Consider the following 57671-nt stretch of genomic DNA (forward strand, 5'->3'; position numbering starts at 1 on the left):
GAAGGCTGCAGCGAGAACGAGCGTACAAATCCATACGGCCTTGTCTCTTAGGATTAGTTTGAGAAGAAGTCGACAGTACATTTGGAAGCACCTACGTTCCTCAAAGAATTGTTAGATTAAAAGTAACAGACCGGATGAAGATACGTGCGACGGGGGCGAGGCGAATGGCTGAGCGGTATCGATATGCGGGTTCAACAGTATCACATTGGCCACATAGATTTTTAACTTGCATTTCTAACAGTTAAGGAGACGGGTGCTTTCCAGCACACTCCTTCGATGATGCCTTCCGCTAGTTGCTATGCCGGTTTCAGCCAACAAAGAATGTGCCCGGGCGCTCAGGTTCACCGTTAGCGTTGGCAACATATGAGATGGGCCAGACCCTTGCCGCGCGCCGATTGCGCGAGAGGTGTCGGGCTCCATGTTTATTCCACCTGCTTGTTATCAACCAGCTTCGTTCAACGTCAGACATTCAAGATGTCAGACGTCGAACCTGCGCTAAAGACGCAGCTGGGGCTACTAGTTGCCTACAATCGCTCGCGAAGCTCACCTGTTCGTGCGTGAATGTCTGACAGCTCCGTCAGACATTGTCGGACATTTGATTGTTCGACAAATGCGCACGTGGTCGCGTTCGCAAAGATAACTGAACGGTCGATGGGTGCGTTGAGACCGGAGCAAACGGCGGATGACAGAAAAATGGCCTCACAGAATCGCACCCATGGTTGATAAAATTGACCGCCCGGGCGCAAATACCCGGGCGGTCAATTCATCCCCTCGTTCGCGATCCTGTTGGGTTTTGGGGCTTTGACATGTTGTTGACGGATGGATCAGCCGTACAGCTTGATCTCCCGGGGTTCCATGTGGTCGTCCCCCAATAAGACGTCCCTGATGTAGCCCTGCGGCAGGAACTCGACGGGCAGCACTGGGTCGTCGACGTAGCCGGGCACCGGGAGTAGGCGTGGCCTTTGAACATAGCGTGGCCGCCTGCCGGCGGTCGGACTGCCACTTCAGCCAAAAGCTCAGGCGCGCGCATTAAAATAATGAATATATCGCTTGATAGGCTTTTGACCAAGCATGAACATCGCAGGTAAATCCGTGTACCAATTTTTGGTATACGAATTTACCTGCGGTTTACTGAAAGCTCTGACATGCACTGTCGACTTCATTAAAATCGATTGCCGATCAAGTCTTCCTATATATGCGAGCCCTGAGAAACTGCGCTGTGAACCTGAGACTGCTATCGATCGGCCCGGTGCACCGGGCCGCTGTCCTCGAGCCGGCATCAGCTTGCCGGTCTCAAAACGTATACTTGATTTAAGGCGGAGTGGAATGTGGGCGCGCAAGGAGATGCGGAATCGATGAGAGCCTCAAAAAAAATTACTGCAGTGTTATCATCTTTCATCCTCTCTATTCTTCCATTTCTGATTCTATGGGCGGCTTGGTCAGTCCTCCCTGATACAATTCCCGCTCATTGGAGTGGGGGTGTGGTTGATCGATGGGGTAATAAGCTTGAATTGCTGGTTGTTCCGCTGTTTTCCCTGATTGGTTCTATTGCAATTTCTGTGTACCTTATTGTTTCCACGCGGCGAAGAGAGTTCGCGGATTTCTCTGTTCGAATGCGACGGGACTTTGTTGCGTGCTATATTTCTAGTCTTCTTTTATCGACAACCTGCTCAGTGATAATTGCCGTTTGGGTTCAGTTGATTCTTACGCAAAGCACTGCGGTTGATGGGGGGCTTGGACTATCGATCCTGTATTCCCTTCCCGGGCTATATGTGATCTTGTGCGCTTTGCCGCCTTTTTATGCGAGCGGCGAGAGCAAAAAGGCAGAGCGCCTGATAACAGTTCTTATTGGCGGCGCGGAGATTGTTCTTTGTGGAATAGTGCTTGAAGGTTCGGCTGCCTCTTATGCGATGATTGGACTGATGATTCTGTTCTGTGCGTTTGAGATTGTGTCACTGGTAAGGGATAGCCGGTCCTTATGAGTTGAATTACGCGCGTGCGGATATAAAGGGTGGCATGTTAAATTTGTTGAAAACTCTGACATGCGCTGCCGACTTCATTAAAATCGATTGCCAATCAAGTCTTCCTATATATGCGAGCCCTGAGAAGCTGCGCTGTGAACCTGAGACCGCTATCGATCGGCCCGGTGCACCGGGCCGCTGTCCTCGAGCCGGCATCAGCTTGCTGGTCTCAAAACGTATGCCGTCCGGTACGACCAACAGCCGAGTCTTGCGCCCAGTTCGAGCAGCGCCAGAGCCCCGTGCCGGAACCCACGCAGCCGATGGCAGGGGAATTCAGCCGCGGCCATCGAGGAGCCGACCCAGGGACGGCGCCCCCAGTCCTCGAAAGATTTCCACCGCCCCCTACAGGCCTGGATTGATTTAACAGTTGATTTAATCTGGCTGAACAAGCCGAGCATGGGCCGGTTGACAAAATGTAAGGTAAAATAGCAGATACGACCGTACGCCGGTGCGGGGTTCGGGTGATGTGATAGAAAGTAATACACGTATTACATCTAACCGGGAGGTGCATCATGGCAACCGCCACCGCAGCCCTGAGAACCCCCGAGGACCTCGCGAACAGGTACGACCGCCTGGCGAAGTCGACGGGCCGCACGAAAACCTTCTACATGACGGAGGCGCTTGCCGCAGAGATAGGCAGGCTCGAATACGAGTACGGCCTCATGAATTATCCGGGAAGCGTTTGATTGCGAGGCACGCCGGTGTGGGGGCCTGAGTCGTCAGGCCTCACAGGGGGACCGCGATGGTGACCACCGCGCCGCCCGAGGGGCTGTTGGCGAGCGAGACGGAGCCCCCGTGGGCGCTCGCGGCCTCGGAGGCGACGTGGAGGCCGAGCCCGTAGTGGCGGCCTCCGTCGCGCGAGGAGCGGGACGAGTCGTCTGTGAAGAGGCGCTCGCAGCCGCGTTCGAGGGCGGCGGGAGAAAAGCCCGGTCCGTCATCGGCCACCTCGATGACGAGGTGTCCGCCCGCGACGTCGCAGGAGACCGCCACACGCGAGCGCGCGTGCTCGGCGGCGTTGGCCACGAGGTTCGCGGCGGCTCGCGCCAGGGCGGTTCGGTCGAGCGGGGCCTCGGGCGCGTCCGCGACAGCGGGGCCCGTGGCCGCGTCGAGCGTCACGCCTCGCGCCCGGGCGATCTGGGCGGCCTCGGCGAGGACCTGTTCGCAGAGCTCGGCCGGCCGCATGGGGGCCCTCTCCGCCCCGCCGGACCCGCGCGAGGCCTCGATGAGCAGGCGCACGTAGCCGTCGAGCCTTTCGACACCGCCGGCTATGTCGCGCGCGGCGGCCGAGAGGTCGCTGTCATTCTCGTCTTCCAGCTCCTCCGCCACGAAGTCGGCGTTGGCGCGCAGCACGGTGAGCGGCGTCTTGAGATCGTGGGCGAGCGACGCCATCTGCTCGCGCTGCCCCCGCTCCGCGGCCCAGCGGGCCTCGAGCGACTCGGCGAGGGAGGCCCGCATGGCGTCCATCGCGGCGAGGACGTCGTTCACCTCGCGCACGTTGGTGCTGCCGACCGCGAAGTCGAGCTCCCCCGCGCCGACGCGCCCCGCCGCCTCCGCGAGCGGCGCCATCTTGCGCGAGATCACGCGGCTCGCACGGCGCGCCACGAGCGCGAGCGCGAGCGCGCTTCCCACAGCGGCGCCGACGAGCATGAGGTTCTGCGGGTTGGGAAGCAGGCTGGCGAGATCGCGCGAGACCCACTGCGGCAGGTACTCGCTGACGAGTGCGCAGGCCCCGCCGCCCTTGAGCGGGAACGCAGCGTAGGTGAGGCCCGAGCCCCCGCCCTCGATCTCCACTGTGCCCGGATCCGCGGCGAGTGCCGTACGAGCCATTTCCTTCGCGTCCTCGAGCCGCGTGCCCTCGAGGTCTGTCATCAGCACGTTTCCGTCCTTGTTCAGGATGAGGTAGCGGTACGCCGTCGGCACGTCCTGCTGTCCGCAGACGCCGTCGCGTGCCAGGCCCTCCGCGACCTCGCGCGCATTGGCCGGCCCCCAGCTTGCCTCGTAGACGAAGCCCGCGTTGATCGCTGCGGAGAGCGCCATGAACGAGGCGAGCCACGCCGTGGCGACCGCCGCGAACGCGTAGGCGAAGTAGCGCGCGATGACGAAGGAGAGCGGCATGCCCCCGCGACCTCGCGCCCCGGTCCTCAGAGCTGCCACTTGTACCCCATCCCCCAGACGGTCGCGATCGGATCGGCACCGGCCTCGGAGAGTTTCCTCCGGGCGCGGCTGACCTGCATGGATATGGCCGCGTCGTCGGCGTCGCTCTCCCAGCCGAGCACCGCCTCGCGGATCTGCGCGCGGCTCATGACCTGCCCGGGGTGGCGGGCGAGGTACTCGCAGATGGCGTACTCGGTGGGCGTGAGCGGCACGGCCTCGCCGCCCACGGCGAGGCCGCGCGCCCCGAGGTCGATCCGCACCTCCCCGAAGATGAGGGCGTGCGAGCGCGGCCGGCGCTCACGGCGTAGATGGGCCGCGACCTTGGCACGCAGCTCCGCGGCCCCGAAGGGCTTGCGGACGTAGTCGTCGGCGCCCAGGCCGTAGGCGGCCACGGCGTCCTCCTCGGCCACGCGCGCGGTCAGAAAGACGATGGGGCCGTCGAAGTCCGGACGGATCTGCCGCACGAGCTCGAAGCCGTCGAGCCCCGGCATCATGACGTCGCAGAGCACGAGGTCGAAGCGCGAGAGGTCCATCCCCGGGACCGCCGTCGGGTCCGCCGCCCTGACGACCTCATGGCCATCGCGGCCGAGGACGCGCGCGAGCGCGTCGAGGATCGCCCGTTCATCATCCACTGCCAGTATCCTCGCCATGTTCGACCTCCTGAAGCTTCCGTCGGAATTGTACTAGCGCCGCGCTCAGCGGTCCAGAGTCCTGCGCGCAGCCGCGGGTGCCTGGGCCGCGTCGCACGCGCGGTAGCGCACGCCCGAGCCGCCGCGCGCCTCGATCTCGAGCCAGCCCTCGCCGTCCGACTCCCGCCCGAAGAAGATGAGCTGGAGCTCTCGGACATTGCCCCTGTCGTCCGCCGCGTCGAGCAGGGCATTCCCGCCCAGGACGAGCGCTGCGGAGAGGAGGGCGAGCATGGCGGCGAGCGGCCTCCTACGCATCTGCCCTCCCGTCCTCGAAGCGACAGAACCAGGCGAGAAGGACGGCGTCGGCTGCCAGGGTGAGCACGAGGCCAGCGAGCGCAGTCGTGAGGAGTGGGCCCGCCGCGCGTGCGGCGTCGATGAAGGCCTCCACCCCGAGCGACCCCAGGCGCGCGGGCCAGGCGAGCGGCACCCAGCTCAGGGGCGTCGCCAGGGCACCGGTGAGCTCGCCGGTCATGAGACCGTGCGCAAGTCCGCCCACTGAGAAGAACGCGAGGAGCATCCCCGCCGCGCCGGCGCCGATGGTGGCGTTGCGGCCGAGGCGCAGGGCCACGCCGAGCCCCAGCGCGTAGAGGGGCAGGCTGCCCAGCACGATGCCCGCCCAGGCGGCCGCAAGCGGAGCGGGCCCGAGCGGCAGGCGCCCGGCGACGGCGAGCACGGCCCCGAAAACGCCGAGCGCCACGGCCAGCGCGCCCGCGCCGAGCGCCGCAAGGGCGAGCAGCTTCGCCGCGACGGCGCGCCCGCGCGAGGGGACCGCCGTGAGGTTGGCGAGGCGCCCGGCAGCGCGCTCCTCGTCCACGGCGAGCCCGCAGACGATGGCGGACATGAGCGGCATGAGGGCGCCGAGGAACTGGGCATAGGCGTCCGCGCCCAGCGCCGGGTCCCATCGGGTTACGGAGAAGTACTCGCCGCAGGCAAGACCGGCTGCCAGGCCGCAGGCGAGGTGCACCGCCGAGAGCGGGGAGCGCGCCAGGCGCAGGGCCTCGGAGAGCAGGGCCCGCGGGAGAGTCATGCGCGGCGTCGGGTCGGAGAGTCGTGTCATGGCCATCACCGCTCCTCGGAGCGCGCGAACCAGGCCGCGCCCGCCGCCGTGAGCGCAGCGAACGCGAGCGCGCAGACCGCAAGGCCCGCCATCGTGAGCATGCCGTCCGCCGTGAGCGCCCCGCCGAGCGCCATGTCCGCCGCGAGCGGCTCGCCGCTCGGCAGCACGGGAATGAAGCGCGTGGGGATGACCATGCTCGCCGACGGCGGAAAGAGCTGCGGCAGCGGCATCAGCGACCAGGCGAACCCACCCACGAGCTGCGCGGCGAGCGGGCAGAAGATGCCCGCGAGCATGCCGAGCCGCGCCGTGAGGAAGAGCCCTGCGGGGATCATCCACGCCGCGGTCACCGTGTTGACGAGCGCGCAGAGGAGCATCGTGAGCGTGCCCGCGGCCGTGAGGCCCTGCGAGGAGAACGCCGATCCCGCGAGGTAGATGCCGAAGACCACGAGGTTCGAGAGCGTGCAGAGCGCGAGGCACCAGAGCGCCTTGGCCCACCAGGCGCGCCCGAGCGGGAAGCCCAGGCCCAGAAGCCCCCGCATCCGCGTGCGAGCGTCCGCCCGCGCGACGCACGCCACCACGAGCGAGAGACACACGGGCAGGAAGAGCGCGTACCAGTAGTTCCACGCGCTGAAGATCTGCACGCCCCGGTAGGGCATCGCGCCGAGCAGCGGCATCGGCAGCGCCATGAGCACGGCCAGGCGAACCGGTGCCGCGTGGCGCGACTTCAGGGCCTCGGCGCGCAGGGCCGCGAGCAGGCCGCCTTTCTCACCCGTCATGCCGCCACCTCCCCGCGCGCTCGTCGCCCTTCCCGACAGAAGCTCATGAAGAGTTCCTCGAGGTCCTGCCCGGGCCGAAGCGCATCCTCGTAGGCGAGGCGCCCCCCGCAGATGATGCCGATGGTGTCCGCCATCTGCTGCACCTCGGAGAGGATGTGGCTCGAGACGATCACCGTCGTACCCGCCGCCGCGAAGCCGCGGATCTGGTCGCGCAGCTCCTCGATGCCGATGGGGTCGAGCCCGTTGGTGGGCTCGTCGAGCACGAGCAGGCGTGGCCGGGCGATCAGCGCCAGCGCGAGCCCCAGGCGCTGCCGCATCCCCATCGAGAAGCGCCCGGCGCGCTTCTTCCCGGTGTCCGCGAGGTCCACGGCGGCGAGCACCTCATCTATGCGGCTCTCGGGAAGGCCCAGCAGCGTGGTGCGCACGCGCAGGTTCTCGCGCGCGGTGAGGTTGGGGTAGAGCGGCGCCTCCTCGATGAGGCTGCCGATTGCGTAGAGGTCCTCGCGGCGCCAGGCGTGCCCGGCAAAGAGGATCTCCCCGGCCGTCGGCCGCAGCATCCCGCAGATCATCTTGAGCGTTGTCGACTTGCCGGCGCCGTTGGGACCGAACAGCCCGTACACCTCGCCCTCGCGGATATGAAGGCTCACGTCGGCCACGGCGTCCTGCGCCTGGTCGCCGCGGCCGAAGCGCTTGGTGAGCCCACGCGTCTCGAGCATGTAACCCATGGGTTTATCCTTTCTCTTCCGGGAGCGCGGGCCGAGTCACCGTGCCCGCGCGCCTTACCTTTCGGGTTCACCATCCATGGTGGGGCGCGTTTCTAACGAAGCCATAACGGCCGTTGGGTTCTTTTGGCGCCAACCCTTCTCGACCCGTACATCATGATTAATTTGCTTAAGGCAACAACTTTCCCGATCGATGTAATCACCGAATCAAAACGTGTACATCACCCTCCAAAACCGACATTTTTCGGCATGTTTGGAGGCTGATGTACACGAATGTGAAATCCACCGCCGCCCAAAAGCGCCTTCCTCATGTCTGGACTCTCTATGCTTACGCTGGATAGACATCGCCGGAACGGGTATAGTAGCGAAAGTTTTGTCGTTAACCAGCGGGGGAGTCCTGTGGGCATCAAAAAGAAGATCAAAAAGAAGATCAAAAAGGAGCTTATCGGCACTTCCGATTACCCGTCGAATAAGATCTTTACGATCTCCAATTTCATCACCTTTACGCGACTGATCCTCACCCTGGTATTTCTGTACCTGTTTGTGACGGATAACAACCGCGTCATCGCCATCGTTATCTACGCCGTTGCCGCCTCTACCGACTGGATGGACGGTCAGATCGCCCGCATGACCAAGACGGTCTCGTGGCTCGGCAAGGTCATGGACCCCATCTGCGACCGTGCGCTGCTGTTCACCGGCGTACTTGGGCTGGTGGTCCGCGGAGAGCTGCCCATCTGGGTCTGCGTGCTCATTATTGGCCGCGACATCTATCTGGGCATCGGCACGCTTATCGTTCGTCATTATCACCGTCGCCCCATCGATGTCGTCTTTCCCGGAAAGATTGCCACTGCACTGCTCATGACCGGCTTCTCGCTCATGCTGCTCGGGTTCCCCGTTATTGACGGCCTGCATCTTTTACCTTCAACCCTTACGGCCTTCCCGGGCCTCAACGGAAGCTCGGTGCCCCTCGGCATCTTCTTTGTGTATGGCGGTGTGATCTTCTCCATGCTCACCGCTGTCATCTACTCCATTAAGGGCGGAGCGGCCATTAAACAGGCTCTCGCGCATCCCGAGGACGAGGACATCGACTTTCTGAACCCCGAAATCGAAGACTGATTCGTTGGGGTATGATTACGTACGGTTCATTATTTGCGGCACGTCCGCGATAAGTTAGGGGTTGTCATGGACAACATGGTTAACAATATGCCTCAGAATGATAAGACTGCTGACGCTACCTGCGTATTCCGCGTGCCTTCAAGCGACGTCACCGTTCCCGACCTCATGGCCAACGTGCGCATCACCGCCCCCGTTCTGTCCATCGTCAAGGGTCCGCAGACTGGTGCCGCCTTTGAGCTCGAGGACGACGTGACCACCATCGGCCGCGATCCTGCGAACGGCATCTTCCTCAATGACATGACCGTATCGCGCAGCCACGCGCGCATTATCCGCGAGGGCCTCGGCGCTCGCATCGAGGATCTGGGCTCGCTCAATGGCACCTGGGTCGACGGTGCCATCGTCAATGCAGCCCCGCTGCACGACGGTTCTTCCGTCCAGATCGGTACGTTTACGCTCATCTACCACGAGAGCACGCCGGAGCGCATCGAAACCGGTGAGTAGGGCATGGCCGAACGCAACTATCTGAGTATCGGCCAAGTCGTCAACCTACTTCGAGGCGCATACCCCGATCTTTCGAACTCAAAAATTAGATTTCTAGAAGATGAGGGGCTCATTACCCCTCATCGTACGCCTAAGGGATACCGTCAGTACTCTAAGGAGGACGTTGATCGCCTGGAGGTCATCCTGCATTTGCAGAAGACCCGCTACATGCCGCTCAACGTGATTAAGCAGCGCTTGGAAAACGCCACGGACCTGTCAACGCTCGCTTACGAGGTGGGCTTGCTGTCCGATGTTCCGCTCAAGACGGAGCCCAAGGAGACTAAGCAAAAGCTGCATCCCATTGAGACCATTCCCGATATGCTGGGCGTCGAGATTTCGTTTATCCGCTCGCTCGCCGAGAACGACCTCATTCGCATCATCAAGAGTCCGCAGAATCGTGAGCTCGTCGATGGCCGAGATTTCCCGATTATCCGTTACTGCTCGGAGCTGTCGCGCTTCCACATTGAGCCGCGCAACCTGCGTCAGTACGTATCGTCGGCAAACCGCGAGTCTTCGATGTTTGAGCAGGTTCTCGTGAGCATGCTCGGCATGGATACCTCCGATGACGAGCGCGACGCCAAGCTCGAGCGCGCTTTCAAGAAGCTGCACGACCTCACCGAGGGTGTGCACACCGCGCTCCTTAAGAACCGTGTCTTTGAGTCGCTCAACGCCGTGGTCGAGGACGCTGACATCGATGCTCTCGATGAGGAGATCGCGCGTTCCGAATCCACCAAGGCTAAAAGCGATGGGGCAAGCGTCCCCGCGGTTGCCGCGCACGACGAGTCGCTCGTGCAGCCGTCCAAGGTCGTCGTCCCCTCGCATAGCTCGTCTGCTAACACGAGTAAATAATCGCCGTCCATCCGGCAATCCATGAAAGGTCACAAAGTGTACGACTTCGAATCTCATATCGTCGACATCCCCGACTATCCCGAGCCCGGAGTCGTGTTTAAGGACATTACGCCGCTCTTTGGCAATCCCGAGGCTCTGAAGGCCATGGTCGATGCGCTCGCCGAGCATTTTGCTGGCATGGGCATTACCAAGGTCGTCGGCCCCGAGGCTCGTGGCTTTATGGTGGGCGTCCCCGTGGCCGTCGCCCTGGGCGCTGGCTTTGTTCCCGCACGTAAGCCGGGTAAACTGCCGCGCAAGACGGTGAGCGAGAGCTATGAGCTCGAGTATGGAACGGATTCTATCGAGATCCACGCCGATGCTATCAGCTCTAAAGATACCGTGTTGATTCTGGACGACTTGGTCGCGACGGGCGGAACCGTCGAGGCAACAGGTAAACTGGTGCGAGATATGGGCGCAAAGCTTGTGGGCTACGGTTGTATCCTTGAGCTTGCGTTTCTCAACCCGCGCAAGAAGCTCACGCCTTCTAACGAGGACGTTGAGCTCTTTAGCCTGGTAACGGTGGACTAGCCGCTACCCTTAGATACCGGAAAGGAAGCTACATGCGCACAGCAAACACGCACAGAAACATGGCACGCTGCGCTGCTACGGCAACCCTCGCTTGTGTTTTGGGCCTGGGCCTCGTGGCTCCGGCTTACGCCGATACCGCATCCGAGCTTGCTGCTGCCCGTACCAAGCTCGAGCAGATTGGCTCCCAAACTCAGCAAATTCATGAAGAACTCTCCGCACAGACGCAGGAGCTTGATCAGACTGCAGGCGAGATCACGCAAAAGCAGCAAGAGATTGCCGAGGGTCAGGCAAAGCTTTCGAGCTACGTTGCCGGTGAGTACAAGACCGGCGGTCTGAGTCTCCTTCAGGTTCTGACGGGCGTCGACGATCTGGGCGACATGCTCAACCGTCTGTTCTATTACGGCAAGGTTTCCGACAAGCAGGCCCAGACCATTCAGGATGTCAAGGACCTTAAGCAGCAGCTCACTGATAAGCAGGCCGAGCAGGAGAAGAACGTCGCCGCGACGCAGAAGAAAGTCGACGAGCTCAACGCCCAGCAGGCCGAGGCTCAGAGCCTCGTCAGTTCCCTGGACTCGCAACTGCAGGCCGAGCTTGCCGCCGAGGCCGAGGCCAATGCGGCGCTGCAGGCCGGCATAAATGCCAGCACAGCCGAAAAGGCCACGGTAAGCAACGACACCGCCGGTACGACCGAGAACACCAACAATGGCGGCGGCACAACCAACAACGGCGGCAACACGCCTGCGCCCGCTCCTGCTCCTACGCCGCAGCCCTCGACGCCCGCTCCGGCTCCGACGCCTTCCGCACCGAGCCAGTCTGTTGACGGCGGCTCCGTTGTTTCGCGCGCCTACAGCAAGCTTGGTTGCGCTTATTCCTGGGGCGGCATTGGACCGGACAGCTTTGACTGCTCCGGTTTTGTAAGCTACTGTCTCACGGGCCGCTACTGCCGTCTGGGCACCACCGGCACTTTCATGGGTTGGACCCGCGTGTCCGACCCGCAACCCGGCGATGTCGTGGTTAACTCCTACCATACTGGCATCTATATCGGTAATGGTCAGATGATCCATGCTTCCGACTACAAGACGGGCGTCATCATCAGCTCCGTCGCAGCCGGCATGAACAACAACTACATTTTCGTGCGCTACTAAGTCACTCTGCATAGCAAACGAATGTGAACCTCGTGGCCTTTGGGCTGCGAGGTTCATTTATTTGTGACCGTGCTCCATACATGATCCCAATGAGCTAGTTTTCAATACTAGATGCACGTTTCAAAGGTAAGCAAGATGGCTATAATAAATGAGAAGCATCTAGAAAGGACCCTCTATGAGCTGGGCACTTATCTCCGATTCGAGCTGCAACCTCCGCGATTGGCAACCGACCGCGCCCCATACCACCTTTGCATATGCACCCCTTAAAATTCGAGTGGGGGAGCGCGAGTTCGTCGATGACCTCACGCTCAACGTTCACGAGCTCAATTGCGCCGTGCAGGCTGAGTCGAGCGCTTCTTCGAGCGCCTGCCCGAGCGTAGGCGAGTGGACCGAACTCTTTAGGCTTGCCGACAAGACAATTTGCATGCCCATCTCCGAGGGCGTCTCGGGAAGCTACAATGCCGCCGCCACGGCACGCGATTTGGTTCTTGCCGAGGATCCGAACCGTCAGATTCATTTGGTCAATTCACGCGGAGCCGGCGGCAAAATGGACCTGATCTTCCTGCTGTTCGACCGCTATCTCGCAAGCAACCCCAACGTCCCTTTTGAGGAAGCCTGCAGCTATTTTGATGAGCTGGAACTAAACAGCAAGATCCTCTTTAGCCTGTGCAATTACGAAAATCTCGCCAAGGCCGGACGTATTCCCAAGGCAGCTGGAGTTATCGCCAATAAACTCAACATTCGAGTTTTAGGCACGGCAAGCGAGGAGGGGGAGATTAAGCTCGTCGGTCACACCCGTGGCGAAAAGAAGATGCTTGGCAAGATTGTCGACACCATGGAGGCCGAGGGCTTTACCGGCGGCGAGGTCGTAATCGACCATGTCGAAAATGAGGCGGGCGCCCAGGCACTTGCCAGCCGCATTGTGGAGCATTGGCCCGGTTCCAAGACCATCATCATGCCCTGCAACGGACTGGATTCATACTATGCCGAGATGCACGGGCTCATTATCGGCTACGGCATGGGCGTGGCTTCAGGCCAATAGCGTCCAACTAAACAAAAACACGGGCGGGGCAAAGTGTCTGATGACTCTTTGCCCCGCCCTTCTTATACGTCGGTTAGCTATTAAACCCATTGAACTTTAGGTAGCTCATTAGATACGCCTTCGATACAAAAGACGATACTGCACTGCGAACGAGCAGCGACTCGCGAGTGACCTGATGAGCCGTATCGGGAACAGGAACCTGCTCAATGGAAAAAGCCGCACGAATCGATGCCTCGAGCTGATCAATCACATAATCAAAGGCGGTCGGTGCATCATAGCTCAGGCGCTGAATGTTAAAGAGTGCCTGAACCGCAGCGATGGGCAGCACCTGCTTAAAGATACAAATGGAGATGAGACGCGCAATCTGCTCGCGACCATATTGCTTTTTAACCGGAGCGGGAACGAGGCCGACCTTTACGTAGTTATTGATCATCGATGGCGTAATGACGGGCTGTTCCACACAAATCGAAAGCGGCTCCATCCACAGCTCGATGTACTCAATGACCTGGTCACGGTAGAGCGTTACATTCGGCAACTGGTTATAGCGCGGCAGGCTGAGCGTATTGAGTTTGCGGACTATATCAGACTGGATAAATGCATCAGGTAGCACCGTTGGCTGAATATCCTCTGGGCTAATGCTAACCGACGTATCGGACATAGGAATGACATGTTTAACGTGATTCATATGGTGCCTCCGTTCGTTTTCAATATTGTATTCTAGATTATCTAGTTTTACATACCACAATGAACGGTATGATCGTCGGCTTTGGCTCGAGTCCGGCCGCAGGATAACTGGCTTGTTTTTGCACAACAAAACGTCCAGCAGCAACGTTGCCTCAAGCTCGTTACTGCTGGACGTTTAAGTAAAAAAACAACCTTACATAATATATATTATCGTACTTATCCGCGTAGAAAAGCGTATGCGCTGGTAGCCGCTATGGCTCCGTCCGAAACGGCGGTCACAACTTGACGTAAACGCTTGGAACGGATATCGCCGGCAGCAAATAAGCCAGGCGTGCGGGTGGCCATCGATTCGGCGGTCACAATACCGCCGTCGGGCGCCAGATCTACCAGATGCTCTACAAACTCGGTATGGGGCTGCGTGCCAGCATAGACAAAAATGCCAAACGAACCAGGATCAAAGGACTCAGCGTGCATTTCACTAGTCGCATTGTCCTTAAACGTGATTGTCGTGGGCATCGCCTCACCAGAAAGCTCAACAATACTAGTTTGGTACCTAACTGAAATATTATCTTTTGCGAGCACCTTTTGAACCACGCCATCGGGGGCACGGAACTGATCGCGGCGCAAGACGATGGTCACGCTGCTGGCGATTTCTGACAAGAACAGGGCTTCCTCGCAGGCAGCATTACCGCCACCGATGACAAAGACCTGTTTACCGCGAAAGAACATGCCATCGCACGTCGCGCAATAAGAAACGCCACGACCGCGATACGTATCCTCGCCAACAAAACCAGCAGATCGCGGCGTGGCACCCATGCAAGCGATAACGCTCGAGGCCAGCGTATCGCCCATATCGTGATGCACCGTAAACAGCGCCGCATCCGCATCGTAATCGATACCCGTAACCATGCTCCATGTAACCTGTGCTCCCAGGCCCTCTGCATGTTGCTGAAACCGCTCGCCGAGTTCGGCGCCACTCAAGAGCGGAATGCCCGGATAGTTCTCGACCTCATTGGTTGTGGCGATCTGTCCTCCCGACATACCTTGCTCAATCACGGTCGTCGTTAGGTTGGCGCGCGCCGCGTAAATGGCTGCAGCATAGCCCGCAGGCCCGCCGCCGATAATCGCAACATCGATCGGCTGATGAGTAGTCATGAAGAGACCTCCTGTCGAAAGATTGGCGTTCTTTGCGCTCATACCCAAATTTATGCGAACGTGACACTCATGCACTACAATGATTCTCTGTGAAACAAAGATGAAGGGGAGATATCGATGGATCAGACGCAGACGAGCGACGACGCTCCCCTGCTCACGCACAGCACTCCCCAATCGGAACAAACCACGCTCTTGGCTCAGCAAAAACCTCTCGTGACTATCGTGCACGCCTCGGTCGGCTCGGGCCACAAGGCCGCCGCAAATGCGATTGCGCAGGCATTCGACCTCATCCGCGGCACCAATGGCATCCCAGAGGATGTTGAGATTGAAGTGCTCGATATCCTTGATTTTGGACGCATAAAATTCGACGGCAACAAAACGGCCGCCTCGTTTACCGGCGCCACGCGCCCAATCTATGACTTGACCTGGCGTTATACCCTTACCGGACACCTGCTTTGGGGCGGTGGCACGGCATGGTCGCGCATCATGTTCCCCGCATTTAACGAATACGTTCGAACTCGCAGGCCCATTGCCGTGGTAGCCACACATATCACGGCAGCCAACGTCGCCGTCGGCGCGCGCGTCATTACGGGCATCGACTATCCCGTCATTTGCGTACCGACCGATTACGAGGTCGAGGGTTGGTGGCCCCATAAGGACACCGACCTATTCTGCGTAGCAAACGAGTTTATGGCCGAAACACTCCGACCCCGTAAGGTTCCCGAGGCAAAGATCCGCATTACGGGCATCCCCATTCGCGCCGGGTTTGATACGGACTACAACCGCGAGGAAAAACTCGAGAAGTTCAATCTCCCCACAGACAAGCTCGTTGTGCTGGTGATGGCCGGCGCCAGTTTGCCTCAACCGTACGTTCGCTTTCGCGCGGAGATGGACCGCACCCTCCCCTTCCTGCGCAGCTTCGAGGACATGCACTTTGTCTTTTTGCCGGGCAAGGATGCCGAATATGCCACCCGTCTCAAAACGCTTTTCGATGCCATGAAACTCGAGAACGTCACGGTTCTTGACTACGTCGATGACATGGCAGCGCTTATGCACGGCTGTGACCTGGCAATCCTCAAATCTGGCGGACTCACTGTTACCGAATGCCTGTGCGCACACCTGCCTATGATTCTGCTGGGCAAGTCATATGGCCAGGAAAAGGCCAACACCACCATGCTCACCGGCATGGGCGCCAGCATGCATGTCACCACGGCGCGAGAGCTCATCGTAACCCTGCGCCACCTGCACGATCATCCCGAATCGCTCAAGGCACTACTCATTAACGGCGAAGTGCTGCGCCGTCCACGCGCAGCCGAGGATATCGCCATCGCAACCATGGAACTTGCAGGCAAGCCCCAAAAGCGCAAACGAGCCTTCTGCCGCTTCTACTGGGGCGAAAAACCAGCGCATATCCGCTAGCGTCTTAATGTCCGCTGCTCGGCGGGAGCCGCCCATATATCATTCCATGCTCAAACATTCTCGCTGCGCTGCGAAACTGCGCGTGGAACGATATATGGGCGGCTCCCGCCGAGCAGCTACGTTTACGTACTAGCAACTACAGCGGGTTCGCCCCAGTAGAAGCTGCGAAGGTGGAACCAAATAATCTGATAATAGTTAGCCGATGCTACAAAGGGATTGTTCCTTTGTAGCATCGGCTAACTAGAAAGATTATTTATCTCAAGCATTTAGCCCTTTCGCCTGAGCCCCATACATATCGTCCCGCGCGCAGTTTCGCAGCGCAGCGAGAATGTTTGAGCACGGGATGATATGTATGGGGCTCAGGCGAAAGCGGGATCCATGCGCCCCTGCGAAGCGAGAATGTTTGAGCATGGGATGATATATAGGCGGGTCGGGCCGGTCAGCGGAAAGTACGTAAACGACTAGGATACGCCGCTAGAACCGAAACCGCCGGCTCCTCGATCGGTTTCGTCTAGTTCGTCTACTTCTACGAGATTGACTGTGGGGACTTCTTGGATGACGAGTTGGGCGATGCGGTCGCCTTTGTTGATCTGGATATTGTTGGTGGGATCTAGGTTGATGAGGATGACCTTAAGCTCACCTCGATAGTGGGCGTCGATGAGACCGGGCGTGTTGACTATAGACAGGCCTTGCTTAATGGCTAGGCCGCTGCGGGGTTGGACAAAGCCGGCGTAGCCATCGGGCAGCGCAATGGCCAAGCCAGTGGAGACCAAACGACGCTCAAAGGGCTTGAGGGTGCAGTCTTCGTTGGCGCGGAGGTCAAGACCGGCATCTGTGGGGTGAGCGTATTTGGGAAGCTCGACCGTGGGATCGAGTCGCTTAATGTTAACGGTAATGTTGGACATGAAATCACCTTAGCTTGTCGAGCTCTTGCAAAAACTCGTCGACGTCTTTGAAATCGCGATAGACCGAGGCAAAGCGAATGTAGGCCACCTTGTCGATCTTGGCCAGGCGCTTGAGCACCATATCGCCCAGTTCGTGGGACGTTACAGCCGTCAGCGTACGCGAACGCAGCTCCACCTCGATATCATCGATGATCTCGTTGAGCTTTTTCGTATCGATATCGCGCTTAATCGTGGCGCGCATCAGGCCGACCAGCAGCTTGTTGCGATCGAACCGCTGCTTAGACCCGTCGGATTTGATAACCTCGATGGGATCTTCGCAGCGCTCGAACGTCGTAAAACGATAATTGCACGAACAGCATTCGCGACGACGCTTGATAGTGTTGTTCGACTCCTGCATACGGGAATCGACAACGCGGGTATGTGCCTTGCCGCATTTGGGACAGCGCATGGTACCTCCTCTTAAACGATAACAAGGGTACCATGCGACCGAGCGGAAATCTTACGAACGAGCCGGAACTTTCAGAACTGCACCAGCATCAAGAGAGCCACGATCGAGGTGATTGACGCTACGAATCATGTCGGAAGTCTCCTGCGTGGAAAGGCCATCGATGGGATGCTCCTGGGCAAGCGACCACAGAGAATCGCCGGACTGCACACGAACCGTCTCGTAGGTAACGTTGGCTACGGAATCGGCATATGCTGCGTGACGAGCAGAAAAGACTGACGTGGCGAGCACAAAGAACAAGGTGAATGCTACAGCAACAGCAACAATCGTCGAGGCCTTCAGGGCAACAGGAGCCGAAGCAGCGGCCGCACGCTGGGTGCGAACGGGTTTAGTGGCCACGGCCTGAAAATGGGAGCGTCCACCCTTCACGACCGTGAAGGCAGGCGAGGCAGGCGCCTCGAGCTTAAGAGCAAGGTTTCCCTGGACCATATCCGCTGCGTTCATTCTGTTCTCCTCTCGTTTGTTTTGACGAGAACTGTTTTATCAAGCCGCGGGGACAAAAAAGTCTAGCGCGGGAACGAGTGTTCGGTTATTATTATCTTCGAACAGTTGTTCCTGTCAAGCAAAAATAGAACATTTGTTTGGTATGGGTAGAGAGGAACCCCTGATGGCTCGCAAAATTACCAAGCGTCAGCAGCAAATTTACGACTTCATCAAGGAATATCAGCAGGAGAAGGGCTATCCGCCCAGTGTACGCGAGATGGCTTCGGCTGTGGGCCTTTCCTCCCCTAGCACCGTACATGCGCACCTCTCCGCGCTGGAAGCACGCGGCCTGCTCAAGCGTGACGCCACCAAACCTCGCGCTCTCGAGCTCTTTGACGAGGACGGATCTTCCGTCTCCATCTCGAAGTCCGATGAGCCCACGGTGCCCCGCGGCACCGTATCGCTGCCTCTCGTAGGCCGTGTCGCCGCAGGGATTCCCATCCTTGCCGAGCAGAATATCGAGGACACCTTTACCATCCCAACCGAGATCGCAACAGAACAGGGGTCCTTTATCCTCGAGGTCCACGGCAATTCGATGATTAACGTCGGCATCTATAACGGCGACTACATCATCGTTCGCGAGCAGAAGAGCGCCATGAATGGCGAGATTGTCGTGGCCATGATCGATGGCTCCGCAACAGTCAAAACATTCTATAAGGAACAGGGACGCGTTCGCCTGCAGCCCGAAAACGACACTATGGAGCCTATCTACGCGACAAATCCCACGATTCTAGGCAAGGTCGTCGGTTTGATGCGCCGGTTTTCGTAATGCAAAAACGCATCACGGTCTTTGATACCATTCGCGGGTTTACCATGCTGTCGATGGCGGGATTTCATGCCTGCTACGACCTTGCCTACCTATATGGTTGGAAGATGCCCTGGTTTACCCAGACCATCTTCCAAGACATCTGGCGAGCCAGCATCAGTTGGGTATTTTTGTTTATTGCCGGCTGGATGTGCACCCTCTCGCGCAACAACATCAAGCGTGCCGCCAAATATGCCGTAGCCGCTTTGGTCGTATGGGTCGCAACGACGCTCGTCTCAGTCGATGACTCGGTGAACTTCGGCATCATTTTCTGCATGGCGGCGTGCACCGCCATTGTTGCACTCGCGCGCCCGGTTCTCGATAGAATGCCGGCAGTTTGGGGTATAACGATTTGCCTCATACTCTTTGCCTGTACCTGGAGCATTCCTAAAGCGGTCTACCCTATCCCCTATCTAGCTTGGCTGGGGTTCCCAAGTCCAGACTTTGTCTCCGGTGATTACTATCCGCTCATACCCTTCTTATTTATGTACCTCACAGGCTTCTTTGCCGCGCGCACGGCTCAGAAAGCAAACTGCGAGGCACCAGCATGGGCCTATGAAAATCCCATCCCGGCGCTCGCAAGCCTCGGACGCCATGCACTGCCGTTCTACCTGCTTCATCAACCGGTTATCTTGGGTGTACTGGAGCTGATTTATTCCGTTCGGCAACGCTCAAGACGTGGTGCGATACGGTCCGGAAGCTTTGCCACAATACGAACGCCGTCCTCGAGGTATTCCTCGTGCAGAAGGGTTCCCTGTTCGTGCACGAGCGTGATTAACGCGCCCTCTCGATACGGGATATCGGCCGAGAGCAACACGTCCGTGGCGGCCGCTTCACGAGCGATGCGGTCGACTAAGTCATCAAGACCCTCACCCGTCTGAGCCGAGAACAGCACCGCCTCGGGATAGCGCCGGCGAAAGCTCAAGCGATCGACGCTATCGAGCAGATCAATCTTATTGAACACGGTAAGCGTCAAGCGCTCACCGGCACCGATCTCGTCAAGGACACGATCAACCGCCTCAAGCTGACGCTCGTAATCCTCATCGGAAGCATCCACAACTTTAAGAATCAAATCGGCGCCGAGCACCTCAGAAAGCGTAGATTTAAACGCGTCGACCAGGCCATGGGGCAGCTTTTGAATAAAGCCGACGGTATCGGTGATCGTCATGCCACGGCCACCGGGCAAACGGTACGAGCGCGTTGTAGGATCGAGCGTGGCAAACAGCTTATCCTGCGAAAGTACCGTGGATCCCGTCAAACGATTAAGCAACGTCGACTTGCCGGCATTGGTGTAACCAGCCAGCGCCACGCGAAACGCCGGCGATTCAATACGGCTTTTCGATTGCACATCGCGACGTTGCTCAACCTGTTTCAGTTCGCGTCGAAGCGCCGCGATCTTATTGCGAATCAGGCGACGGTCGACCTCGAGCTGGCTTTCGCCCTGGCCAAAACGCGATCCAATGCCGCCACGCGTCTGTTCCTTTGCAAGATGGCTCCACATACCTCGCAGACGAGGCAGCAGATACTGCAACTGTGCCAGCTGAACCTGTAAGCGGCCCTCACGCGTCTGGGCATGCAGGCCAAAGATATCCAAAATCAACGCCGTACGGTCAATAATCTTGACCGGTTCGCCCACGGCTTTCTCAAGATAGGACTGCTGTGAGGGCGTCAGGTCGTCGTCGAAGATAACAACATCCGCATCCATGCGATGCACCAAACCGCACAGCTCCTCGACCTTGCCGGAGCCGATAAACGATTTGGGATAGGGCTTGACTAGGCGCTGCGACAAGCGCGCCACGCATTGAGCACCAGCAGTGTGGGCCAGACGCTCAAGCTCATCGAGCGAACGGTCAAGCGGCCAGGCATTATCGCGCCACTCAACACCAACCAAGATGGCGCGCTCGGGTTCAGGAGCCGTGGGGACCAAAGGGAAACGAGCCATTAGACAGCCTCGATGCGACGATAAATATCTTCGACGACCTCATCGATCGTGAAGTCATCCATATCGAACCACACAATACGATCGTCACGCTTAAACCAGGAAAGCTGGCGCTTGGCATAGCGACGGGAGCGAATCTTGATAAGCTCACGGGCCTCATCCATGGTAATAGCGCCACGCAAGGCATCAATAATCTCTTTGTAACCGATTGCCTGCATCGATGTGAGTGCATCACCCAAGCCCTGGTCCAAAAGGCCACGGACCTCATCAACCAGTCCCTGCTCAAACATAAGGTCGACTCGCAGGTTAATGCGCTCATAGAGCACTTCACGGCTACGCGTCAGACCAAACCACAAGGCATGATAACGCTCGCGCGGGACGCTGAATTTCGACTTCTGCTCGGCATACGACACACCGTCATCATGCATCTCGAGCGCACGAATCACACGACGCACGTTATGGGGATGAATCACGGCAGCAGATTCCGGATCGCGCTCGGCAAGCAGGGCATGCAGCGCCTCCTCGCCAATACGCTCGGCAAGTTCCTGATAGCCCGTGCGGCGTTCGTCCTCGAGTTCTCCCGAAGGAAAATCCATTTCATCGAGTGCAGCCTTGAGATACAGGCCCGTACCGCCGCAAAAGACCGGAAGACGTTGCTCGCCAAGCAAACGCTCGATATGCGCCCGGGCATCCGTCTGATAGAGCGCAGCTGAATACGCGACGCCCGGATCCACGATATCGACAAGGCGCAGGGGCACCGAGCACTCCTCGGGCATCATCTTGGCCGTACCGATGTCCATGCCACGATAGATTTGCATCGCGTCACAAGACAACACTTCGGACGAAAGACGAGCGGCCAGGCGGTCGGCAACATCGCTTTTACCGACCGCCGTCGGACCGACAATCGCTACGGCAGAAAGGCTTGCACCGGTGGAAATCATTAGCGAGGCTCGCCCACGACGGAGCCAGACAGATACCACGTTTTGGCGACATCAATATCAACGTCGACGATTTTGCCGACGAGCTGATCGATGCTATAGCCAGCGGGAATCGGCGCATGCACCGTCTGGTTCTTGGGGCTTTTCCCCAGAAGAACAGCGTCGTTCTTCTTGCTCGTACCCTCAATAAGCGCAGGCACCACGGTGTGAAGCTCGCCCTGGTTATACTCATGAGCCGTCGTCTCGATAACCTTGACCAGACGGTTAAAGCGCTCAAGGATAACCTCATGCGGGGTGGGATCATAAATCTCAGCTGCCGGGGTACCGGCGCGCTTGGAGTAAATAAACGTGTAGGCCTGGGCATAACGAACCGTCTCGGCAAGCGAGAGCGTCTGCTCAAAGTCTTCCTCGGTCTCGCCCGGGAAGCCCACGATGATGTCGGTCGAAAGCGCAATATCGGGCATACGGTTACGAATACGATCGACCAGACCCAGATAATCCTCGCGCGTATAACGACGATTCATCTCTTTAATGATGCGCGTCGAACCTGACTGGACGGCCAGGTGCAGTTGCGGCATAACGGCAGATGTCTCGGCCATGGCGTCGATGGTCTCGGGCAGCAGATCCTTGGGATGCGAAGACGTAAAGAAGATACGCTCCACGCCCGTATCGCCCACGGCACGCAGCAGATCGGCAAAACGCGGCTTGCCAAACAGATCGCGACCATATGAATTAACGTTTTGGCCCAACAGCGTAATCTCACGCACGCCCTGGCGCACCAAACCGGTCACCTCGTCGACAATCTCCTCGAAGGGGCGGCTCTTTTCGCGACCGCGCACGTACGGCACGATGCAATAGGTGCAAAAATTATTGCAGCCCGTCATGATGGGCACCCAAGCGTGATACTGAGTCTCGCGATGCCACGGCATGCTCATGGCGTCCGTATCCTCATGCTCATTGGTGCGGATATGACGCTTGCCATCAAGGAACGCCTCGGCAATGAGCTCGGCCACATGCGCGATGGAATGCGTGCCAAAGATGACATTGACGTTATCGACGTTGGTGAGCAGGCCCTCGCCATCGCGCTGCGCGATGCAGCCACCAACGGCAACCACGCGCTTGCCAGAAGGCGAAGGCGGCAGGCTTTTGCAGGAATTGCACTGACCGTACAGGCGAGTATCGGCGGCCTCGCGCACGCAGCACGTCATGAAGACAACGATATCGGCATGCGCGGGATCGAGCGCCATGAGGCAGCCATACGAATCAAGCAGACCGCTCACGCGCTCGGAATCGTGCTGATTCATCTGGCAGCCAAAGGTGCGGATAAAGTAGGTTTTACCGGCAAGAATATCGCGTACGGAACGCTGGTCCATGTGCATAAGTCCTAACGATGGGGAGCGAAACAAAGCAAGCAGAAGCTATGCCACAGGCTTAACATCATCAATGACGACGTTATCCATAGCAGCTCGATTGATCTGGTGAACGTAGATAGAAAGGCGGATGGCCGTGCGCGACTCCCCGTTAATGAGGATGTCGGAGAACACGGGCGCGCAGGAAATATCAAAACCGGTTGGAATCAAAAAACCGCGCGCGATAGCAACGGCCTTAATGGCCTGGTTGACGGCACCGGCGCCGACACACTGGATGTTGACGGGTACACCATCCTTGACCATGCCGGCGATGGCGCCGGCAACGGACGCGGGCGATGATTTGCTTGATACCTTCAGGCAATCCATGAAGAAACTCCTGCATTTAAAAGTACGTTTTAACTGCAATAACTGTATCGTACCGAGTGGACTCGGTAAAGGCACTATTCCTCTTTGGCAAGATCAAAGGTCACGGTGATTCGATCACGCGAAACGCGAATCTTTGGGTCGCCGCAAAGGTTGAGATAGTACCGGGCAGCAAGGTCATTAAAATCGCGCTCCACAGCACGCGAAAACTGTGCCATGTCATCCTTAGCAATACGTAGCCCGCGACGATCCTTCGCGAGATCGACAGGAGCCGGCGCATGCGAGGACGAGTCGCGCTCGCGCAGCAGACGCGCGGTCACACCGCGAACAGGCTTAATCTGCCCTGCCAAAATGCGATGGGCCGTGCGCTCGGACATCTCAAGACCCAAACCCGAACAGATACGGATAAAGTCCTCGGCATCAGAAGCAAGGCCTAAACGATCGACAACCGGAAGCTCGCTCTCGTCATCAATGAACAGGAGACGAGACGTATCAAGCCGGCTTGACGCCTGAGCATAAAGGGTCGCGGCAATCTCGGACGGAGAACCAAGATAGACATCGCAACCACGCAACTCCTCGAGCGCAAACTCACAAGCAGCGCGAATAATATTATGCGGACCGCGAGCACAGACATAACGTCCGTCCTCATCCTTGACGGCCTGGGGCCAGCTGGACTGATCGGCACGCTCACTGAGGCGGTCGGCCGCGACGCTCACCTTAAAGGCTGAACCAAGATCGACGCCGGACGTGACCACACGGGCCTCATCGGTGTTCTGCTTGATCGAAAACAATGCCATGCCACGACCGTGAACGCCCCAACGGTCCATCTTCATGCTCTCGAGCTTGGAGGTAACGCGGGCATCAAAGATTCGCTCTTGCATATCCTGCGGAACGCCCGAACCGTTATCCAGAAAGACAAGCGTGCGGACGCCGTCTTCCTTGGTCGTGGCGAGATAGACCTTGTCGGCGCCGGCATCGCGAGCATTACGGAGCATTTCGATGACGATATCCTCGACATGCTGAATGTCGTGCTTTGCCTGGCGCCGCTCGGCCTCCGAAACGCGGAGGCGGACATACCCCTCGCCAAGGTTCTCCTCGACGCGAAGGTTGCCCTCCCCCGACATCGACGCGATAAATGAGATGAGCTCGTTCGCGTCGCTCATGTTATTTAGCGATATCGACAGCGCGGCTCTCGCGAATCACGACGACGCGCACCTGACCGGGATACTCCATCTCTTCCTCGATCTGATGGGCGATATCGTGAGCCAGGACCGTGGACTGGGCATCGGAAATCTTGTCCGGCTGGACCATGACGTGGACCTCGCGACCGGCCTGCATGGCATAGGTACGTTCGACGCCGTCATGAGAGTTGGCGATCTCCTCGAGCTTCTCAAGACGCTTGATGTAGTTCTCGGCAGACTCGCGACGGGCACCGGGGCGAGAGGCAGAGACAGCATCGGCGGCCTGTACCAGGACATCGAGCACCGTATTGGGGTCGACATCGGCATGGTGAGCCTCGATAGCGTGGACGATAACGGGCTTCTCGCCATAACGGCGGGCAAGCTCGGCGCCGATGACGGCATGCGGGCCCTCGACGTCGTGGTCGATTGCCTTGCCCAGGTCGTGCAGCAGGCCGGCGCGCTTGGCGGTCACAACGTCCAGGCCAAGCTCGGAAGCCATCACGCCGCACAGATCAGAGACCTCGAGGGAATGCTGAAGCACGTTCTGACCAAACGAGGTACGGTAGCGCAGGGCACCAAGGGTCTTGACGATCTCGGGGTGCAGATCGTGGATGCCGGTATCGAAGGCAGCCTGCTCGCCAGCCTCGCGCACGCGCTGCTGAACCAGGTCGGCGGCCTTGTGATACATCTCCTCGATACGGGCAGGGTGAATGCGGCCGTCGGCGATGAGGTTCTCGAGGGCGACACGGGCGGTCTCACGACGGACCGGGTCGAAGCTCGAAAGAACGACGGTCTCGGGCGTGTCGTCGATCACGAGGTTGACGCCGGAAACCTGCTCGAAGGTCCGGATGTTGCGACCCTCGCGACCGATGATACGGCCCTTGAGGTCATCAGAGGGAATGTGCACGGAGGTAACGGTGACCTCGGCAGTGTGATCGGCAGCGCAGCGCTGAATCGCCAGAGACAGAATCTCCTGGGCGGTCTTGTGGCACTCGGCGCGAACCTGCTGCTCGGACTCGCGAATGATCGTGGCGGCCTCGTGGGTGACCTCGCCGCGAACCTTATCGAGGAGCTCCTTGTGGGCGTCCTCGCGGGTAAGGTCGGCGATACGCTCGAGCTCGGAGGTCTGCTTTGCGCAGAGCTCCTCGAGCTCACGGGAGCGCTTCTCGACCTGACCGGCCTGGCTGGACAGCTGATGCTCGCGCTTGTCGAGAGCGTCGTTGCGGCGATCGAGGGATTCCTCGCGCTGCATCACGCGGTTCTCGAGCGTACGAATCTCGTTCTTACGCTGCTTGTCCTCGGCCTCGGCGGCCTGCTTGTTCTTGATGATCTCCTCTTTAGCCTCGAGCAGAGCCTCTTTTTTGAGGGTCTCGGCCTGACGCTTGGCATCACCGATCAGGGACTCAGCCTGTGCGTGTGCCGACTGGATTTTTTCGTCGGCCTCGTGAAGACTACCCTGCTTGGCGGTGCGCATGTAGGCAATGGCGGCGATGGCACCCAAAACGATGCCAACGAGCGCTGCGATGATAGGCATGCTCACTCCTTTTTATGGATTCGTTACACAACAAAGCGAACCGTCCTTACGAACGGCTCGCGACATTTGAGTAATATGGGCGCAGCTTATGCGGGTCGGATACAGATAAACATATAAACAAACTCATCACAGATGAGCACATATCACAAAGCAAATGACAGTGTTTATCGTACGTTGAACCACAACAACTGTCAAATAAATGGCCCCAGCACGGCGGCTAAAACGCGGTGAACGGCAGGGCCACAAAACGCATACGCCTAAACCGCACATTCCTCACGTTCGGCATCGAGACGTGCCTTAACGGCATCGGCGGCGATGTGATACGAGAAGCCCTTGCCCATCAAAAACCGAACCAGTTTTTCGAATCCGCGCGTCTCTGGAACACGCCGCTTGGCGAGCAGGGCTGACGCACGCGCCAAATCGTCTTCGACGGCAAAATAATCCTCCGGATAACCGGGAATGTCATCGAGCACGACATGACGGCGCTTGAGCTCGGTCTCGATTTTACGCTGTCCCCAACCGCGCCGCTTGCGTTCCTCGATAAAGTACGAGCAAAAGCGGTTCTCGTCTAAAAAGCGATACTCGGTGGCGCGCTCGACGGCGAAATCGATCGCGGGCTGGCGAAAGCCGTAGCGTGCCAACTTGTCACAGACCTCACCCGTCGCATGGTCGCGTCGCGATAGCATCTCGGTCACCATGGTAAGTGCACATTTACGCTCGATGAGCTGCACCGCTTCACGAAAGTTATCCCAATCACAGGGAAGATCGGGGCGATTTTTGACATACAGCCGCGCGACCCGCACGGGGATCCAAATGGACCGCTCAAAACCGCCCTCAAGCTCACAATCGATATGTGCGCAAGGCTTTTTTGACGCATAGCCGCTCGAGAACGAGGAGGCCGCCTTCTTATCGGGAAAGACGACCGTGGCCTCGGTCACCGTATACGACATGAGCGTAACCGCTACTCGTCGTCATCATCGAGCATGGCGGAACCATCGATGGCGTAAAGCTCGTCAAACTCCTCAGGCGCAGGCTGATCGGTCAGCTCGACCTCGGACGGAGCATCGTCATCAAACTCAAGCCCGCAGGCAAGGCGAACCTTATGCTCAATCTCGTCGGCGCAATCGGGGTGTTCGCGCAGGAACGCCTTGGCGGCCTCGCGACCGTTGCCGAGCTTGTCCTCGCCATAGGCGAACCAGGAGCCCATCTTCTTGCAGATGCCGCACTCGACAGCCATGTCCAGAATCGAGCCCTCCTTAGAGATGCCCGTACCGTACATGATGTCGAACTCAGCAGAACGGAACGGAGCGGCCACCTTGTTCTTAACGACCTTGGCGCGCACGCGGTTACCGATAACCTCATCCTTAAGCTTAATGCTGTCGATGCGGCGAATGTCGATACGCACCGAAGAGAAGAACTTAAGGGCACGGCCGCCCGTCGTGGTCTCGGGGTTGCCGAACATGACGCCGATCTTCTCTCGCAGCTGGTTGATGAAGATGCATGTCGTATTGGACTTGGACAGCGAGCCGGCGAGCTTGCGGAGCGCCTGACTCATCAGGCGAGCTTGCAAACCGACCGTGGTATCGCCGATCTCTCCCTCGATCTCGGCACGCGGGGTCAGCGCGGCGACGGAGTCGACGACGATGGCATCGATGGCGCCGGAACGCACGAGCATGTCAACAATCTCGAGCGCCTGCTCACCCGTATCGGGCTGGGAAATCAATACCTCGTCGATATCCACGCCAATGCGCGCGGCATACGTGGGATCGAGCGCGTGCTCGGCATCGATAAACGCCACGACGCCACCCATTGCCTGGGCCTCGGCCAAGATCTCGAGCGAAAGCGTCGTCTTACCGGAGGACTCGGGACCGTAAATCTCGACGATACGGCCGCGCGGCACACCGCCGATACCCAGAGCGGCATCGAGCGCCAGAGCACCCGTGGGGATGGCCTCGACCTCGAGCTCGGGGCCGCCGTCACCATACCTCATGATGGAACCTTGACCGAACTTCTTCTCGATCTCGGCCTTGGTGGTGGCGATCATCTCTTCGCGCTCTTTGCCCGTCGTGGGTGCATGGACGGTACGTACGGGACCTGAATTCTTGGCCATGAATAGCCCTCCTCTTAACAACCTGCATCGATAATAAACGAACGGCTGTTCGTGGTCAACCGTTCAGACCAATCATATGCAGGCAGTCTTTCCAAAACCCAACCAAACGCCGACCAAACACTGTCCAAATGCTTGACCACATAGGGCCAAATAAAAACAAGGAAGGAGATAATACACCTATGACCAGCACAAAAGCTAAATTCGTCAGAGGTCCCCATCTCCACAATTAAGGGGCCCTAAGGCCCCTTAAAACACGCCTATTCCATAGAGTTGAGCACAAGGGCAATGCGTCCCAATGCCTCCGTGACCGCATGGGCACGAACACACGAACGGTCGCCCTCATAGTGGCAACGCACAGAGTCCACGATCGGCACTTCCCCATCAGCCACGCGATACGCCCAGCCAATATAGAACATGCCGGCGGGGTCTTGCTCGGTGCCACCACCGGGCCCAGCGTAGCCCGTTGCGCTCACGGCCACATCGCTCTGATAGAGGTCCAGCGAGCCCGCGGCCATCTCGCGCGCCGTCTGGTGCGACACGGCGCTAAACCGATCGAGCGTCTCCTGCTCAACACCCAGAACACGATGCTTGATCTCATCGCAATAGGTCACCGCACCGCCGCGCAGCACCGCCGAGGCGCCCGGGATATCGGCAATCGTCGAGGCGATCATACCCGCCGTCAGCGACTCAGCCGTAGAAACCGTCACGCCCCGAGCGCTCGCGCGCTCGACAATATCGCGCGCCAGCTCCTCGTTATGTGCGGAAATCTGCTCAAAAGAGTCCGCCATACCCACCAGGACCTAAACCGAAAAGACGATCTTGCGGCAGTTCCAGAAGTACTGGGCGCCCGAGATAACGGTCAGGACAACGGCAACAGCGTACAGGAAGCGTGAAACGCCATAGACACCGAGCAACAGCTCCGCAGGCCCCAACTGGAGGCCGGTCATCGCAAAGACGCACAGGTAGCCGCAGATGGAGACCATCGTGGTCGCCGTCTTGTACTTGCCGAGCTTATCGGCGGCAATGACCACACCGGCCGCACTCGCGACCATGCGAAGGGCGCTCACCAACAGCTCGCGGAACAAGATAATGAACACGGACCACACGGTCACCGCGCCAAAATCGAGGAACAGCAGCAGGGCCGAGAACACGAGTAGCTTGTCGGCGATGGGGTCCAAGAACTTACCGAAGTCGGTGATCTCGTTGCGCGAGCGCGCCAGATAGCCGTCGACCTTATCGGTGCACGACAGGATAACGTACAGAATAAAGGCGGCGGCGGCGAGCGGGCCGTCGAAGGTGCTCCAGTCCGTACCGGCAACGCTCGTGTGAGACAGCGCCGACACGATCATGAACACCGGGATAAAGACGATGCGAACGCACGTCACGATGTTGGCGGGCGTCCAAACACTCGTCAGTTCCTTATTGCTCTCGTTTGCCACGACGCTCTCCTACTCCACAACATGTCCGATAAGCTCATAGCAGAAGCTATCGGTAAACTCGACGGTCAGAATATCACCCACGGACGCCTCGCTGGCGTCCAGATGCACCGCGCCATCGGAATCGGGCGCCTGGAACCAGGCATGGCCGATCAGCTCGGCGCCGTCCTCGGTTTCTTCGATACCGTCGACGATCACCTGGGCGCGCTCGCCCACATGTGCGGCGGTGGCGGCAAAACCGAGCGACTCAGCCAGGTCCATGGCCTCCTGGGCGCGCTCGAGCTTGACCTCTTCGTCGACCTGACCCTCCATCTTAGCGGCCAGGCTGCCCTCCTCCTGCGAGTAGGCAAAGACGCTCGTGTAGTCAAAGCCGACGGTGTCCATAAAGTCGATAAGGTCGCGGAACTCGTCGTCGGTCTCGGTCGGGAAGCCGACCATGGCCGTGGAACGGATCACGATGCCGGGGATACGCTCACGCAGATCGCGGAACAGGTCCTCGAGCTCCTGGCGCGAACCAGAACGGCGCATAGCCTTGAGAATGCGCGCGTCGCAGTGCTGCACGGGGATATCGATATAGGGAAGCACCTCGGGCGTATCGCGAATCGTCTCGATGAGCTCATCGGTCATGCCCTCGGGCTGCAGGTAGAGCACGCGGACCCAGACGTTCTGCGGGCGCACGGCCTCGGCGACGGCACGCAGCAGCTGCGCCAGATTGCGCGGCGAGCCCTCGGCGACGTCCTCATCCGCAAAGTCGGTGCCCCAGATGCCCGTGTCCTGGCCGATCAGCACGATCTCGCGCACGCCACCGGCAACCAGGTCGCGCACCTCAGAAATAATGCTCTCGGCATTGCGCGAGTGATAACGACCGCGAATATAGGGGATCATGCAGAAGCTGCAAAAACGATTGCAGCCATCGGAAATCTTGACGTAGGCAACGGCACCCTCGACGGTACGCTTGACCTGAGGGATATAGGCCGCGATCTCACGCTCGACACCCAGCACGCCATCGATGACTGCCACGATGCCGTCTTCCTCGTCGGCCTTCACAAAGGCAGCGACCTCGGGCAGCTCGTCAGGCAGGTCGTCGCCATAGCGCGACGGCACACAGCCGCACATGACGATGGGGCAAGAACGAACGCCGTCCTGCACCTCGTTGGCGAGCTCGAGCGTGATCTCGATGCTCTCGGACGTTGCGGAGGCGAGGAACGAGCACGTATTGACGATGGCGATATCGGCCTCCTGCGGGTCGAATGCCTCCTCGTAGCCTGCGGCGGTCAAAAGAGAACGCATGCGGTCGGTATCGACCTCGTTCTTGGCGCACCCGAGGGTGATGTAGAGCACGGAGCCCAACGGTGTATCCATGTTGGAGAGCGGTCCTTTCGAATGATATTAGCGGTAGTTGGTGAACTGCAGCGGCTGGCCGTAGTCCTGGTCGCGCAGGAACTGAATCACGGTCTGCAACGCGTCCTTCGAAGCAGAGGAAACACGCAGCTTGTCAGCTTCGATGGTCACCTTGACCTTGAGCTTTTGGTCCTTGATGTCCTTGTTGATCTTCTTGGCGGTCGCCTGGTCGATACCCTCGACGATATGGCCGAGCACGCGCACGGTGCCGCCCGATGCCGCCTGCGGAGCATCCCACGAAACAGCCTTGAGGTCGATACCGCGCTTGATGAGCTTGGAGCTCAGGACATCGATGATCTGCTTGGAGACAAAGTCGGCCGGGGCGTTGATCGTAAAGAGCTTGTCGCCCTTCGAAAGCTCAATCGTGGCGCCGGAATCCTTCAGGTCATAGCGCTGGGAAATCTCGCGCGTGGTCTGCTGGAAGGCGTTGTCGACCTCTTGCATATTGACCTCGGACACGACGTCGAAGCTGGAATCTTTAGCCATGATGTTTCCTTTCGCGTACGAGCGGCTTAATAGCTATCGTACGAATAGTCGGTAGAATCGGTGGGCGTCTGACCGTCAGTTGCGGCATCGGCGCCATCCGTGGACTGGGCATCGGTGCCGTCGGTGGTATCGGTACCGTCGGTGGTGTCGGCACCATCAGAACTTTCACCATTCTCGGAATCGGTCGTCTCCTTCTTGGGAACGGTGATCGTCACACGCGCCACGCCCGAAGTCTTGGTATCGTAACGGACCTTTTCGCCATTCTTGGTAACGGTGACATCGGAAGGCTTGGACGTGGTGATCTCGATCGAGGACTCGGGCGTGTACTCCTGCTCAAAGGGGCCAGTCGCCTGGGCGCCATAGACCGACTTTCCGTCGACCTTGACCTCAATCCACGCGGTCTTTCCCTTGGCAACGGAGACCTTGACCTTCGTTGCCTCGTTCTCTTCCTTTTTAGCCGTCGTCTTGGTGGCGTCCGAACCGGTCGACTCATCCGTCGCCTCATCGGTGTCTTCGTCCTCGTCGACCGTTTCGGTCTTCTTAGAAGACTTCTTGGTCGTCGTCTTGGTAACAGCGGGCGTCTCGGGCGTGGTCTCGGGCGTCGAAGATGCGCAGCCGCGCAGAAGTACCACGATGAGCACGATCAGCAGCAACGCCACGGCACCGATACCGGCGTAGACGATACGCGGATCGAGCCCGTTGTTTTGAGGAGCACGGGAACCGCCGCGTCCACGACTGGAACTGCTGCGGCCGCCTCCCTGAGGCATACAGCCACGATTGCTATCGGAACGGCCGCAATAGCCACCCTGGCCCTGAAGGCTGCGCTGACCCGAGCGGGGCGCAAGTTCACCGCGGCCTTGATAGCCACGCTGGCCCGCACGCGGAGCCGAAGAGCGCTGGCCATACGGCTGTGGTTGAGAGCGAAGACGCGGCGTCACCTGCGTGGTATCGGCGTCCGCATGGCCACTGCGAGAGCGTCCGGTGGAGATACCACTGTGACCGCGATCGGAATAGCCGCCGTCGCCGTAGCCGGCACGAGGGTCACGCGCCACGCCGCGGGCAGCGGGAAGTGCACGGTCCTCGGGCATCGGCGTACTGCGGAACCGGTCACGCTGCGAGCGAATCTCCTCGCCCGAACCCGTCTCGGTAATATAACCGGCCTGCTGAGGACGCTGTCCATAGCGAGTCGAACGACCGCCCTGAACCATCAGGAAGCGCCCGTTATCGACAGAGGAACGCGAATTGACGTAGCCGGCGGCGTCCTGGAAACGACCGCCCTGCTGCGACGTTTCGCGTTCGTATGCCATCAGTTCGTCAAAGTAGGCATTGACGACCTCGCGCGGATTGAGGCCCAAAAAACGAGCATAGCTCGAAATCATGCCCTGCGCATAGCCGCGCGGCGGCATCGAAGCAAAGTTACCGGTCTCGAAAAACTCGATGATCTGCGGCCTGATTTTGATGGTGTTGGCGACCTGCTGAATGGAAAGGCCCATTCGGCGACGCTGCTCGAGCAGCATGTCACCAAAGCGTGCAGCCATCAGAATCCTCCAAACTCACGATCTTCACGTGCCATCTCGGCGTCGACAGATTCCAGCGCGGCAAGCCCCTCCTCGTCCAACAGGACCTCGCGCGGCTTGGAACCGTCGGGCGGGCCGACGACACCCTTTTCTTCCAGCATGTCCATAATACGCCCGGCACGCGCATAGCCAACCTTCAGGCGGCGTTGCAGGCCAGATGTGGAGCCCAGCTGCGATTCCACCACAATATGGGCGGCTTCCCAAATGAGCGGATCATCGTCTTGCGGCTCGGCGACTCCGGTGCGGACAATGCCGCCGCCACCAGCCATGGACATGGAAGCGGGCGCCACGGCGGACAGAATCTCCTCGTGGTAGTCGGGCTCGCTCTGCGACTTGACGAACTCGACAATCTCGTTGATTTCGTCGTCCGAGACAAAGCAGCCCTGGATACGGCGGGGCTTGCCCCAGTCGACCTTGGAGAACAGCATGTCGCCCAAACCGGTGAGCTTCTCGGCGCCCATCTGGTCGATGATGACGCGCGAGTCGATGCCCGTGGCGACGTTAAAGGCGATGCGGTTGGTGATGTTGGCCTTGATGAGGCCCGTCACCACGTTGGAGCTGGGGCGCTGCGTGGCCACGATAAGATGAATACCGGCGGCACGGCCCAGCTGTGCAATACGCACGATCGAGGCCTCGACATCCTTACCGGCGACCATCATCAGGTCCGAAAGCTCGTCGATGATGATGACCAGGTAGGGCATCTTTTGCGGCGGGTTGTCGTAATGCTCAAACTCGCCGGCGGCCTGCTTTTCATTGTAGGTCGAGATCTTACGCACGTTGAGACGCTCGAAAACCTTCAGGCGACGCTCCATCTCGGACACAGCCCATTGCAGAGCGCTCGCGGCCTGCTTAGGCTCGGTCACCACGGGCACATAGAGATGCGGCAGACCGTTATAGCCCGCAAGCTCGACGCGCTTGGGGTCGACCATAATCAGGCGAACGTCCTCGGGAAGGGCGCGCATGAGCAAGGTCGTGATGATGGAGTTGATCATCACCGACTTACCAGAACCAGTCGTACCGGCGATCAAAAGGTGAGGCATCTTTGCGAGGTCGGCGACGACCGGCGTGCCCTCGGCGTCACGGCCGATAGCGAGCTCGAGCGGACCGCCCTTCACATAGGGCAGCACGTCGCCCAGATTGACGTTCTGGCGCTTGCGGTTGGGAATCTCGATGCCCACGAGCGAGGTGCCGGGGATCGGGGCAAAGATACGCACCGACTGGGCAGCGAGCGAAAGCGCGATATCGTCCTCGAGGCTCGAGATTTTGCTCACACGCTCGCCCTCACCGGGCTGCAGCTTAAAGGTCGTCACCGTGGGGCCGGCGATCCAGCCGACCACGCGGGCACTGCGGCCAAACTCAAGCAAGGTGGATTGCAGCGACTCAGCGGTCTGCTCCAGCTCCTTGTCCGAAGACGCAGCGGAAGCCGACTGCGGGTTGGCATGCAGGATTTCGAGCGGCGGAAGCTTGAGGCCGTCCTCTTCTTCGCCCTCGGCGTCAGTTGCGGTGTCGCTCGCTCCCCCATTGTCAGCCGCAGCAGGAGCGGCAGAGGCCGTAGAGGTTGAGGCGTCAGCGACCTTGGGGTGCTTCAGGAAGTCGGGGATCTGGGGGGCGGCCGAGACGGGATTCACGGAAAACGGCGGCTCGGACTCGTCAACCTTGTCCGGATCGTCCTCCATCGAAAGCTGTCCGGTGACCTGGCCGCGCTTTGCATGGCGACGCGGCAGCAAAGTTGTCTTTGCGGTCTCAATCGGAGCCTCGTCGTCCTCGTCATCGCCCTCGGTGAGCTCAATCTCGCTATCGGACCAAGACGGGTCGGGCTCACTCGTATTGAGCTTAGGCGCAGTCTTGCCCTTCTTGGCATGACGGCGCGGCAGCAGCGTGGTCTTGGCCCGCTCGGCTTCAACCGACTCGGATACGTCGACAAACGGGTCATCGTCCTCGTCGTCATCCAAAACCGGGTCGACATCGCCACCCATGACCGTGGTCACCGCGGCGTCAGTCCCCTTCTGGCGCAAAATGCTCAGGTGCGGACGAGCGACGCCGGGAACAGACAGGGCCTCTTCATCGCCCCACGGGCTCGCATTGACATCGGCACGTCGACGCTCGGCAAAATCGGCAGCGCGATCGCGTGCGGAGCGCAAAACGCCACCCACCGAAAAGCCGATAATGACCAAACCAACGACGACAAGCCCCAGCAAGACAACCATGGCGATAGGTTTACCCAAGGCGTTTTGCAAGGCACTTGCGATAAAGGCGCCAATGTAGCCGCCCGACACGGAAAGGTTCTGCGGCGTAAACATAAGGTCGCACGAATCGCTCGTGCCCGGCACCATCAGCGAAAGAATGGAGACGACGGCGATAAAGACCAAGGCGCCGCCCGCAACAGAGCGCACGTTGAGCGGCGAGTCCTCACCCAAAAAGAGCGTGGCGGCAAACAGCAAGATGACGATCGGCAGCACGTAGGCGCCCAGACCAAAGCCCAGGTGGTAGAAACCGGCAACCGCAGCCGTCACGGGCGCTGTTGCCGGAGAGATCACGGCAATGAAGGACGCGATCGCCAAAACGGCGATGACCACACCAGCGATATCGCGATTGGCCGAAGGCTCGACCAGGGGCTCAAAATCGTCGAACTCGGTCTCGTGGCCCTTATTGGCACGAAGATGGGAACCGGCACCCTTAGCAGATGCCGGTTGGTTGTTGGCTTTATTGCCTTTGGCGTTTTGTGCAGATCCGCGCGCCAAACTAAACCTCCATGACGACCGGGATGATCATCGGACGAGTGCGCGTACGGCTCCAGATAAAGTTAGAGAGCGAGTCGCGCACGGCCTTGCGAATGGCATCGGAACCGCTGCTCGTAAAGCTGAACTTGCCCTTCTCGATCGTCTTCATGATGGACGCCGAGGCGTCCTCGGAGAACTGGTCGTCAATGGCAAAGGAGACGCCGCGGCCCGAGAACTCGATGGCCTCGATCTTCTTGTGCTTGAGCGAAACGATGGCGACAGCCGTGACCATACCGTCGTTGGCAAGCTTCTGACGATCGCGCAGAACGATGGGGTCGGTATCGCCGATACGCAGTCCGTCGACGTAGACGACGCCAGACTCGACGGGCGTACCGCGCTTGACGATACCGCCACGCATCTCGAGCGTGTCACCGTTGTCGAGGATAAAGATATGATCTTCCTTGAGGCCCATCTTGCGTGCAAGTTGAGCATGGGCGCGCAGATGCACGGCCTCGCCGTGGACCGGCATAAAGTACGTAGGCTTGGCCATGGCCATCAAGAGCTTGAGCTCCTCCTGGCTGCCGTGACCCGAAACGTGAACGAGGGCGCGGTTCTTATCCCACACGTCGCAACCAAGCTTGGCGAGGCTGTTAACGACCTGCTGAACGGCCTTCTCGTTACCGGGGACCGGCGTTGCCGAGAGGATGACGGTATCGCCCTCGTGGATGGAGAGCGTCTTGTGCTCGCCGTTGGCCATGCGGGACAGGGCCGACAGCGGCTCGCCCTGCGAACCGGTGCACATGACGACGATCTTGTCATCGGGCAGGTTGTCAATGTCGAAGGCATCGATGATATCGGCATCATCGATGTTGAGATAGCCCAGTTCGCGCGCCACGCGGGTGTTGGTGAGCATGGAACGACCGGTCACGACGACCTTGCGGCCGCACTTGCGGGCGGCGTCGCAGATCTGCTGCAGACGATGGATGTGGCTCGAGAACGACGCGACGAACACGCGGCCCGGAGCATTCTTGATGGCATGCAACAGATTGGGGCCAACCTCGGCCTCGGACTTAGTAAAGCCGGGGACCGTGGCGTTGGTGGAGTCGGACAGCAGCAGGTCGATGCCCTGCTTGGCAAAGCGGCTGATAGCGGCATAGTCGGGCGTGACGCCGTCGATGGGCGTCTGGTCGAGCTTAAAGTCGCCGGTGTGCATAACGGTGCCCTGGTTGGTGCGGATGAACACGCCCAGAGCGCCCGGGATGGAGTGCGTCATCGAAAAGAAGTCGAGCGAGATGCCACCCAAATTGACGTGGCTGCCGCCCTTGACCTCACGGAACTTGGGTGCACGAATGCGGAACTCGGAGAGCTTGCCCTCGATAAAGCCGAGCGTCAGCTTGCTCGAGAAGATGGGCACCTTGTTGTTGAGGTCCTGCAGTAGATACGGAAGCGAACCGGTGTGGTCCTCGTGGCCGTGAGTGACGATGATGCCGCGGAGCTTTTCCTCGTTCTCCAGAACGTAGGTGTAATCCGGGAGCACCAGGTCGATACCGGGCTGCGAATCGTCGGGGAACATGAGGCCAGCGTCGACGAGCACCATGTCGTCGCCGCACTCGAAGACCGTCATGTTCTTGCCGATACCATCTAAGCCGCCGAGCGGGATGATCTTCAAGGGAGATGATTTTTTAGCTGCCATAGGTGAGTGTTGTTTCCTTTCTTCGAAACGGGTCTGGAATAACCGGCGGGGCGCTTCTGGCAAACCGACCGTCGGGAACGTACAAACATGCATCACGGAGTCGATGCAATAACCACAGTATGATACCCATTTGCACAACAACAGACCACCCATGCATCAAAGCCCCATCTGAACCCGTCTATCCCGCCGGTTCCCCGCGAGGGCGGGCACGGATGAAGTTTCCTGCTCTACAGTCCTGCTCACGACGGAGGCCACATTAAGTGGCCTCCTGTTCGTGCGGAACTCGCGATAAACTTCATCCGTGCCCGCCCTCGCGGGGAACCTACCAACAATGGGCTGGTTAATTTTGGTTGTTTTATCTGGGGAAGTGCAGCTGCGTCTATCTACAGATCCGAAATCTGACTACTGAATAGACTGTCTAACTAAATAGCGAGCTGCACTAACCAGCCCTTTTGCTTGCGCCCGGGAGGGCCGCATATGAAGTTTATCGCGAGTTCCGCACGCAAAGGAAAGCACTTAATGTGCTTTCCGTCTTGCGCAGGACTGTAGAGCAGGAAACTTCATATGCGGCCCTCCCGGGCGCAAGCAAAAGGGCGACCCCTGTCCAGAGTCGCCCTTGTTGAGCTGCTTATGTGCGACTGTTACTCGGCGTCGTGGTGACGGCGGGGCTTGCGGCCTCCGTTGTCGCCGGGACGGCGCGGGCGGTCGCTGCGCTCGGAGCGCTCGCGACGCGGACGCTCACGACGCTGGAAGTGCTCGCCGTCACCCTCGGAGGCACCCTCGGCGCGAGCCGGGGCCTCGGGCTTGTCGAGACGATCGAGCGAGATCTTGCCGCGATCGTCAACCTCGATGACGACGACCTTGACCTCGTCGCCCACGTTGAGGACATCCTCGACCTTCTCCACGCGGCCCTTGGCGACGCGGGAGATGTGCAGCAGGCCGTCCTTACCGGGCAGCAGGTTCACGAAGGCGCCGAAGGGCTGGATGGAGACAACGCGACCGGTGTACTCCTCACCCGGCTCGGGAACCTTGATGATGAGCTTGATGCGCTCGACGGCTTGATCGACGGACTCGCCGGTGCCGCCGACAAAGACGGTGCCGTCCTCCTGGATGTCGACCGAAGCGCCGGTCTCGTCCTGGATACCGCGGATGACCTTGCCGCCGGAACCGATGACGTCGCGGATCTTATCGGTCGGAACCTGGATGGAGACGATGCGCGGAGCGGTGCTGCGCGTGGTGTGACGCGGCTCGGGGATCACATCGAGCATCTTCTGCAGGATGAAGGCGCGACCCTCCTTGGCCTGCTGCAGGGCGCGGGCCAGGATGTCGAAGGTAAGACCGGTGGCCTTGTTGTCCATCTGCAGGGCGGTGATGCCCTCGGTGGTGCCGGTGACCTTAAAGTCCATGTCGCCCAGGAAGTCCTCGAGACCCTGGATGTCGGACAGGACCACGGTCTTGCCCTCCTCCTGGATCAGGCCCATGGCGATACCGGAGACCGGGCGCTTAATGGGCACGCCGCCGTCCATAAGGGCGAGCGTGGAACCGCAGGTCGAAGCCATCGAAGAGGAGCCGTTGGACTCCATGACCTCGGAGACGACGCGGATGGCGTAGGGAAACTCGTTCTCGTCGGGGAGCACCGGAAGCAGAGCGCGCTCGGCCAGGTTGCCGTGGCCGATCTCGCGGCGCTTGGGGCTGCCCATGCGGCCAGTCTCGCCGGTACAGAACGGCGGGAAGTTGTAGTGGTGCATATAGCGCTTGCCCTCGGTGGGCTCGATGGTATCCAGACGCTGGCCCTCGTTGAGCATACCGAGCGACAGGACGGAGAGCACCTGGGTCTGACCACGCTGGAACAGGCCGGAGCCGTGAACGAGCGGCAGGTAGTTGTCCTTCACCATGATGGGACGGATCTCGTCGGCGGCACGGCCGTCGACGCGCTCGCCGGTCTCGACGACCATGGTGCGCATGGCCTTCTTCTCGAGCTTCTTGAGCGCCACGGGGATCTCGCGCTCCCAGGCGGCCTGCTCCTCGTCGGTGAACTCGGCGCGGATGGACTCCTTCAGAGCCTCGACCTTACCGATGCGGGAAAGCTTGTCGGCGTCGCGCAGGGCAGCGGCCATCTCGTCGTAGTGGGCGAAGATGCGCTCCTGGACCTCCTCGACGGGCTGGTCGAGCGGGTACTCCTTCTTGACGATAGCGCCGTTGACCTGCTCCCACTCGGCAACGAACTCGTCTTGGGCCTGGCAGAAGGCAGCGAGGGCCTCCTGACCAAACTTCATAGCGGCGAGCATGTCGTCCTCGGAGATCTCCTCGGCGCCGGCCTCGACCATCGAGATGAAGTCGGCAGAGCCACCCAACTCCAGGTCCAGGTCGGAGTTCTCGCGCTCCTCATAGGTGGGGTTGACGATAAACTCACCGGTCTCCACGTTACGGCCAATGCGCACGCAGGCAAGCGGGCCCTCGAAGGGCACGCCGCCGAGCGTCATGGCCAGCGAAGCGCCCATGACGTTGATGACGTCGAAGGGGTTGACCTGGTCGGCGACGAGCGAGGTGGCGACGATGTGTACCTCGTTGCGGAAGCCGTCCGGGAAGCTCGGGCGGATCGGGCGGTCGATCATACGAGCCGTGAGCGTGGCCTTCTCGCTGGGACGGCCCTCGCGCTTGAGGTAGCCACCCGGGATGCGGCCGGCAGCGTACATCTTCTCGTTGAAGTCGACGGTCAGCGGGAAGAAGTCGTAATTCTTACGCTCCTTGGAGACGACCACGGTGTCGAGCATCGTGGTGTCACCCTGCTTGACCAGACAAGCGCCGGTGGCCTGCTTGGCAAGCTCGCCGGACTCAAAGGTGTAGGTCTTGCCGTACAGCTCAAAGGTCTTGGATACGAGTGTCATTGTTCTCCTTTACCCCACAGGCCCCTTGCCTGCGGGCTTCTCATGTGACGCGGGCCCCCTGCCCCCGTCACGCTTCAGAGCGTGATTGTTCACGCCCTTACACAAAAAGAGCGCCCCGCTGCGCAGGACGCTCTTAGCATGTACAAATCCTTACTGGATGTTGTCGCGGATGCCCAGAGCCTTGATGAGCTCACGGTACTCGACGATGTCGTTCTTCTTGATGTAGGAGAGAAGACGACGACGACGGCCAACGAGCATGAGCAGGCCACGACGGGTGTGGAAGTCCTTCTGGTGGGACTTCATGTGCTCGGTCAGCTCCTTGATGCGCTCGGACAGGATGGCGACCTGAACCTTGGGGTTACCGGTATCGACCGGGGAGTTACCGAACTGGGCGGTCAGCTCCGCCTTGCGCTCTTTGGAAACAGTCATTGTTTCACCTTTCGTTTCGCGTCGCCCGTGGGCGACTCTATTCGCCTCGAACTGGGAAGCCGCCGGTGGAGCGAACATCCAAGGTCGAGGTACCAACTGGTCGGTATGTTACCACAAGCGGCGCGCGCCTGCGTATCATCACCGACCCAACATGAATTCCATCGCACGGAGCCGCTGATCGGTGTGCGTGGCGGCCCAAACATGCGAAAGCCCCAGCAAAAAAGCAGCCGTATGCGGATCGATTCGCTCGGCCATGAGCTCATCGAACGTCATGGACATCAGAGCGCGCAGCCATGCGACCTCGCCGGTCGACACCAGCTCGGCACCCGGAATGCTCGACGCGCATGACCCGCACAGAAGCCCGCCGGCTTGGGCCGAGAAATACGAGAGCATGGGATCGCCGCACGAGACGCATGCCGAGAAATCGGGTCGGTAGCCAACGTGCGACAGCAGCTTAAAGACATATGCCGCCACAAGTAGATCCATATGCGCCGCGTCGAGCCCGCTGCCCACCAGGGCAAGCGCTCGCTGCGTGATGGCAAAGGTGAACGGGTCCTCGGCGTCCTCGAATGAGCACACGCGCGCGACCTCGGCAATCGCGCTTGCGGCGCAGGTCGTCTCGTAATCGGGCGCGGCGCCAACCGGCGCTTCCAAAAGCTCGGCCTGAGAAACAACGTCGAGCGAGCGTCCATGCGCGAGCAACATATCGACGGTACAGAACAGCTCGCAGCGCGCAGCCAGGCGTCCACCGGGTTTGCGCGCGCCCTTTGCCACGGCACGAACCTGCCGACCCCGCTCGTCAAGCATCGTCAGGATCAGGTCCGTCTCTTTGAGCTTGGTCTTATCGAGGACGAGCACCTTCGTACGATATGTACGAGAACCTGCCATTCGCGCCGCGTGTCCCTAATCCTCGGCGTTATAGCCAAAGCGGCGAATCTGGGCCTCGTCGTCACGCCAGCCGGCCTTGACCTTCACGTCCAGCTCCAAAAAGACCTGGGTGCCAAAGATGCGCTCAAGGTCGCGACGGGCGTCGATGCCGATATGTTTGATCATCTCGCCGCCCTTGCCGATGATGATGCCCTTTTGGCCCTCGCGCTCGACGTAAATGGTGGCGTGCACGCGCAGCACCTTCTTGGTCTGCTCAAGCGCATCGCAAATCACGCCCACGGAGTGCGGGATCTCATCGCGGGTGCGGCGCAAAACCTTCTCGCGCACAAACTCGGCAACGAGCGTCTCATCGGAAGCGTCGGTACCCATGTCCTCGGGGAACCAACGCGGACCCTCGGGCAAAAAGTGCGCAACGGTCTCGATGAAGGCATCGACGTTAAAGTTCTTGACCGACGACGTCACGATCTCGTCGTCATATTCCATAAGCTCGTGGGCGGCCTTAAGCTGCTCCATGACCTGTGCGGGGTCGGCTTCATCGGCCTTGGTGAGCACCAGGACCTTCTTGGAACGGGCATTCTTGACACGCTCGGCAACCCAGGCGTCTCCCCTGCCAATCGGTTTAGTGGCATCAATCAAAAACGCGACAACATCGACATCGTTCAGCTCGAACAACGCACTCTTGTTGAGCTCGGATCCCAGACCGTCCTTGGGCTTATGAATACCCGGGGTATCGACAAAGACCAGCTGGTAGCCGGGACGGTTGACGACGGCGCGCATGCGACGGCGGGTCGTCTGTGCCACCGGCGAGGTGATGGCGACCTTTTTGCCATAGCAGGCATTAAGCAGCGTGGACTTGCCGGCGTTGGGGCGTCCGACCAGGGCCACAAAGCCGCTGCGGAAACCGGGCTCCACGTCACCAAAGCCCGCGAGGCTGTCGCCCTCGTCGCACAGGGCGTCGAGCTCCTCATCGCTCATGCCCTCAAACGGGTCGAACTCCTCGGCCTCGTCAAACGAATCGGCACCTTCAGCCTCGTCCAGGGACTCGTCGTCCAAAATCTCATCGGTAGGCTGCATATTGTCGGACATGGGAATCCCTTTCTAAATAAAGCCGAGCGCGTGGGCAAATACCAGCACGCCCACAATCGCGGCGGTGATGGAAAGAACGTATACAGAGGCGGCGGCGATGTCCTTCGCACGCTTGGCCAGCGGATGGAGCTCCTGGGTCGCTAGGTCGACGATGGCCTCCATAGCGGTGTTGCACAGCTCGCCGTGAATCACCAGGCCACAGCAGATGATAATCGTAGCCCACTCGGCAACGTCGAGCCCCACAATGCAGCCGGCAATGACAGTGCACACGCCCGCCACGAGCATGACCTTAATGTTGCGCTCGGTCTTGACGGCGGTGACGAAGCCCTCCATGGCGTAGGAAAAGGACTTTAAGAAGGACGGATGGTCCTTGTTCGATCCGGGAATCATAGACGGCTCCTAGTCGTGGGCGTGGTTGGTGATGGGGCCGACGTGGACTAGCTTGGGGTCCTCGCCGCGCTCGAGCGCCAGATCGCGCAGGATGGCGTCCTCGCGGGCCTCCATGACCTCGGCCTCGTCGTCCTCGATATGGTCATACCCCAGCAGGTGCAGCATGCCGTGTACGAGCATCAGGCGGCACTCGTCGGCAGGGCTATTGCCAAAGCCGGGGGCCTGACGGGCAATGACCTGCGGGGCCAAGATGATATCGCCGAGCTCGAGCGTCTCGTCGGCGGGAATATCCTCGTCAAAGGCCGAGTCGCATTCAAACGAGAGCACATCGGTGGTGCGGTCGATGCCACGCCACTCGTGGTTGAGCTCGTGCATCTCGTCCTCGTCGACATACGAAAGGGAAATCTCGACTTCACGTTCAACGCCCTCGGCGGCAAGCACAACCTCGCAGATGTGCTCCACTTCCTGCGCGTCGAGCAGCGTATCGAGCTCGGCATCGTTGCTGATCAATACACTCAACGGGACTCCTTTCGGTCGCGCGAGCGCTGCTCACGCACGTCATCATAAGCATCGTATGCCTCGACGATACGACCCACCAGGGCATGGCGCACCACATCGGCGCGCTCCAGGTGTGCAAACGCCACATCGTCGACACGGCCCAAAATCTTCTCGACATCCGCCAAGCCACCACGACGACCCACCAGGTCGCGCTGGCTGAGGTCGCCGGTAATCACGAACTTGGAGTTGAATCCAAGGCGTGTCAGGAACATCTTCATCTGCTCGGGCGTGGTATTTTGCGCCTCGTCGAGCACCACGAAAGCATCGCTCAGCGTACGACCGCGCATGTAGGCGAGCGGGGCGATCTCGATCACGCCGCGCTCCATAAGCTCATCGGTGCGCTCACGATCCATCATGTCAAAAAGGGCATCGTAGAGCGGGCGCATGTACGGATCGATCTTTTCCTCGAGGGTGCCGGGCAAAAAGCCCAGGTTCTCCCCTGCTTCGACAACCGGACGCGTCAAGATCAAACGGCCCACCTCATGGTGCTTGAGCGCGGCAACGGCGAGCGCCATGGCCAGATAGGTCTTACCGGTACCGGCAGGACCCAAGCCAAAGGTGATGGTATGCGAGCGAATGGCATCCACATAGCGCTTTTGCCCAAGCGTCTTGGGACGAATGACACGACCGCGGTATGAAAGCAGCACGTCATCGCGAAGCGATGTGGCCTCATGCTCGCCGTCGCGCAAGACGGCCAGGCAACGCGAGACATCGTCGGCAGACAGGGTACGACCGGCCGCCGCCTCGCGAAAAGCATGTTCGAAAAAGCAAGCCACGAGCTCGACCTCGTCCGGGTCGCCGCTCACGGAGATGCTATCGCCACGGGCGACCACGTGAGCGCGAACCAAGCTCTCGAGCGCACGAAGGACGCCGTCGCCGGCGCCCAAAACACGCGAGGGATCAACTCCCTCGGGAACGGTAAGTCTAATCTTCGAGGCTTCCATGGACCTCCCTGCGCGCATGGACCAAGCCGGAATCATCGACTCCGATGATAGCAACATCGAGCAGGCACGGGGCTGTAAGTCCACAGGTATCGTCAAGACGGGCATGATGGAACGAACCGAGCGTCAGGTTGTCACCATACTCGAGCACGGCACGCTCGACAGTGCCCACGCGACGACGAGCATCGGCAATAGCGAGCTCCTGCGCCGCGTCTCGCATACGGCGGCTGCGCTCGGCCATAACCTCGGGCGGCACCTGGTCGGGCATGTCGGCAGCAAGGGTACCGGGACGCTTACTGTAGCGGAACACGTGCATACGCGAGAACCCCACGCGGCGGCACAGCGCCAGCGACTCCTCGAACTCCTCGTCCGTCTCACCAGGAAAACCGACGATGACGTCGCACGAAAGAGACGCCTGCGGCAGGATGGCGCGAATCATGCGCACCGTGTCCTCAAAGGCCTCGGCACTATAGGGACGACCCATGCGATGCAGCGTCGCCGTACAGCCGGACTGTACGGGCAGGTGCAAAAACGGGGCAATACGCTGCGGATAGCGCGCCATAACCTTAAGCAGGCGCTCAGAGATATCCATGGGTTCGACCGAGGAAATGCGCACATGCGCAATAGTCGTGCGCTCCATGATGGCCTCGAGCAGCTCGTCGATTTCGACATGCTCGTCGGTCGCGCTCTTGCCATCGTAGGCACCCAGGTTCACACCGGTCAGCACCACCTCGGGCACGCCGGCCTCCTGGGCTTCGCGCACCTGTTCGAGAACGGACTCGACGGGCACGGAGCGCTCGGGGCCGCGCGCCTTCCACACAATGCAATAGGTGCAGCGATGGTTGCAGCCGTCCTGGATCTTCACGCCCAGGCGAGAGCGACCGAGCGCATCGACCACCTCGCCATCGCTGCAGGCGGGAACGCTATCGGACTCAACGCCCAGCACCTCGCAGACACGTTCGGCGACATCGATCTTGGACGGCTCGGCGATCACGCGATCCGAAAGCTCCAACAGCTCCTCGGGATGCAAATTGACCACGCATCCGGTCACGATCACATAGGGCTCGTTTGGATGGGCCAGCGCATGACGGACGGCCTTACGGGTCTTGGCCTCGGCCTCGCCCGTAACGGCACAGGTGTTAATGACGATCAGATCGGCATCGTGGGGCTCCACCATAGCAAAGCCCAGGCGCATAAGATCGGCAGTGATACGGTCAGACTCAACCCGGTTGACACGGCAGCCGAGGTTGACGACGGAAATATGGGGTGCGAGCACGCGGGCTCCTTAATCGAGGATATCGTCGAGGGCACTCTTGATACGGTCGGTCACCGACTTCTTACCGGAAGCGACGTCATCGCCCATCTCATCGGCAAAAGCACGGAGCAGCTCGCGTTGCTTATTGGAAAGATTGGTGGGAACGACCACGCGCAGTTGCACGAACAGGCGGCCACGCGAACCGCCACCGCCAATGCGCGGCATGCCGTAATTATTGGCGCTCACGGTGTCGCCGTACTGGGCGCCGGCGGGAACCGTCACCTTAACGACCTCGTCGGGCATAATGCCCTCGACCTCGATCTCGCAGCCGAGCGCAGCCTGCGCAATCGAGATATCGCTCACCAGGTACAGGTCATCACCGTTGCGCTTAAAGCGCTCATGGTCGGCGACGCGCACGTTGACAATCAGGTCGCCCGAAGGCTCGCCGCGAAGGTCGGCCTCGCCAAAGCCGCTCACACGCAGCTGGCGACCGGTCGAAACGCCGGCGGGAATATCGATGTCGATCTTTTCGTGCGAAGGCGTGCGGCCCTGACCATCGCAGGTCTCGCAGGGATGGTCGATAACCGTGCCCTCGCCATGGCAGTCGGGGCAAGGCGAGGAAGACTGAACCTGGCCCAAAAACGATCGCTGAACCGTCGTGACATAGCCCGTGCCGTGGCAGCGGCCGCACTGCTTTTCCTGTGCGCCCTCTGCCCTACCGGTGCCATTGCAGTCCTCGCAAGGAGCAAGGCGGTCATAGCTGATTGTCTTTTTGCAGCCGAGCGCCGCCTCCTCGAGCGTCACCGAAAGCGAGATGGCCATGTCACGACCGCGACGACGCTCGCGACGGCTGCGGGCGCCACCGCCGGCACCGCCGCCAAAAAACGACGAGAACAAGTCGTCCATGCCCATACCACCAAAGATATCGTTGATATCGACGTAGCCCGAACCACCAGGGCCGTCGGCAGTGCCGTAACGGTCGTAGTTAGCACGCTTCTGCTCATCGGAAAGAACGGAATAGGCCTCGTTGAGCTCCTTGAACTTGGCCTCGGCCTCGGGGTCGTCCGAAACGTCCGGGTGTACGGTACGGGCCTTCTTTAGAAACGCGCGCTTGATCGTCCGCGCGTCGGCATCCTTGTCGACGCCAAGCACCTCGTAGTAATCCCTATTTTCCGACACGACCGAATCCTTCCGACTTTCATTATTGTCACAGTGCGTCCTATACCCAAGCTGGGCCAACCGCAAACAGAGGGTTTGATGTTATTGCATTCCGTAAGGCGAAAGCATGGCCCGTTGCGAGCAGCTCGCGAACCAAACCGACACGAGCGCGAACATGAAGCCATTGGCAAAACCGTTGGCAAACTGCATCGCACCGCGCTTCCACCACAGCAGGCTGCGATGAAGCACGCCGTCCGAAAGCACCATGAACAGGCCCATGGTAAACGGAATAAAGCACATCACGGCAAAGGCCGAGAACACGCCCGAGATGGCCGAGAGTACCAAAAACGGCGCCACGATGCCCATCAGGTAAAAACCGGTACGAGCTTTGCCTTCCAAGCGCTCGGACTCGACATGGGCACGGCCGACTAGATCACCGCCAGCGGCACCGTTAGTGCCGGCGTGACCCATGCCGCTAATGCGGACCTCGTCGCCATCGTGCGTGCCGGCAGGAAACTCAATCGTCTGCTCGGAGGTTACGCGAGTACGACCGCTGCCACCGCAATCGGGGCAGGGGTCGGCCACGACCTTACCGGAACCGCCGCACTCGGGGCAGACCGACTGGAACGTGCCCGCACCAAACAGGAAGGACAAGTCGACGTCGATGTGCCCGCGGCCACCGCAGCTCGGGCAGGTATGGGCATGCTCGGAGGAGACAGAACCCGAGCCGCCGCAGTGACCACAGGTATCGAAGCGCGTATAGCGGACGGTCTTGCGGGCACCGTCCTTGGCCTCCTTGGCGTCCAGTTTGATATCGACGACCACGTTGGCGCCGTTCTCGGGATTGTAGGCAGCCTGGCCGCGACGCTGCTGGCCCCAGGCACCGCCAAAAGGAAAGCCGCCCTCAAAGGGATTGCCATAGCCCGTGTTGCCGGCATAGCCGCCACCATAGGGCGAAGCCGTAGGGGCACCGGCAAAGGGATTGCCAGAACGCATGGCATCGTAGCGCGCACGTTTTTGCTCATCCGAAAGCACGGCGTAGGCCTCGGAAACCTCTTTAAACTTTTCCTCGGCATCCGGCTCTTTGTTGACGTCCGGATGGAGCTTACGGGCCTTTTGCTGGAAGGCCTTTTGAATATCACGCGAGGTGGCGTCCTTGGAGACACCTAGAATCTCGTAGTAATCTTTTTCGTTCATCGTCGCCATGCGCGGCAACCTCCTGCTCACAGCAGCGTATATATTCCGGTAATTCTACCCGAGCGGCCTAAGCTAGATCCCAAAACAGCTCGAACAGAACATTTCCATCGAGCCAGCCCAAGTGTGTCGGTGCTAAACGAGCTCGAACATGGCCCGCGACGACATCTGCCGAAGTAAAGGGTCCCTCATGGACCCCGAGCGTCTCGGGCGCCCAAGTGGCAAGACCCAATTCGAGCGCGCGATCACAAGCGGCTGTCAGCTCATCGGCCGGGATGACACGAGCCGCGCGAACCAACAGGTCGGACGCAATACCGCGCGTCATGCGACAAGCGAGCATCAGGTCTTCGGCCGCAGCCTCTCGCTGCGACAGGTATTCGGCCTCAAACGACGTCGCGTCATCGTCGCGCTGAACCAAACGCACACGGTACGCGTCGCCTCGAGCAGACACGCCGGGGAACAAACCTGCAAGACGGTCGAAATCCCCAGTATCAAGCATACCGGCGGCAGAACGGCCCAGGCCCAGGTAGCCCCGTCCGGTCCAGTAGGCAATGTTATGGGCGCATTCATGGCCGTCGAGCGCGTAGCTCGCCACCTCATACGGGTGATAGCCGGCGACACTCAGGAGCTCGCGCGCCACGTCCATGCAGGCGGCCTGAAAATCCTCGTCGGGCTCGAGCGACTCGTCACGGCACGCCATGCGATAGAGGGGCGTCCCCACCTCGAGCGTGAGCGGGTAAACCGACACATGATGCGGAACCGCCGCCAGCACGCCCTCGAGCGTACGCTTCCAACTCGCTGCGGTCTGCCCGGGAAGTCCGCACATAAGGTCGCACGACACGTCAAGCCCAGCGTCCTTGACCGTCGCGATGGCGGCGAGCGCCCGATCGGCATCGTGAATGCGGCCGATGGCGGTAAGTTCGGTGTTATCGAGCGTTTGCACGCCCAGAGAAACGCGTGTGACACCAACCTTGGCAAGCGCAGTAGCAAGCTCGGCGGTCAGCGACTCGGGATTGGCCTCGCAGGTAAACTCAACGGGGGCGCACCACGCACGAATACGCCGCGCCAGCTCCACCAGGCGCTCCCCCGCCAGCGACGGCGTGCCGCCGCCAACATAGACGGTGCGGATCTGGTCGAGGGCCCCAGCCTTGCCAAAAGCATCGAGACGCGCGAACAACTGCTCAAAATAGGAATCGAGCGCGGCATCCAAATCACACGAAGCAAAGCTGCGCGAGTCGAAGTCGCAGTAGCGGCACTTTTGGGCACAGAACGGCACGTGCACGTACAGCGCGGTAACGGCCACCCTTAAGCCTCCAGCGGATGAGGGGGCACCGATTCGCCGGCGGCAAGGGCAGCCTCGCAGGCCACCACATCATGCTCGATCTCATCGACCAGCGCCATAAACTCCTCATACGTGGAGCAGCGCACCACATGGGCACGCCAAGCGGCGGCATGGGGCATGCCTTTTAAGTACCAGCTTGCGTACGTACGGGCACGCGACATGAGCGGCAGGAGCTCATGCGTCAGCGTTAGGTGCTCACGCAGGGCGTCCAGGCGCTCGACAGAGCTGCGCGCCGGCACCGGTGTGCCATCGAGCGCAAGAGCGCGAGCATCGCCAAACACCCACGGGTTCCCGTAGATGCCGCGCGCGATAAACACCGCGCTGGCACCCGAGTTTCGCAGATGCACCGCGGCATCCTCGGCGGTGAACACATCACCCGAACCGATCACGGGAATCTCAACGGCATCTGCGACCTCATCGACGACCGACCAATCGGCCTGGCCCGTGTAGAGCTGCGTGGCGCAACGACCATGCACGGCGACTGCGGCAGCCCCTGCACTCTCAAGCATCTGGGCAAATGTCGCGGCATTGCGGTCCTCGGCATAAAAGCCCTTGCGAATCTTGACGGTCACGGGCACGTGCGCCGCGCCAACCGTGGCCTCGACGATCTTCTCGGCCAGGTCGGGCGTGCGCATGAGCGCCGAGCCCTCGCCCTTGGTAACGACCTTGCGGGCGGGACATGCCATATTGATATCGATGAGCGACAGGCGATCGCCAACGCGCTCCTCGACGGCGGCGACGGCGCTCGCAAACTGATCGGGCTTGGAGCCAAAGAGCTGCACGCAAATCTGCTGCTCCTCGTCGGCCGGTAGCACCAGGCGCCACGTCTTATTACTGGCATAGGCAAGGCCTGCCACGCTCACCATCTCGCTGTAGGCAAGGTTGGCACCGCGGCGGCGACACATGATGCGATAGGCAGGGTCGGTCACGCCCGCCATGGGAGCCATAAGGAACGGCTGCTCGGCATAGGCGCCCAGCAGCCGCAGACTATATTCGGAAAGAGCCATAGACCTACTCGTCCACCTTGAGGATCGCCATAAAGGCCTCCTGCGGGACCTCGACCGATCCGATGGCCTTCATACGCTTCTTGCCCTCTTTCTGCTTCTCGAGCAGCTTGCGCTTACGCGAGATATCGCCGCCGTAGCACTTAGCAAGAACGTCCTTGCGACGGGCCTTGACGGTGGAACGGGCGATGATCTTGTTGCCGATAGCACCCTGGATGGGCACCTCGAACAGCTGACGCGGGATGATCTCCTTGAGCTTGTCGCACAGGCCACGGGCCAGGCCATATGCCTTGTCCTTATGGACGATAAACGAAAGCGCGTCCACCTCGTCGCCCGAAAGCAGGATGTCGAGCTTGACGAGCTCAGAGGGGCGATATTCGTTGAACTCATAGTCGAGCGAGGCGTAACCCTTGGTGCGGCTCTTGAGCTGATCGAAGAAGTCCAAGATGAGCTCGGCGAGCGGCATATCAAAGCGCATCTCGACCGATTTGCTCGTCAGGTGGATCATGTCGGTCGTGACGCCGCGGTGCTCGATGGCGAGCTGCATGACGGCACCCGTGTACTCAGGCGGGCAGATGATCTTTGCCTTGAGGTAGGGTTCCTCAATACGATCGATGCGGGTGGCCTCGGGAAGGTCCTGCGGACTGCGGACATCGATCATCTCGCCGTCGGTCTTGTAGACGTGATAGTCGACCGAGGGGCTCGTGGCAATGAGGTCCAGGTTGAATTCGCGCTCCAGGCGTTCCTTGACGACTTCCATGTGTAGCAGGCCCAAGAAGCCCACGCGGAAGCCAAAGCCGAGCGCCACCGAGGTCTCGGGCTCCCACACCAACGATGGGTCGTTAACGTGCAGCTTATCGAGCGCGTCACGCAGGTTCTCGTAGTCCTTGTTATCGATTGGGAACAGGCCCGTATAGACCATGGGCTTGGCCTCGCGGTAACCCGGAAGCGGCTCGGGGCAGGGGTTCGACGCCCAGGTAAGGGTGTCGCCCACGCGAACGGCCTCGGGGTCCTTCAGGCCCGTGACCACATAGCCGACCTCGCCAACCGTCAGCGCGTCAACCGGGGTCTCGGCAGGACGCTTGACACCCACGCCGTCGACCAAAAAGTCGCCCTCTGCCTGCATCATGCGCAGGGTATCGCCCTTTTTGATGGAGCCGTCAAAGACGCGCACCGTGGCGACGACGCCACGATACTCGTCGAAGTACGAATCCAGAATGAGTGCCTTGAGCGGCGCGTTCGCATCGCCCTTGGGCGGAGAGATCAAAAAGACAATGGACTCCAGCAGATCATGGATGCCCTCGCCGGTCTTGCCCGAGACACACACGGCATCATCGGCGGGAATCGCCAGGTCATCCTCGATCTCGGTCTTAACCTCATCGGGATGGGCAGAGGGCAGGTCGATCTTGTTGATGGCCGGCACAATGTCCAGATTGGCGTTCATGGCGAGCGTCGCGTTGGAGACAGTCTGCGCCTCGACGCCCTGCGTGGCGTCGACAACGAGCACCGCGCCCTCACAGGCTGCCAGCGAGCGCGAGACCTCATAGGTAAAGTCAACGTGGCCCGGCGTATCGATCAGATTGAACTGATACGTCTCGCCATCGTCGGCGTCATAGGACACGCGAACGGCATTGGACTTGATCGTGATGCCGCGCTCGCGCTCGATATCCATGGTGTCGAGCAGCTGCGACTCCATGTCGCGTTCGTCGACGGTATGGGTGAGCTCGAGGATGCGATCGCTGATCGTGGACTTGCCATGGTCGATGTGCGCAACGATTGAGAAGTTGCGGATGTGGGAAATGTCAATTGAAGTATTCATGCGGACTATCTTACCCGAGCGGTACAAAAAATGGAGCCTGTTCCATAAAACAGGCTCCATTTATGCGCGTAATCTGTGTGGTGTGAAATTTACAACTTAGGCGTTGATGCTGTTCACGAGCTTGGCAAGACCGGACTTGCGGTTGGAAGCCTGGTTCTTGTGGATAACATGCTTGGCGGCAGCCATGTCGAGACGCTTGGTGACGGTCTTGAGGGCAGCCTGGGCCTTCTCGACGTCGCCCTCGGCGACGGCGGACTGGACGTGCTTGGTCAGCGTCTTGAGCTCGGACTTGACAGCCTTGTTACGCATGCGAGCTGCCTCATTGGTGCGGATACGCTTCTTCTGAGACTTGATGTTTGCCACTTCTGGAGTTCCTTTCGAGTTCCTTGCAAAAAATGTATGACACCTCTGAGACACGGTGAGGTCATGCAAGCGCCTACTATAGCACGCTCCCCCTCAAAGGGATAGAATGAATTTGTCAAATAGGCAGGTATCATCACGATTTTCTCAAGATGTTCGTAATCCAGAGCAAAAGCGCGGTCTGAGAATCGGCCGAACCCTTCAGCGCGAGCTCCACATCGACCGCGCTCTCGAGCGCGGCAACGAGCTCTGCCATCGAAAAGCGACGTGCCCAGGTCAGGTGATTCTTGACCTGCCAGGACTGGAGCTTAAGTGTTGCGGCCAGCTCACGACCCTGTCCGCGCGCATCGAGCGCCTTGGCAACGATAAGCTCGCGGATGCGGCCGCACAGCAATGTGTAAGTCCACACGTAGCTCTTGGCGGGCAGTAGATTGAAGAGCTCGAGCGAGCGTCGCATGTCACGGGCCGAGACCGCATTGAGAAAGTCCCAGGGTTGAACCTCGGCCGTACGTACAATCCAGCGCTCAACGTCGGCAAACTCAATCTGGGGCGCCTCGACCATCTGGGCAAGCTTAGCCAAGTCGTTATCGAGCATGCGGGTGTTCTCGCCCGAGCGCGAGACGAGCTCCTCGGCGGCCGCCGCCGAGATGGACTTGCCGTGTTGCGTCGCCATCTGCTGCACGCGGCGTGGGAGCTCCCAGCGCTTGGTGCCCGAGCAATCGATGACGGCCTTCTTGTCAATCTTGGCGATCGCCTTGTACAGGCGCGTATTCTTGGCGAGCGAATCGGCGATAATAAGGCAGACCGTTGTGGGACTTGGACTCGCCAGATACTCGACGAGCGGCTCGGAAACCGCCTTGGCAAGCTTGGAGCAGCCGTCAAGGATTACCAGGCGAAACTCGCTGCCCATGGGAAAGGTATTGAGCGAGCCAATGATCGACTCGATATCGGGGTCTTTGGTCATGTCGCGTTCATCGAGGTTGAACTCAACCATACCCGACTTTTCCAAGCGAGCTTTCATACGCGAGACGGCGTGATCGCGCTTGACGCCGTCGGTACCGACGATCAGATATGCCGGCAGCAGACCGGTTTCGGACATTGCGCTCCCCTCCCGCAGGCCTTCGTATTCGCTCCGTGCCATTCTAGCCCAGGGGCCCACCACACGCCAACGACGGTCGTCACGATCGCTGGCATCGCATCGCAAAGCCATTCGCAGTCGGCGTGACGGTAATGTCGCCGTGTTCGATAGTGCACGCGAACACGCCGCCCGCTTCCTTAACGGCATCGATGCAGGCATCGGACGGATGGCCGTATCGATTCCCCTCGCCCGCGCTCGCGAGGGAAAGCTCGGGCTTCAGGACGTCCAGTAACTCACCGTCGACTGAAACCTTAGAGCCGTGATGCCCAAGTTTAAGGACATCGATATCCCCCACCTCCTGCACGAATTCCCGTTCTTGGTCGAGCTCGGCATCACCGGTGAGGAGCAGACGCAGGCCCTTGCCTTTCTGAACATAAGAGAGCAGCAGGACAAGCGAATCCTCATTTCCCTCGCCATCCACGGACTCGAATGGCCACATCACGCGGGCGCAAAATGAGCCGATATCGACCGTATCCCCACGGCGCACCTGCCGATACTCCACGCCAGGTCGGTTCAATACCTCGGCAGGAGCATCCTCCAGCGCATCCGCCGCAACGGCAATCGTTCCAACCGAAAACTGTTCGAGCACATCGGGAAGACCACCCCAGTGATCCTCATCCCAATGCGTCACAAAGACGGCATCGATATGGTGCACGTTATTGCGAACCAAAGCCGCCACCACGCGCTCGTCGAGCCCGCAGTCGACGAGCGCTACTGCGCCGCCCTGGCGGATAAGAATCGCATCGGCCTGGCCCACATCGAACACCGTCACCGAAGGCGGAGCGAATCGATCCCAGTAGACGTACGGAATCGCAGCCAAGAGCACCAGACATGCAAGCCCCACCGCCATAGGACGTGCACGGGGACGCGGCCACCTGACCAGCAGAGCCGCCAGCAAACACGGCGCTAGGTAAATCCACATGCTATCGGGCGGCACACTCACGGATGCACCCGGCACGGCGGCAAACAGCTGCTCGAAGAATAGCGCGCAACGGGCGGCAATCATGGGCACAGCGAGCACCCAAGTCCGCAACGGTGCCACGAGCGAAAAGGGAACCAGCACGATCGACACAGCAAGCAGTACGCTCACCACCGGACCGATGACCGCATTTGCCAGCGGAGCAATGAGCGAGAACGTACCGAAGGCAGGAATGGTAATGGGGAGCGTCGCCAACTGCGAGCACAGCGTGACGGAAAGCATGCTGGCAATGCCCGATGGCACACCCAGCTCACCCAAAGCGTAGGTCGCATAGGGGCAAAAGCACAGGATGGCAAAGACGCTGGCACATGAAAGCTGAAAGCCCATCTCGAACAGCACCGTCGGCCGCAGTAGAACAAAGATGGACATGGTTACGAAGAGTGCCGATACACCGTGCCGACGACGCCCCGCGTCGTTTACGACAAGCGTCACGAACACCATGCAGCACGCGCGCGCGGCCGAGGGAGACGCGCCCGTAAATGCAGCGTAGCCCACAAGCGTTATCGCCAATATCGCCCGCTGAAGACCACGTGAGCACCGAGTCTTTTGCAATACGCCCTCGATTACAAACCCCACGATAGCCAAATGGCTGCCCGAGACGGCGATAAGATGTGCCGTTCCCGTCACAGAAAACCAGTCGCCCGCCGGCTGGGCGCGCAGCTCGGCCGAACGACCGCAGACGACACCGGCTATGAGCGCACGCGCCGGGTCGGTCGCAGGCGCGATGGACGCAAGCAGCCCATTTCGCAGCCGAAGCAGCGGCCCCGGAGAACCCTCATCGACCGACACAATCCGAACGGCTTTAACCTTACGCACCTCGCCTCGGAGCACGCGCGATCGTCCATATGCCTCGTTCTCAAAACGCGAAACGCGACCGATAACACGCACGTGCGCCCCGACCTTGAGCTCACGATCACACGATAGGCGAACCGTTGCCAAGTTCTTACCGTCCGCGCGTGCCTCGCAGGTATAGGAATACACGTCGTCGTTTATGGATGGATCACCCTGCACGACAAACTCGAGGCCGCTTGCCGCTCGACCGTCGAGCGCCTTCGAGGCGCTGAGCACACCCACAGCCCACCACGCCGAGACGACCGCTCCCGCCACGAGACCGGCGGACGCGGCATACAGCCACCGCTTCAAAGGGGCAAGCCGCGCACAAGAGTGAGCCAGCACAACGAAAACCGCTGCCGCAACGGGAATGGCCCATAGCGGCCCGACCGCCGTCGCCCGCTCCCTCAGCAGCGCATCAGCGGCTATGCTGAGCACCAAGGCGCAGCTCACGCACATGCCGGCACACAGGGCCATCGTCCACGGAATCAGGGGTCGCGGAGGCATCACGTGCTCGCGCTCGGTCGCGCTCATACGCAGATGCAATCTTTGATTTTGGCAAGCTTCTTCTCGCCGATTCCCGACACACGCATCAGATCGTCAACCGAGGCGAAAGCACCGTTCTTTGTCCGCTCATCGATAATCGACTGGGCCATGGAGGGGCCGATGCCCGAAAGCGTCTGCAGCTCTTCTGCGCTTGCCGTATTGATGTTTACTAGGCCTGTTGCGCCACTAACGCCCGACGATGCGGAAGTCCCACCATCAACACCGGCTTCCGCAATGGACGCCTGCTGCTCCCCTACCGTTGGAACGTGAATTTTTTGTCCATCAGTGACCTTGGATGCACGATTAAGCCCCGTAACGTCTGCTTCGGGCGCCAGTCCGCCGGCGGCATCAATCGCCTGAGCCACCCGCGCCCCGTCTTTGAGGCGATATACACCGGGTGACACCACGGCGCCATCAACATCGACATAAACCTCTGCCGCGGCAGACGCCTTAGGCGAAGAGCCTTCGGATGTCTTTCCGCTCGAAGCATCGCCGGATCCCGGCTCCACTAACGTGCCCGAACCATCAGTGCGCTCAAACGACACACCGCCGGCACCGCCGCCAAGGTTCGCCATCGCCAGCCCACTCGCCATCGCAATGACGACCAGTATCGCCATCACCACTGCCTTATGACCGAGCAGTTTGCCCGCCCAGCGGTCCATCTTTTTGACTCGTTCGTGTTGTTCGCGCTGCGCCATAGCAAAACCTCCCAACACCATCGTGTCAGGAAAGGAGCTCCACAACAGCCACGCCCCAAAACCGGTTTTTGCGGTCAAACCAAAAACCGACCAAAACCTTGCACAAATCTGTCCATTTATTCAGGCACACGTCAGCAAATGAACGCTTAGCCGCAAAATGCCCAGATAGCAAAAGACCGACGATGCAGGCGCATCGTCGGTCTATGCACAAATTTACTCGTAATCTTGGTAAATCTCACGCGGAGCAAGCTCCGAATGTTTGCGTTTTAAGGTCTTAGGGGCCTTATACGTGTTGCTCTCGAAGTCGATGTACTCGGTCTGCTTGAGCAGGCGCTCGATCATCTCCTCATGATCGAACAACTCCCAGGCCTCATGCACGGCATCGAGTTTAGCGTGCGTCTCGGGTCGGCGCGGCATAAACAGCGTGCAGCAGTCGGGAGCGGCCTCAGTCGAGATATCGAACGTACCGATCTCCTCAGCACGCGCGATGATCTCCTGCTTGTCCGAACCGATGAGAGGACGGAACACGGGGATCTTCACGGCCTCGTTGACGGCCATGATGTTCTCAAGCGTTTGGGAGGCAACCTGCCCAAGCGATTCGCCCGTAACGATGGCCTTGGCGCCCTCGATGCGCGCAATGCGCTCGGCAACCGAATACATAATGCGACGATACATGATCACACGCAGGTTGCTGGGGCAGGTGACCGAAATCTCACGCTGGCAGTCGCCAAACGGCACCACGTACAGGCGGCCGATCTGGACACCCGGCTCAAGCGCACGGATGA

The 57671-nt window shown here is 59.9% G+C and carries 54 protein-coding genes and 1 pseudogene (1 of these 55 cut by a window edge); 11 read left to right on the top strand and 44 right to left on the bottom strand.

Annotation, left to right across the window (positions count from 1 at the left end):
- Window positions 1-1355: 1355 nt before the first annotated feature.
- Both DXD77_RS03130 and DXD77_RS03135 read left to right on the top strand, forming a co-directional pair.
- A complete protein-coding gene (locus DXD77_RS03130) occupies window positions 1356-1982 on the top strand; it encodes a DUF1648 domain-containing protein (RefSeq protein WP_117638280.1) in 627 nt (208 codons plus the stop codon).
- A 551-nt stretch (window positions 1983-2533) separates the two neighbouring features.
- On the top strand, window positions 2534-2707 hold the full coding sequence (locus DXD77_RS03135) for a ribbon-helix-helix domain-containing protein (protein WP_199408993.1): 174 nt from the start codon (window positions 2534-2536) through the stop codon (window positions 2705-2707).
- 40 nt (window positions 2708-2747) lie between these two features.
- Here DXD77_RS03135 and DXD77_RS03140 read toward each other — a convergent pair whose 3' ends face one another.
- From DXD77_RS03140 to DXD77_RS03165, 6 genes are read right to left on the bottom strand one after another with little or no spacing between them, the layout of a single operon-like run.
- Complete coding sequence (locus tag DXD77_RS03140; protein ID WP_117647708.1) at window positions 2748-4136, bottom strand: sensor histidine kinase KdpD; 1389 nt, start codon at window positions 4134-4136, stop codon at window positions 2748-2750.
- Window positions 4137-4162: 26 nt separating this feature from the next.
- A complete protein-coding gene (locus DXD77_RS03145; protein WP_117647710.1) occupies window positions 4163-4825 on the bottom strand; it encodes a response regulator transcription factor in 663 nt (220 codons plus the stop codon).
- Window positions 4826-4870: 45 nt separating this feature from the next.
- Window positions 4871-5095, bottom strand: a complete 225-nt coding sequence (locus DXD77_RS03150) for a hypothetical protein (protein ID WP_147325413.1) — start codon at window positions 5093-5095, stop codon at window positions 4871-4873.
- A gap of 16 nt (window positions 5096-5111) precedes the next feature.
- Complete coding sequence (locus DXD77_RS03155; protein ID WP_117647714.1) at window positions 5112-5927, bottom strand: lantibiotic ABC transporter permease; 816 nt, start codon at window positions 5925-5927, stop codon at window positions 5112-5114.
- The gene (locus DXD77_RS03160) at window positions 5927-6697 is read right to left on the bottom strand and encodes a hypothetical protein (RefSeq protein ID WP_117647716.1); all 771 of its coding nucleotides are present in this window, start codon (window positions 6695-6697) and stop codon (window positions 5927-5929) included. The genes DXD77_RS03155 and DXD77_RS03160 overlap by 1 nt, the downstream gene beginning before the upstream one ends.
- Entirely contained in the window at window positions 6694-7422 is a 729-nt protein-coding gene (locus DXD77_RS03165; RefSeq protein ID WP_117647718.1) for a lantibiotic protection ABC transporter ATP-binding protein, read from the bottom strand. Before DXD77_RS03165 ends, DXD77_RS03160 begins: the two co-directional genes overlap by 4 nt.
- A 321-nt stretch (window positions 7423-7743) precedes the next feature.
- Between DXD77_RS03165 and DXD77_RS03170 the strand changes: the two genes are divergently transcribed.
- From DXD77_RS03170 to DXD77_RS03195, 6 genes are all read left to right on the top strand, one after another.
- A complete protein-coding gene (locus tag DXD77_RS03170; RefSeq protein WP_233506725.1) occupies window positions 7744-8535 on the top strand; it encodes a CDP-alcohol phosphatidyltransferase family protein in 792 nt (263 codons plus the stop codon).
- Between the two features lie 66 nt (window positions 8536-8601).
- Window positions 8602-9036: an FHA domain-containing protein gene (locus DXD77_RS03175; RefSeq protein WP_006236002.1), complete on the top strand. Its 435-nt coding sequence runs from the start codon at window positions 8602-8604 to the stop codon at window positions 9034-9036.
- A 3-nt stretch (window positions 9037-9039) separates the two neighbouring features.
- The gene (locus DXD77_RS03180; RefSeq protein WP_117564796.1) at window positions 9040-9924 is read left to right on the top strand and encodes a MerR family transcriptional regulator; all 885 of its coding nucleotides are present in this window, start codon (window positions 9040-9042) and stop codon (window positions 9922-9924) included.
- Between the two features lie 21 nt (window positions 9925-9945).
- A complete protein-coding gene (locus DXD77_RS03185; protein WP_117564797.1) occupies window positions 9946-10491 on the top strand; it encodes an adenine phosphoribosyltransferase in 546 nt (181 codons plus the stop codon).
- 59 nt (window positions 10492-10550) lie between these two features.
- Window positions 10551-11636, top strand: a complete 1086-nt coding sequence (locus DXD77_RS03190; RefSeq protein WP_199408994.1) for a C40 family peptidase — start codon at window positions 10551-10553, stop codon at window positions 11634-11636.
- 175 nt (window positions 11637-11811) lie between these two features.
- Window positions 11812-12678: a DegV family protein gene (locus DXD77_RS03195; RefSeq protein WP_117564799.1), complete on the top strand. Its 867-nt coding sequence runs from the start codon at window positions 11812-11814 to the stop codon at window positions 12676-12678.
- Between the two features lie 73 nt (window positions 12679-12751).
- On the opposite strand, the gene DXD77_RS03200 is transcribed toward DXD77_RS03195, so the two are convergent.
- Entirely contained in the window at window positions 12752-13363 is a 612-nt protein-coding gene (locus tag DXD77_RS03200) for a DUF1836 domain-containing protein (RefSeq protein WP_199407935.1), read from the bottom strand.
- Window positions 13364-13578: 215 nt separating this feature from the next.
- A complete protein-coding gene (locus tag DXD77_RS03205; protein WP_117646533.1) occupies window positions 13579-14517 on the bottom strand; it encodes an NAD(P)/FAD-dependent oxidoreductase in 939 nt (312 codons plus the stop codon).
- Window positions 14518-14634: 117 nt separating this feature from the next.
- On the opposite strand from DXD77_RS03205, the gene DXD77_RS03210 reads away from it, so the two are divergent.
- The gene (locus DXD77_RS03210; protein WP_117564801.1) at window positions 14635-15936 is read left to right on the top strand and encodes a glycosyltransferase; all 1302 of its coding nucleotides are present in this window, start codon (window positions 14635-14637) and stop codon (window positions 15934-15936) included.
- Window positions 15937-16397: 461 nt separating this feature from the next.
- On the opposite strand, the gene dut is transcribed toward DXD77_RS03210, so the two are convergent.
- Genes dut through DXD77_RS03225 form a run of 3 tightly spaced genes read right to left on the bottom strand, consistent with a single transcriptional unit; the run spans window position 16398 to window position 17790 of the window.
- Window positions 16398-16841, bottom strand: a complete 444-nt coding sequence (gene dut / locus DXD77_RS03215) for a dUTP diphosphatase (RefSeq protein WP_117564802.1) — start codon at window positions 16839-16841, stop codon at window positions 16398-16400.
- 4 nt (window positions 16842-16845) lie between these two features.
- Window positions 16846-17289 (bottom strand): transcriptional regulator NrdR, encoded by a 444-nt coding sequence (gene nrdR / locus DXD77_RS03220; protein ID WP_055285168.1) that lies wholly within the window; start codon window positions 17287-17289, stop codon window positions 16846-16848.
- Between the two features lie 51 nt (window positions 17290-17340).
- A complete protein-coding gene (locus DXD77_RS03225; protein WP_117564803.1) occupies window positions 17341-17790 on the bottom strand; it encodes a LysM peptidoglycan-binding domain-containing protein in 450 nt (149 codons plus the stop codon).
- Window positions 17791-17953: 163 nt separating this feature from the next.
- Here DXD77_RS03225 and lexA point away from each other — a divergent pair, with 163 nt between their 5' ends.
- Both lexA and DXD77_RS03235 read left to right on the top strand, forming a co-directional pair.
- A complete protein-coding gene (gene lexA / locus DXD77_RS03230) occupies window positions 17954-18598 on the top strand; it encodes a transcriptional repressor LexA (protein WP_147324160.1) in 645 nt (214 codons plus the stop codon).
- A pseudogene (locus tag DXD77_RS03235) lies at window positions 18598-19248 on the top strand (heparan-alpha-glucosaminide N-acetyltransferase); the annotation flags it as partial. The gene lexA and the pseudogene DXD77_RS03235, both read left to right, overlap by 1 nt.
- A gap of 38 nt (window positions 19249-19286) precedes the next feature.
- Here the strand turns inward: DXD77_RS03235 and hflX are convergent.
- From hflX to thiI, 33 genes are all read right to left on the bottom strand, one after another.
- Window positions 19287-20576: a GTPase HflX gene (gene hflX, locus DXD77_RS03240; RefSeq protein WP_117647722.1), complete on the bottom strand. Its 1290-nt coding sequence runs from the start codon at window positions 20574-20576 to the stop codon at window positions 19287-19289.
- Complete coding sequence (miaA, locus tag DXD77_RS03245) at window positions 20576-21514, bottom strand: tRNA (adenosine(37)-N6)-dimethylallyltransferase MiaA (RefSeq protein WP_117564293.1); 939 nt, start codon at window positions 21512-21514, stop codon at window positions 20576-20578. The genes hflX and miaA overlap by 1 nt, the downstream gene beginning before the upstream one ends.
- Complete coding sequence (miaB, locus tag DXD77_RS03250; protein WP_117647724.1) at window positions 21514-22884, bottom strand: tRNA (N6-isopentenyl adenosine(37)-C2)-methylthiotransferase MiaB; 1371 nt, start codon at window positions 22882-22884, stop codon at window positions 21514-21516. The genes miaA and miaB overlap by 1 nt, the downstream gene beginning before the upstream one ends.
- Before the next feature lie 45 nt (window positions 22885-22929).
- The gene (locus tag DXD77_RS03255; protein ID WP_117564291.1) at window positions 22930-23247 is read right to left on the bottom strand and encodes a stage V sporulation protein S; all 318 of its coding nucleotides are present in this window, start codon (window positions 23245-23247) and stop codon (window positions 22930-22932) included.
- Window positions 23248-23321: 74 nt separating this feature from the next.
- Window positions 23322-24407, bottom strand: coding sequence for an ATP-binding protein (locus DXD77_RS03260; protein ID WP_006235981.1), 1086 nt, complete (start codon window positions 24405-24407; stop codon window positions 23322-23324).
- 1 nt (window position 24408) lies between these two features.
- Window positions 24409-25959, bottom strand: a complete 1551-nt coding sequence (rny, locus tag DXD77_RS03265; protein WP_089573375.1) for a ribonuclease Y — start codon at window positions 25957-25959, stop codon at window positions 24409-24411.
- A 257-nt stretch (window positions 25960-26216) separates the two neighbouring features.
- The gene (locus DXD77_RS03270) at window positions 26217-26909 is read right to left on the bottom strand and encodes a regulatory protein RecX (protein ID WP_117564289.1); all 693 of its coding nucleotides are present in this window, start codon (window positions 26907-26909) and stop codon (window positions 26217-26219) included.
- An 11-nt stretch (window positions 26910-26920) separates the two neighbouring features.
- Entirely contained in the window at window positions 26921-28069 is a 1149-nt protein-coding gene (gene recA, locus DXD77_RS03275) for a recombinase RecA (protein WP_099431786.1), read from the bottom strand.
- Between the two features lie 257 nt (window positions 28070-28326).
- Window positions 28327-28857: a CinA family protein gene (locus DXD77_RS03280; protein ID WP_117564288.1), complete on the bottom strand. Its 531-nt coding sequence runs from the start codon at window positions 28855-28857 to the stop codon at window positions 28327-28329.
- Window positions 28858-28869: 12 nt separating this feature from the next.
- Window positions 28870-29418, bottom strand: a complete 549-nt coding sequence (pgsA, locus tag DXD77_RS03285; RefSeq protein ID WP_233502347.1) for a CDP-diacylglycerol--glycerol-3-phosphate 3-phosphatidyltransferase — start codon at window positions 29416-29418, stop codon at window positions 28870-28872.
- A gap of 99 nt (window positions 29419-29517) precedes the next feature.
- Window positions 29518-30867 (bottom strand): 30S ribosomal protein S12 methylthiotransferase RimO, encoded by a 1350-nt coding sequence (gene rimO, locus DXD77_RS03290; protein ID WP_117564287.1) that lies wholly within the window; start codon window positions 30865-30867, stop codon window positions 29518-29520.
- A gap of 27 nt (window positions 30868-30894) precedes the next feature.
- Window positions 30895-31392: a YajQ family cyclic di-GMP-binding protein gene (locus tag DXD77_RS03295; protein WP_022094699.1), complete on the bottom strand. Its 498-nt coding sequence runs from the start codon at window positions 31390-31392 to the stop codon at window positions 30895-30897.
- 26 nt (window positions 31393-31418) lie between these two features.
- On the bottom strand, window positions 31419-32930 hold the full coding sequence (locus tag DXD77_RS03300) for a RodZ family helix-turn-helix domain-containing protein (RefSeq protein WP_117647726.1): 1512 nt from the start codon (window positions 32928-32930) through the stop codon (window positions 31419-31421).
- Window positions 32930-35710, bottom strand: coding sequence for a DNA translocase FtsK (locus DXD77_RS03305; protein ID WP_233502346.1), 2781 nt, complete (start codon window positions 35708-35710; stop codon window positions 32930-32932). Before DXD77_RS03305 ends, DXD77_RS03300 begins: the two co-directional genes overlap by 1 nt.
- A gap of 1 nt (window position 35711) precedes the next feature.
- Entirely contained in the window at window positions 35712-37382 is a 1671-nt protein-coding gene (locus DXD77_RS03310) for a ribonuclease J (protein ID WP_117564285.1), read from the bottom strand.
- A gap of 641 nt (window positions 37383-38023) precedes the next feature.
- A complete protein-coding gene (locus DXD77_RS03315) occupies window positions 38024-40270 on the bottom strand; it encodes a polyribonucleotide nucleotidyltransferase (protein WP_022094703.1) in 2247 nt (748 codons plus the stop codon).
- Window positions 40271-40420: 150 nt separating this feature from the next.
- On the bottom strand, window positions 40421-40699 hold the full coding sequence (gene rpsO, locus DXD77_RS03320) for a 30S ribosomal protein S15 (protein ID WP_006235963.1): 279 nt from the start codon (window positions 40697-40699) through the stop codon (window positions 40421-40423).
- A 138-nt stretch (window positions 40700-40837) separates the two neighbouring features.
- Entirely contained in the window at window positions 40838-41587 is a 750-nt protein-coding gene (gene recO / locus DXD77_RS03325) for a DNA repair protein RecO (protein ID WP_117564284.1), read from the bottom strand.
- Window positions 41588-41602: 15 nt separating this feature from the next.
- Window positions 41603-42673 carry a GTPase Era gene (gene era, locus DXD77_RS03330; protein WP_199407898.1) on the bottom strand — a complete coding sequence of 357 codons (1071 nt, stop codon included), beginning with the start codon at window positions 42671-42673 and terminating at the stop codon, window positions 41603-41605.
- 12 nt (window positions 42674-42685) lie between these two features.
- Window positions 42686-43063, bottom strand: a complete 378-nt coding sequence (locus DXD77_RS03335) for a diacylglycerol kinase family protein (RefSeq protein WP_117564283.1) — start codon at window positions 43061-43063, stop codon at window positions 42686-42688.
- Between the two features lie 9 nt (window positions 43064-43072).
- Complete coding sequence (ybeY, locus tag DXD77_RS03340) at window positions 43073-43582, bottom strand: rRNA maturation RNase YbeY (protein ID WP_117564282.1); 510 nt, start codon at window positions 43580-43582, stop codon at window positions 43073-43075.
- Complete coding sequence (locus DXD77_RS03345) at window positions 43579-44565, bottom strand: PhoH family protein (protein ID WP_117564281.1); 987 nt, start codon at window positions 44563-44565, stop codon at window positions 43579-43581. The genes ybeY and DXD77_RS03345 overlap by 4 nt, the downstream gene beginning before the upstream one ends.
- A complete protein-coding gene (locus DXD77_RS03350; protein ID WP_117564280.1) occupies window positions 44546-45838 on the bottom strand; it encodes a MiaB/RimO family radical SAM methylthiotransferase in 1293 nt (430 codons plus the stop codon). Before DXD77_RS03350 ends, DXD77_RS03345 begins: the two co-directional genes overlap by 20 nt.
- Window positions 45839-45847: 9 nt before the next feature.
- On the bottom strand, window positions 45848-46996 hold the full coding sequence (gene dnaJ, locus DXD77_RS03355) for a molecular chaperone DnaJ (RefSeq protein ID WP_117647728.1): 1149 nt from the start codon (window positions 46994-46996) through the stop codon (window positions 45848-45850).
- An 81-nt stretch (window positions 46997-47077) separates the two neighbouring features.
- Window positions 47078-48181, bottom strand: a complete 1104-nt coding sequence (locus DXD77_RS03360) for a DnaJ domain-containing protein (RefSeq protein WP_187362361.1) — start codon at window positions 48179-48181, stop codon at window positions 47078-47080.
- 58 nt (window positions 48182-48239) lie between these two features.
- Window positions 48240-49472, bottom strand: coding sequence for a radical SAM family heme chaperone HemW (gene hemW / locus DXD77_RS03365; protein ID WP_117564278.1), 1233 nt, complete (start codon window positions 49470-49472; stop codon window positions 48240-48242).
- 2 nt (window positions 49473-49474) lie between these two features.
- On the bottom strand, window positions 49475-50518 hold the full coding sequence (dusB, locus tag DXD77_RS03370) for a tRNA dihydrouridine synthase DusB (RefSeq protein ID WP_117564277.1): 1044 nt from the start codon (window positions 50516-50518) through the stop codon (window positions 49475-49477).
- A 4-nt stretch (window positions 50519-50522) separates the two neighbouring features.
- The gene (gene lepA / locus DXD77_RS03375; protein ID WP_089573391.1) at window positions 50523-52334 is read right to left on the bottom strand and encodes a translation elongation factor 4; all 1812 of its coding nucleotides are present in this window, start codon (window positions 52332-52334) and stop codon (window positions 50523-50525) included.
- A gap of 96 nt (window positions 52335-52430) precedes the next feature.
- Entirely contained in the window at window positions 52431-52697 is a 267-nt protein-coding gene (gene rpsT / locus DXD77_RS03380) for a 30S ribosomal protein S20 (RefSeq protein ID WP_117564276.1), read from the bottom strand.
- Between the two features lie 133 nt (window positions 52698-52830).
- Complete coding sequence (gene holA, locus DXD77_RS03385) at window positions 52831-53793, bottom strand: DNA polymerase III subunit delta (protein WP_117564275.1); 963 nt, start codon at window positions 53791-53793, stop codon at window positions 52831-52833.
- Window positions 53794-53872: 79 nt separating this feature from the next.
- Window positions 53873-56176 carry a DNA internalization-related competence protein ComEC/Rec2 gene (locus DXD77_RS03390; protein WP_117647730.1) on the bottom strand — a complete coding sequence of 768 codons (2304 nt, stop codon included), beginning with the start codon at window positions 56174-56176 and terminating at the stop codon, window positions 53873-53875.
- Window positions 56173-56886 carry a ComEA family DNA-binding protein gene (locus DXD77_RS03395; RefSeq protein WP_117564273.1) on the bottom strand — a complete coding sequence of 238 codons (714 nt, stop codon included), beginning with the start codon at window positions 56884-56886 and terminating at the stop codon, window positions 56173-56175. The genes DXD77_RS03390 and DXD77_RS03395 overlap by 4 nt, the downstream gene beginning before the upstream one ends.
- Window positions 56887-57099: 213 nt before the next feature.
- A protein-coding gene (gene thiI / locus DXD77_RS03400; protein ID WP_117564272.1) for a tRNA uracil 4-sulfurtransferase ThiI crosses the window boundary here: on the bottom strand, window positions 57100-57671 show its end. It continues 673 nt past the right edge of the window; the window shows 572 of its 1245 coding nt (coding positions 674-1245); its start codon lies off the right edge, out of view; it ends in the stop codon at window positions 57100-57102.

Source organism: Collinsella sp. TM09-10AT, from assembly GCF_003436275.1.
GTDB lineage: Bacteria > Actinomycetota > Coriobacteriia > Coriobacteriales > Coriobacteriaceae > Collinsella.

Excerpts from the sequence above, each read along its gene's own strand:
- DXD77_RS03130 (WP_117638280.1), top strand. The coding sequence starts at position 1,356 with ATGAGAGCCTCAAAAAAAATTACTGCAGTGTTATCATCTTTCATCCTC.
- DXD77_RS03135 (WP_199408993.1), top strand. The coding sequence starts at position 2,534 with ATGGCAACCGCCACCGCAGCCCTGAGAACCCCCGAGGACCTCGCGAAC.
- DXD77_RS03140 (WP_117647708.1), bottom strand. The coding sequence starts at position 4,136 with ATGCCGCTCTCCTTCGTCATCGCGCGCTACTTCGCCTACGCGTTCGCG.
- DXD77_RS03145 (WP_117647710.1), bottom strand. The coding sequence starts at position 4,825 with ATGGCGAGGATACTGGCAGTGGATGATGAACGGGCGATCCTCGACGCG.
- DXD77_RS03150 (WP_147325413.1), bottom strand. The coding sequence starts at position 5,095 with ATGCTCGCCCTCCTCTCCGCAGCGCTCGTCCTGGGCGGGAATGCCCTG.
- DXD77_RS03155 (WP_117647714.1), bottom strand. The coding sequence starts at position 5,927 with ATGGCCATGACACGACTCTCCGACCCGACGCCGCGCATGACTCTCCCG.
- DXD77_RS03160 (WP_117647716.1), bottom strand. The coding sequence starts at position 6,697 with ATGACGGGTGAGAAAGGCGGCCTGCTCGCGGCCCTGCGCGCCGAGGCC.
- DXD77_RS03165 (WP_117647718.1), bottom strand. The coding sequence starts at position 7,422 with ATGGGTTACATGCTCGAGACGCGTGGGCTCACCAAGCGCTTCGGCCGC.
- DXD77_RS03170 (WP_233506725.1), top strand. The coding sequence starts at position 7,744 with ATGCTTACGCTGGATAGACATCGCCGGAACGGGTATAGTAGCGAAAGT.
- DXD77_RS03175 (WP_006236002.1), top strand. The coding sequence starts at position 8,602 with ATGGACAACATGGTTAACAATATGCCTCAGAATGATAAGACTGCTGAC.
- DXD77_RS03180 (WP_117564796.1), top strand. The coding sequence starts at position 9,040 with ATGGCCGAACGCAACTATCTGAGTATCGGCCAAGTCGTCAACCTACTT.
- DXD77_RS03185 (WP_117564797.1), top strand. The coding sequence starts at position 9,946 with ATGAAAGGTCACAAAGTGTACGACTTCGAATCTCATATCGTCGACATC.
- DXD77_RS03190 (WP_199408994.1), top strand. The coding sequence starts at position 10,551 with ATGGCACGCTGCGCTGCTACGGCAACCCTCGCTTGTGTTTTGGGCCTG.
- DXD77_RS03195 (WP_117564799.1), top strand. The coding sequence starts at position 11,812 with ATGAGCTGGGCACTTATCTCCGATTCGAGCTGCAACCTCCGCGATTGG.
- DXD77_RS03200 (WP_199407935.1), bottom strand. The coding sequence starts at position 13,363 with ATGAATCACGTTAAACATGTCATTCCTATGTCCGATACGTCGGTTAGC.
- DXD77_RS03205 (WP_117646533.1), bottom strand. The coding sequence starts at position 14,517 with ATGACTACTCATCAGCCGATCGATGTTGCGATTATCGGCGGCGGGCCT.
- DXD77_RS03210 (WP_117564801.1), top strand. The coding sequence starts at position 14,635 with ATGGATCAGACGCAGACGAGCGACGACGCTCCCCTGCTCACGCACAGC.
- dut (WP_117564802.1), bottom strand. The coding sequence starts at position 16,841 with ATGTCCAACATTACCGTTAACATTAAGCGACTCGATCCCACGGTCGAG.
- nrdR (WP_055285168.1), bottom strand. The coding sequence starts at position 17,289 with ATGCGCTGTCCCAAATGCGGCAAGGCACATACCCGCGTTGTCGATTCC.
- DXD77_RS03225 (WP_117564803.1), bottom strand. The coding sequence starts at position 17,790 with ATGAACGCAGCGGATATGGTCCAGGGAAACCTTGCTCTTAAGCTCGAG.
- lexA (WP_147324160.1), top strand. The coding sequence starts at position 17,954 with ATGGCTCGCAAAATTACCAAGCGTCAGCAGCAAATTTACGACTTCATC.
- hflX (WP_117647722.1), bottom strand. The coding sequence starts at position 20,576 with ATGGCTCGTTTCCCTTTGGTCCCCACGGCTCCTGAACCCGAGCGCGCC.
- miaA (WP_117564293.1), bottom strand. The coding sequence starts at position 21,514 with ATGATTTCCACCGGTGCAAGCCTTTCTGCCGTAGCGATTGTCGGTCCG.
- miaB (WP_117647724.1), bottom strand. The coding sequence starts at position 22,884 with ATGGACCAGCGTTCCGTACGCGATATTCTTGCCGGTAAAACCTACTTT.
- DXD77_RS03255 (WP_117564291.1), bottom strand. The coding sequence starts at position 23,247 with ATGGATTGCCTGAAGGTATCAAGCAAATCATCGCCCGCGTCCGTTGCC.
- DXD77_RS03260 (WP_006235981.1), bottom strand. The coding sequence starts at position 24,407 with ATGAGCGACGCGAACGAGCTCATCTCATTTATCGCGTCGATGTCGGGG.
- rny (WP_089573375.1), bottom strand. The coding sequence starts at position 25,959 with ATGCCTATCATCGCAGCGCTCGTTGGCATCGTTTTGGGTGCCATCGCC.
- DXD77_RS03270 (WP_117564289.1), bottom strand. The coding sequence starts at position 26,909 with ATGTCGTATACGGTGACCGAGGCCACGGTCGTCTTTCCCGATAAGAAG.
- recA (WP_099431786.1), bottom strand. The coding sequence starts at position 28,069 with ATGGCCAAGAATTCAGGTCCCGTACGTACCGTCCATGCACCCACGACG.
- DXD77_RS03280 (WP_117564288.1), bottom strand. The coding sequence starts at position 28,857 with ATGGCGGACTCTTTTGAGCAGATTTCCGCACATAACGAGGAGCTGGCG.
- pgsA (WP_233502347.1), bottom strand. The coding sequence starts at position 29,418 with ATGATCGTGTCGGCGCTGTCTCACACGAGCGTTGCCGGTACGGACTGG.
- rimO (WP_117564287.1), bottom strand. The coding sequence starts at position 30,867 with ATGGATACACCGTTGGGCTCCGTGCTCTACATCACCCTCGGGTGCGCC.
- DXD77_RS03295 (WP_022094699.1), bottom strand. The coding sequence starts at position 31,392 with ATGGCTAAAGATTCCAGCTTCGACGTCGTGTCCGAGGTCAATATGCAA.
- DXD77_RS03300 (WP_117647726.1), bottom strand. The coding sequence starts at position 32,930 with ATGGCTGCACGCTTTGGTGACATGCTGCTCGAGCAGCGTCGCCGAATG.
- DXD77_RS03310 (WP_117564285.1), bottom strand. The coding sequence starts at position 37,382 with ATGGCAGCTAAAAAATCATCTCCCTTGAAGATCATCCCGCTCGGCGGC.
- DXD77_RS03315 (WP_022094703.1), bottom strand. The coding sequence starts at position 40,270 with ATGACACTCGTATCCAAGACCTTTGAGCTGTACGGCAAGACCTACACC.
- rpsO (WP_006235963.1), bottom strand. The coding sequence starts at position 40,699 with ATGACTGTTTCCAAAGAGCGCAAGGCGGAGCTGACCGCCCAGTTCGGT.
- recO (WP_117564284.1), bottom strand. The coding sequence starts at position 41,587 with ATGGCAGGTTCTCGTACATATCGTACGAAGGTGCTCGTCCTCGATAAG.
- era (WP_199407898.1), bottom strand. The coding sequence starts at position 42,673 with ATGTCCGACAATATGCAGCCTACCGATGAGATTTTGGACGACGAGTCC.
- DXD77_RS03335 (WP_117564283.1), bottom strand. The coding sequence starts at position 43,063 with ATGATTCCCGGATCGAACAAGGACCATCCGTCCTTCTTAAAGTCCTTT.
- DXD77_RS03345 (WP_117564281.1), bottom strand. The coding sequence starts at position 44,565 with ATGGAAGCCTCGAAGATTAGACTTACCGTTCCCGAGGGAGTTGATCCC.
- DXD77_RS03360 (WP_187362361.1), bottom strand. The coding sequence starts at position 48,181 with ATGGCGACGATGAACGAAAAAGATTACTACGAGATTCTAGGTGTCTCC.
- dusB (WP_117564277.1), bottom strand. The coding sequence starts at position 50,518 with ATGGCTCTTTCCGAATATAGTCTGCGGCTGCTGGGCGCCTATGCCGAG.
- lepA (WP_089573391.1), bottom strand. The coding sequence starts at position 52,334 with ATGAATACTTCAATTGACATTTCCCACATCCGCAACTTCTCAATCGTT.
- holA (WP_117564275.1), bottom strand. The coding sequence starts at position 53,793 with ATGTCCGAAACCGGTCTGCTGCCGGCATATCTGATCGTCGGTACCGAC.
- DXD77_RS03390 (WP_117647730.1), bottom strand. The coding sequence starts at position 56,176 with ATGAGCGCGACCGAGCGCGAGCACGTGATGCCTCCGCGACCCCTGATT.
- DXD77_RS03395 (WP_117564273.1), bottom strand. The coding sequence starts at position 56,886 with ATGGCGCAGCGCGAACAACACGAACGAGTCAAAAAGATGGACCGCTGG.